This window comes from Streptomyces griseus subsp. griseus, assembly GCF_000720255.1.
Lineage (GTDB): Bacteria > Actinomycetota > Actinomycetes > Streptomycetales > Streptomycetaceae > Streptomyces > Streptomyces griseus_I.
The window spans coordinates 1-57,671 of sequence record NZ_JOJE01000044.1; the positions used below are offsets into that span (position 1 = coordinate 1).

Here is a 57,671-nt window from a genome sequence, read left to right on the forward strand (position 1 = left end):
AGCCGGGGGCGGGGGTGGCGACGCCGGGGTGGGGGACAGCGGCAGGGTCGGGGGCGGCGACGGGGTCGGGCACCGCGGTCGGGTCGCTCGGCGGTCGCGTGACTGTCGTCCAGGAATCGTCCATCGGCACGAAAGGAAGTGGCTGCTCCCGCCATGTCCAGGACGATCGATAGGGCCACTGTTCGCCGTCACGGCCCGGCCCGATGTTGCACCAGACCCGCGAGGTCGGCGACAGCGCGATCACCACGTCCACCCGCGGGTCGTGCACCGCGGTGAGCAGCGCCGCTTCGGCTCCTTTGGAGGCGCCGAGGATGCCGATGCGGCGCGCTCCGCCGGAGCGGAGGAGATCGACGGCGTCGAGGAAGGTTTCCAAGGGGATTTCGCAGATTCCCCGGGGTTGTCCCGGCCCGCCAAACCAGCGGATCGCCAAGGCCGCGATGCCCTGGGCGGCGAGCAGGCGTGCTCTCTCATGTTCGACGCGTCCGCTGGAGCCGGCCAGGACCAGGACGCCGACGTCAGTGCCGGCGGCGGGAGCAAGGAGAACGCCCTCCCACGGCTCGGTCAGGTGACGCTCCGTCAGTTTCATGTGCTCTCCGTGCGATGTGGGCGGCTCGCCGAACGAGGCCGATCAGGGCAATGACCTGAAAATGTCGTCAGCGCCGGCGCGAAGTGGCCGTTGCCGGACGGGACACCCCGCCGGCGACGAACCGGGCCGCTCCTCCCAGGGGCGGGCGGCTCCGGCTCCCGGTCGGTCAGCCGGCTGCCGGGCCCTGCGGGACCTCCGCTCGCAGGAACCCGTGGCTCCGCTCCACTTTCGCCACATGCAGCGTGTAGTTCTCGTACCACTCGGCCTGCCCGCGCTTCTGCGCCGCGCGGTGCTCGGCGTTGCTCCGCCACTCCGTGAGGGCGTCGGCGTCGCGGAAGTACCCGACGGTGATGGACAGCCCGCCGGGAGTGTGCGCTTGGTCCATCCCCAGGAACCCCGGGACGTCCTTCACCAGGTCTTCCATGCGTGCGGCGGTCTCACTGTAGCCGCTCTGCTCCTGGGTTCGCACCGAAGTGAAGACCACTGCGTAGTAGGGGGGTTCGTAGGCCTCGACGGGCGTGACAGGCGCTTCGGAGTGATTGCTCATGGCGCCACTGTAAGGCGGGCTGCGCCCAACGACCCGGCGTCTTTACTGAACGGGATATGCAGCGAGTTCAGCCCAGTCCGCAGCGCTCGAATGTGGTACGAACCTGGCGGAGCCCCTCCGCTCTCCAGTGGTCCCGGTCGGGCAGTTGGTCGTCTCGACGCCAGCGCCAGGCCGTGAACACCGCCCAGCCCAGAACGCGGCACCGACGAATCATGCCGTGGTCAGCCCCTGCGTAGTGCTCTCCCACTTCTTCGGGCGCATGGGCGAGGTCGAACTCGATCGGCCCACGGCAGCACGTGGCGAGGTCTACGAAAAGCGGCCCTCTCCTTGTGTTGAGGAGGTTGCCCGGGTGCGGCTCACCGTGCAATAGCTGATCGTCGGCCCCCTCGGCGCTGATCGTGGCGCTCAGCGCCCTGAGGGTGGCGATGAGGAATTCCCGGTCGGAATCGGGCAGTTCGGGAGACTGCCTCCGGTGGTTCACGACTCTGAGTGCTCCGGCGACTCGATCTGTGAAATGCGGTACGCCAAGATCTACCCGGCGCAGGGCCGCATGGTGCCGCATGAGCACGTCTGCGTAGTCGGCCGACGCGATCTTTGATTCCAGAGGTTCGTAGTAGGTCCAGAGCGAGATGGCGAAGGCATCACGCACATGGACCCGGGGGTCGACCCGAGGTTCGAGCTCAGCGACCGGAGCGTGGATGTCGGCGAGCCGACGGGCAACCTCTACCTCGAACTCGGAAGCGGCCAGGTGCCCCGAAGGTGCGACCCGAGCCAGAACGTCGCACGGGAGCAGGCGCAGCACCACGCGGTCCGAGTCGTTGATGACGACCACATCGTCGACCTGGAACCCCAGCTCCGATGCGGTCGCCCGTCCTGCCTCGACTGCGCGACGGAGTTCCAATGGCTCCATGGCGTACTCCCCTCCTCATCTCGATCAGACATTCCCTAAGACGCACCCCACCATCAGAGGGAAGTGTTGTCCGGCCGGGGGAATCGGGCGATCGGGATAAATTCGTTGCGCGGGCACGGTTCCGGGACTTGACTGAACGCCATGTCTGCCCCTTCACCGATCTTCGTAGCGGGTACGGGTCGTTGCGGAACATCGCAGCTCGCGAACATTCTCGGCGAACATCCGCAGATCCACAGGATTCCGATCGAGACCCGGTTCATTGTCGATCCGGGTGGCTTGCGAGACCTGGCGGATGCACTCACGATTCGATACGACCCTATCGTCGGTGACGACGCCCTCCGCAGGCTAAGCGACATCCTGACGGTGCGACTGGTCGGCAGGCCCGACTGGGATCGTGGTCATACCGTTCCCATGGCCATCGGCGAGCGGCACTACGGGGACGCTGTGGGAAGGCTGTGGTCGGAGCTCATCGCGAGCACGTTCGACGAGTCCGTGCCTGCGGCCGGGTTCGGGTACGGCGACTGGCCTGCCGGGCCGTTCGAGCCGCAGAGCTTCCGGCGGGCGGTCCCGAGGTACTTCAGCGATCGGCGCGAGCTGCTCGAGATCCTTCGTCGCGCGGTCGACACGATGTTCGGCGGAGCAGCGGCCGAGGCCGGAGAGCCGACCTGGTGCGAGAAGACACCGTTCAACCTTTTGTGCATGGACTTCCTCTGGGAGCTCGTCCCCGATGCGACCATCGTCCACATCAAGCGCCACCCGGTCGCAGTGGTCGCGTCTCATGTCGACCAGCCATGGGCGCCGCACACCGTCGACGGCTCGCTCGCCTGGCTCAAACCGGTCTATGACCGATGGCTTGCATGGAAGGGCACGGTCGATCTGACGGGCAAGCGATACGTGGAGGTGAGGGCCGAGGACCTCGCAGCCAACTGGCCCGAGCAGCGCCGCGCCCTGTTCGAACTGCTCGGTGTCGACGACTTCGCGACCAGATCGACGTTCGAGTCGCACAGGCTGGAAAATCGCAATGACCAATTCGACGACCGAACCCGTGAGTTCGTCGAACGAACACTTGACGGTGTTGTCCCAGCCATGGGGTATGCGTAGGCCCAGCTCTCAGGGCGGGCGGGAGGCGCGTATCGTCGCGTCGACCGCCCGCCCTGTCCGCGTTCGTGCCCGCATCCCGGCACGGCCATGACAGCAGCTCTCATGGCTCGGTCCGTCACGGGAACGCTGCCGGTCGAGTTGGCGACCGCTGGTGATCTGTTCCGTGAGCCCGAGCGTTCTTGATTCCCGTGTCCTGCGCGCAACGTGTCCGATCGTTCGATTCAGCCACCCGGGTCTGGGCAGGCACGGCCCTGTGTGGTCGACCGCGCCGTACTCAGCGACACCGCTCCTCCATGAGACCGGGTGGTGTCGTCGCTCAGGGGTGTGCTCGTGGGCGTGCCGACCGTTCTCCAACAGCACCGCCTCGTCGCCCACGCGCCCGCGGCAAGCCCCGTACTGCTCGGGCTCAACTCCTCGGCGATCTGCCTCGGCGATCTGCCTCGGCGATCTGCGTCGGCGTCGCCCTGGGCGGTGCCCTTGGCGGCCTCTTCCAACAGTGGATGTCCCCGCAGTGGCTCGGTGTTGCGGCAGCCTGCGTCACCTTGCCTGCGCTCCTGTTGACGCTCGTGAGCGCGCAGAACGGCAAGCGGGCGGCCGCGGAGGAACACAGCCTCGCCACGCACTGAACGGTGCCGCCGACCAGTCGGGCCTGACCGCTGCGGTCCTCGTCCGCGGCAGGGTCGTCGAGTGGGTCGAGGGTGACGTCGCACGGGAGATCATCGACCCGATCTCGACGAAGTACATCGGCGGGCCCCTACACGCACGACAAGGAGCGGGTCGTCGCGCTCATCGAACCCGACCGGCAGAGGGTGGGCTGAGGCACCTCGACGCGGTGGCCGGACGACGGTGGCCCCAGCCAGATGGAAGGAAACGTTTACCATGCGGTCATGGCAGCGCTTGCCGCTCATCGGCCGCAGGAAGCTTCGGATGCAGTAACGTCGGCGGCGTGACGGACAACGGGAAGAGTGCTCGCAAGGCACCAGCACGTACCAAGGCCAGAAGGAAACCAGCAGGTGCGGAGGGCCCCAGCACTATCCGCGATGTCGCCGCGAAGGCGGGCGTTTCCGTGGCAACCGTTTCCCGTACGCTGGCCGGCAACTACCCGGTGTCGACGGAAACCAGGGCCCGTGTGATGGCGGCCGTGGAGTCCCTGCACTATGTCGTGAACGTCCACGCGAAGGCGCTCTCCGGGGGTGTCGCCGGTCCCGTGGCCCTTGTCATCCAGGACATCACGGGCCCTTCCCTGGCCCATGTCGCGGCGGGCGTCGAGCAGGAGGCCACCAGCCGCGGCCGGCTGAGCCTGGTCTGCTCCACGCGGGGCGACGCCGCCCGGGAGGACGACCTGATCCAGCTCATGCGGGAGCAGCACGCCGCCGCGGTCGTCCTGGTCGGGGGCGTGGTGCCCGACGACGCCTATCACCGCCGTATGGCCGAGTACGCCAAGGCCCTCGACGCGGCCGGGTCCCGGCTGGTGCTGGTCGGACGACCTCCGCTGCCCGCCGGGACCCCCGCGACCGTGGTCGAGTACGACGACCGGGGCGGTGCCTTCCAGGCCACCTCGCATCTGCTCGCCGCCGGTCACGGACGGATCCTCTTCCTCGGGGGTGAGCCCGGGCTGAGCAGTGCCGAACAGCGTCGGGAGGGTCATCTGGCCGCTCTGCGGGCCCACTCGGTGCCCTATGAGGAGGAGTTGGACGTGCCGGGTTCGTACACCCGCACCTCGGGCTACCGCCGGGTGCGGGACGTCCTGGATGCCGGCCTGGACTTCACGGCCGTCCTGGCGGGCACCGACGCGATCGCCGTCGGCGCGCTTGCCGCTCTGCGCGAGGCGGACCTGCGGGTTCCGCGTGACGTCTCACTGGTCGGCTTCGACGACGTCCCCTACGCGACGGACCTGACGCCGTCCCTCACCACGGTCCGCGTCCCCTACGAGGAACTGGGGCGCACCGCCGTACGCCTGGCGCTCGACCGGGAGGAACGCATCGGCGGCGACAACCACGTGGTTCTGAGCACCCAGTTGGTGATCCGGGAGTCCGTACGGCCGCCCAGGTGACACCGCCCCGGCCGGCGGTGTGATGTGGTGGCCCAGCCGACTCTTCAGGCGTCACGATGATGATCGCCCGGCCGCCGACGAGCGAGCCGGACCGGGACGAAACAGGGTGGGTTCGAGCGCGCGGACGAGCCGGTCGAGCCAGTCCCGCGCGGAGCCTCGTACCGACGGGTGCTCCGCGCGGAATCCGTCCCAGTCGAACTGCCACCGGGTCATGGCGTCCGCGCCGAGGTCACCGGCAGCGCTGACCGGTGCACGGCACAGGACCTTCCGCAGCAGCCGCTGCGACAGGGCTGTTCCCTCTGCTTCGGCGAGCAGTACCGCGTCGTACAGGTCCTTGCCCTGTGCGCGTCCTTCCGTGGCGCAGTCGACGTGCATCCAGAGCAGCTTCCAGGCCAGCGAGAGCTCCCGGCTCGCGGTCCGGACGGCGACGGGGTCGCCGTCGGCCCGCGGGATCAGCGTCCAGACCGGGGCCTCGGGCAGCAGTTCGTCGCGGGCGAAGTCCAGCCGCACCTCCCCCGGCGGCAGTCCTTCCGCGTGCCAGGGGATGACGAGGCGTACGCCCGGTGTGTCGTACTCCGCGTACGTCCAGGTGCCGTCCTCGTCCGCGTCGTCCGGGACGAGCAGGACGCCGCGGGCCGCCTGGGGGTTCATGCGGACGCGGTCCAGCAGATCCATGTACGGGGGGCTCAGATCCGCGGTCTGCGGGTCGGCGCGTACCCAGTGCAGGCCCTCCGGTGCCAGGTGGGGGCGCCGTCCGTCGGTGCCGAACTCCTCGTACTGCCACATCTCGTAGCGGGCGGCACCGTCCGCCGCTTCCGGCCACTGCTGGACGACGTCGACCGTGTCCACGTAGGGGTACGGGTGGAGGGCGTCCACCCGTACCTCGTCCTCCAGGACCACCCAGTCGAGGTCGGCCGGTTCCCGTGCCGCGGCCCCCGCCCAGGCGGGCAGGCTCATGCTTCCGCGCAGTGCCAGGGACGTGCTCCAGGGGGCGTCCGCGATGAGGGCGAGCACATGGTCGAGGGCCGCGCGGTGGGCCACCCGCCTTTCGAGGACATGTCCGTTCACGGCACGCGACGCTACCAACGGGCACTGACAACGCCCTTCGATGCCGGGAGAGGACCGGGGCGGGCCGCGGGCACGCAGCCCACCCCGGGGCCCTCAGCTCACGTCGAGTGCCGTGTCGTCGATGACGAACGACGTCTGGAGCTTCGAGCCCTCCGTGCCGGTGAACTTGAGGGTGACCGTCTGGCCGGCGTAGGCGCCGAGGTCGAAGGTGCGGGCGGTGTAGCCGGTGGCGGCGTCGAGGTTGGAGTAGGTGGCCAGGGTGCCGAGGACCGTGCCGGAGCTGTTGAGGACCTGGACCTTGAGGGTGTCGTAAGCGGTGCTGGTCGTGGTTTCCGCGGTGTCGACGTGCAGGTGGAAGCTCAGGGTCGCCGTGCAGCCGGACGTGATCGTGACCGGCTGGGAGAGGGTGTCGGTGGTGGCGGTGCCGTTGCCGGCGAGCCAGGCGTAGTACGAGCCCGAACGGGCCGCCTCGCTCGTGGAGTTGGTGATGACGCCGCTGGTGGCGCTCCAGCCCGACGGGCCGGACTCGAAACCGCTGTTCGCCAGGAGCTGGGTGGCCGTGCAGGTGGAACCGCCGCCGTCATCACCACCGCTGCCGCTGCCGCTGTCGCCGGACAGCCTTGCGGTGGCGTTCAGGGCGAGGGCGGCGTTCGTGGCGCTCGTGTCGTTCCAGCCGTCGTAGAGCGTGTTGCCGGACTGGCCGGTGCCGTCGTCGATGGGTGAGCTGTCGCCCCAGAAGGCCACGCGGCCGCTGCCGAACGTGCTGGTCGCGAAGAAGGCGCCGGTGTTGCCGGAGTAGCCGGTGCGGTAGAGCAGGCCCTTGACGGAGGAGTTGTCCCCGGGTTCGAGGGTGGCGGTCGTGCCGCTCGCGATCAGGCTCTTGGTAACCGTGCCGAAGGAGCCGTGCAGGACCGGGTTCGTGCTGTCGCCGATGGCCGACGGGTGGTCGGAGCTGATGCTCAGCGAGTCGATGGAGAAGCCGAACGGGTCGGTGGAGTCGACGCTGTTGTTCGTCATCAGGTCGTTGAGGATCTCGACCGCGTCCTCGCCGTCGTTGTTGCGGTCGGCTCCGGTGTGGTCGGAGATCATGAACAGGCCGCCGCCGTTCTTGACGAAGTTCATGATCGCGGCCTTTTCGGCGGTGGTGAAGAGGGTGTTGGGTTCCGGCAGGACCAGTGTGTCGAACTTCGACAGGTCCGTGGTCGCCGAGCCGCCGTAGGTGAGGCCGGCGCCCGACGGCAGGGTCTTGATGCTGTAGTCGCCGGTCTTCTGCAGGGCGACACCCCAGGACGACAGCGCGCCGGTCCAGTCCGTCTCGGCGGACGGGGTGGCGTCCTGGCCGAGGGGATCGGGCTGGCTGGTGGAGACGATCCAGTCGGCGTTGCCGGCTGTTTCGGCGTGGGCGTTGTCGAACAGGACGCGGTGGGGTGTGGCCGCTTGGGCGGTCGTTGCGCTGGGGCCGAGCTGAAGGGCGGCTCCGGCGGCGAGCAGCCCCAGGCCGGCGAGGGCGGTAAGGACCGTGGGGCGGGATCTTGTGAACTCGAGCATCGGCGAACCTCCGTGGGGGAGCGGGGAGAGAGGCATTGCGGGCGCCGAAAATCTGCGCGCGTAGATCCGGAGTTCGATTGCGATCGTTCTACACGCGTGGAGCGCTTGAAAGGTACATGGCATGAGCGGCCGATGAACAGAAAGGGCGGGCAATGACCGGGACGGACTGGTGGCGCCCTCCAGCGGGCATCCGCCTTGTAACGGGGATACCGGAAAAAAGGGGTGCGAATGGAGATCTCCAGCCTCATCAGTGCCATTTTCATCGGAATCATCATCGGTGTCCTGGGACGGCTCGCGGTCCCGGGGCGCCAGCGGATCGGCATCCTGTGGACGATCATCGTCGGCATCGCGGCCGCGCTGCTCGGCACCGTCATCGCGGAGGTGCTCGGCGTGGCCGACACCAAGGGAGTGGACTGGATCGAGTGGCTCATCCAGATCGGCCTGGCCGCGGCCGGAGTCGCGGCCCTGGACCGGAGCAAGGGAAGGGGGCGCCTTCGCCGTTGACCACGGGGAGGGGTGGGGTGCCGGGCGGCACACGCGTGTGCCGGTAATTGCGTTGCGCCCGCCACCCGGCTCGGGTTGGCTTCCGCGGGTTGCCACCACCCGACTCGCTTCCGCGGGTCGTCACCGCCGAAATCGCCCCCGACGGAGCCTTCTTGTCCATGCGTCTCACCCCTTTGACCGACCTCGAAGCCGGCAGCACGAGCCATCGCCTGGCCTGGCTTGCCGCCGGAGCGGACGGTGCTCCGGTCGGCTCCGCCTATCTGCGGCTGTTCACCCGCGAAGGGCAGCGCCATCTCGCCGAGCTGCAGATCGCGGTGCACGGTGCCGAGCTGCGGCGGGGAGTCGGCTCCCGGCTGCTGGAGGCCGCCGTGGCCGCGGCGCGGGCGGAGGGCCGGCGCTCGGTCATCGCCCAGGCCGAGGCGGGCTCCCCCGCCGACCTGTTCCTCGCGGCACGCGGCTTCCGCCGGGTGCTGACCCTGACGTACGCGCGGCTGCCGCTGGCCGAGGCCGACCTCATGGCCGTCGAGAAGCGGGCCCGACGCCCCTGCCCGGGCTACCGGTTGACCGAGTGGGACGGCACCGTGCCCGCCGAGTTGGCCCAGTCGTACGCGGGCTCCCGGCGCGCCATGGACGACATGCCGATGGAGGACACGGACTTCGGCACGGTCGTGTGGGACGTGGAGCGTGTCGTCGGGGCGGCCGAGGCGGTCGCGCGGCGCGGGGAGCTGCTGCACACCGTCGCCGCGATGGACGTGTCCGACGGCTCGGTGGTCGGGTTCTCCGAGCTCGTGGTGCCGGGTGACGGGAGGGGCGACGCCCAGCACTACGGCACGGCCGTGCTTCCCGAGCACCGGGGCCGCGGTCTCGCCCGCTGGATGAAGGCCGCCTCGATCCTCCGGGCGCGCGAACGGCACCCCCTGCTGGCCGGGCTGCTCACCGACACGGCACAGAGCAACGCGCCGATGCTCGCGGTCAACGACGCGCTCGGGTATGTGCCGACGCATCAGGCGGTGGAGTACCAGCTCGACCTGTAGACGTGCCTACTGCTGTACGTACACGTACGGCGTCGTCGTGGTCAGCGGTGCGAACCCGAGGCGTTCGAGGATGGGGCGGCTCTGGTCGGAGGCGTCGACCTGGAGGTAGTGGTAACCGCGGGAGACGGCGACGCGGGCGCGGTGGGCGACCAGGGCGCGGTAGATGCCGCGGCCGCGCCAGCCCTCGACCGTGCCGCCGCCCCACAGACCGGCGAACCCGGTTCCCGGGACGAGTTCCATACGGGCCGAGCTGACCGGCACGTCCCCGGCCAGGGCGAGGACAGCGACGACCGTGTCGGGGTCGGCGGCGAGCCGGGCGATCATCTGGAGTCGCAGCCGTGCGCTGTCCGTGGCGAACGCCTTCTCGTGCACCTCGGCGACCAGGTCGACTCCGGCCGCGTCGGTGACGGGCACGATACGCACGCCCTCGGGAGGTTCGGCGTCCAGGACGGGCCCGCCGGCCTCGCCGATCATCAGGGTCTCCTCGGGCTCGGGCGTGAAGCCGGCCGCCCTGAGCCGCCGCCCGAGGTCGGCGGGGCGGTCGTGGCCGTAGAGCTTCCACTCGAAGTCGCGGCCCAGCCCGGTGAAGTACGCGATCTGTTCGGCGATCGCCGCATCGGCGTCCGACTCGTCCAGATCGGACCAGAGGACACCGTTCCAGCCCTGTGGGGACGCGACCTGGCGGACCACGTTGCCGGTCCGCTCGATCCAGGCGTCGGGGCCGTCGGGGCGAGCGCCCGCGCGCAGGTCCCGGTCGTGGAGGGCCAGTACGGCGACGTGATCCATGCGCTCATCGGATCATCGAACTCTCCATGGGGCAACGGGATTTCCCGCCTCCCGCCCCTGGGGAAATCGAGCGGCGGGCCGGGGCGCCGGGCACCTGGGCTCGGCGACGTGACCGACGAGAGGAGACGATGGTGCGGGCCCTGCCCGATCTGAAGAACATCACGGGCGCGTGGGAGGTGGCCGACCGTCGGCACGCTCTTCGTCCGCCCGACGCCCGCTCTGGCGACCGTCTCCCCGGACAGCCGCGAGCTGGCCGTGCCGGCGGCGACGGACACCGACTGAGCCGTGTGTGAGCCCGTGTCCGGTGGGACCGAGGGAGGGAAGTCGTAGGACCATGGTGAAGGACGACGAACTGCCGTACCTGCGGCGCTGCGTGGAGCTCGCCGCCGAGGCGCTGGCCGTGGGGGACCAGCCGTTCGGCTCGGTGCTGGTGGGCGGGGACGGCGCCGTGCTGGCGGAGGACCACAACCGGATCGCGTCCGGCGACCGGACACGGCACCCGGAGTTCGAGCTGGCCCGCTGGGCGGCGGCTCACCTGCCCGTCGCGGAGCGGGCCGGAGCGACCGTCTACACCTCCGGCGAGCACTGCCCCATGTGCGCGGCCGCGCACGCCTGGGTGGGCCTCGGCCGCATCGTGTACGCGGTCTCCTCGGCGCAGCTCGCCTCCTGGCTCACCGAGTGGGGCGCCCCGCTGCCTCCGGTACGGATGCTGCCGGTGACGGAGGTCGCTCCGCAGGTCGAGGTGGAAGGGCCCGTGCCGGAACTTGCGGAGGAGGTACGTGCGCTGCACCGCCGCTTCGTGGAGAGGGAACGTGGCTGAGGCGGGTGCGCGGCTGGGGCCCGCCGGTTGCGGACCGACGGAGCCCCAGGGCCTGCGGTGTGGCAGGCCGCGTCAGCGAGTGGACTGAGGGCGGCAGCGGCGGTACAGGGCCGCTCCGCCGAGCAGGAACGCCACGCTGCCCACCGCCGCGGGCAGGGTGCCGTCCGCGCCCGTGTCGGCGAGGGAGGAGACGGACGACGCCGGTGCGGGGCCTTCCGGTGTTGCCTCGTGGGCCTTGGGGGGCGTGTGCGGCGCGGGCGGCGTCCGGGGGGTGGCCGGCTGCTCGGGCTGGGGCTCGGCGGGGTGCACGGGCCGGTCGCCGGAGGTGTTCACGGACTGGTTGCCGGAAACGGCGTTGCCGATGCCGACCACGTTCGCGGTGTTGCCGCTGGCGTTGGCCGGCAGGTCCACGGGCAACTGCACACCGTTGCCGGAGATGACGCCGGGCGAGTCCTTCTGCAGACCTTCGGCCGTCGCCCCACCGGAACCGGAACCGTAGGTGGAACCAGCACCAGCACCAGCACCAGCACCAGAACCAGAACCGGAACCGGAGCTGGAACCCGAGCCGGAACCGTGCCTCTCGCCACCACCCTCGTTGGCGCACTTGTTGCCCACGGCGGAGTTGAGCACCCCCACCACGCTGACGGTGTTGCCGCACACGTTCACCGGGACGTGCACCGGGAGCTGGACGGTGTTGCCCGAGATCACCCCGGGCGAGCCGACCGCCGCGCCGTCGGCCGCCGAGTCGGCGAACGCCGACCCAGCCACAGCCATCGCGCCGGACGCGGCGGCGACCGCGATCACACCGTTTCGGGTAGCCCTTCGCATGGGTTCCCTGCCTTCCAGACATGTTCGCGGGCACTCACCCGCATCGAATAGAACGCGGACGAACCGTCGGAGTTATGGCCAATTCCTCATTCACCCCATTGAGGGCGCACCGACTTCCATCGAACTGGTCCGCGATCCACTCCGGAGGCAGGCCCCGGGAGTGCCGCATATCGTGAGCGAGGGCGCCGCTGGCGTCCCTGGAGGCACTGATGGTGGCCAAGCTGTCGAGGCGGCCCGTGGCCCGGCGTCGCATCCTCGCCGGAGCCCTGGGCGCGTTGGGGCTGGCCCTGCTGGGCGCGGGGCTGCCCGTGGCGGTAGCCGATGGCGACGGGCCCGACCTGTCCCGGTTCTACGACCAGAAGATCAAGTGGTCGAGGTGCCAGGGCGAGGACATGCCCAAGGACCTCCAGTGCGGGAAGGTCACCGTCCCGCTCGACTACGCCAGGCCCCGCGCCGGAACCCTCGACCTGGCCGTCGCCCGCTATCGGGCGACGGGCGACAAACGCGGCTCGGTACTGCTGAACTTCGGCGGCCCGGGTGGCCCGGGCGTGCCGGAGCTCGCGTACGGCGGCAAGGACTTCATGGAGCTCACCAACCGCTACGACGTGGTCACCTTCGACCCACGGGGCGTCGGCAGGTCCTCCCCGGTCAGTTGCGGCGACGGCGACGAGGACGCGTTCGCCGCCATCGACGGCACCGAGGACGACCTCAGTCATCCCGGGGACGTGCTGGACCAGCTGAAGAAGGCGGCCGCCCAGTGCGCCGAGCACTCCGGGCCCGTACTGAAGCACATCGGCACAGTGAACGCCTCCCGGGACATGGACGTGCTGCGCTCGGCCCTCGGCGACAAGAAGCTCAACTACCTCGGCTTCTCCTACGGCACCCGCCTGGGCGCGGTGTACGCGGCACAGTTCCCGGACAAGGTGGGCCGGCTGGCGCTGGACGGCGTGGACACGCTGACCGAGCCGTTGACCGAGCAGGGCGCGGTCGGCGCCCGGGGCCAGCAGGTCGCGCTGGATGCCTTCGTCGACTGGTGTGTGGAGGACATAGCGTGCCCGTTCGGTCAGGACGCGCGTTCGGCCCGGGAGCATGTGGGGAGTCTGGTGCGGTCGCTGGACGAGGATCCGGTGCCCACCGACTTCGGTGAGCCGTTCTCCGGCCAGGATCTGGTGAGCGCCTTCGGCCAGGCGCTCTACAGCAAGGAGTGGTGGCCCTCGCTGGAGCGGGCGCTGGCGGAGCTGGTGGAGAACGGCGACGCGAGCGGCATCATGACGTTCGCGACGCGCGGCACATCGCTGCCCCTTCCGTGGCGGGGGAAGCCCGTCGGCGGCCTCGTCGACGAGGAGGACGTACCGCTCGACAACCTTCCGGCGGCGCTCATGGCGATCAACTGCGCGGACGATCCCGACCGTCCCAGTGCGGCCAGGCTCACCGAGGAGCTGGGCCGGCTGCGCGCCGAGTACGAGCAGGCGTCGCCGATCTTCGGCCGGTACCGGCTCACCCAGGTCCTGATGTGCTACGGCCGCCCCAAGGGCACCGACTACATCCGCGACGACGTCAAGGACGTCGACACGCCGAAGATGCTCCTGGTGGGGACGCGCGGCGACCCGGCGACGCCGTACCGCTGGACCGTGGAGACGGCCGAGCGGCTGGGCGGGTCGGCGGTGGTGCTGGACAACAAGGGCGAGGGCCACACCGGCTACGGCTCCTCCAAGTGCGTGCACCGCAAGGTCGTCACGTTCCTGCTGTACGGCAGCCTGCCTCCGAGCGGCAGTTCCTGCGGGCCGGAGGAGGGGCGTCGCTGAGGCCTCAGGGGCGGGCGGTCAGGAACCCGTCGAGGGCGGCGGTCAGCTCGGCGGGCTTCTCCACGGGCAGTTCGTGACCGGCGTCGATGATGCGGATCACCGCGTCCGGGTAGCCGGTCGCCATCCGCAGCATCTGCTTCACCGGCAGCTGGATGTCGTGGTACCCGTGCACGAGCAGGGTGGGTACGCCGATCTCGCCGACCCGGTCGAGGACGTCGAAGGCCCGCATGGCGCCGTAGAGGGTCATGACGACCTCCCTCGGGGTGTCGGCGGAGGACCGGATGTAGGAGCGGATCTCCTCGCGCGGGTACCCGGGGGTGAAGGCGCGCTGGATGTTGGTGGCGACGAACAGCTTGAACGGAACGAGTGTCGAGGCCGCCATCAGCAGTCCGCGGCCCCGGCTGTACCTCATCCGGCTGATGGAGTTCACCAGGACCAGGCGCTCGACCCGCTCGGGGTGGGTGAGGGCGAGGGTCTGCGCGATCATCCCGCCCATCGAGTGGCCGATCGGTACGAACCGGTCGACCTCGAGGTGGTCCAGCAGGGCGAGGACGTCCGCCGACAGCTCCTCGATCGTGCGCACCCCCGCCCCGCTGCTCTCGCCGTGCCCGCGCAGGTCGAGGCGGATCACCCGCCGCCGGTCGGCGAAGTGCGCCACCTGATGGTCCCAGCGGTGCCGGTTGGCCGTCCAGCCGTGGACGAACACCAGGGGCACCTCCGCCGCGTCGCGGGGACCCTCGTCGTCGTACGTCAGCGCTGCGCCGTCGACTTCGAGCTGCGGCATGGGTGCCTCCTGGGTGCGCTCCGGTTACTGCCGCGTACGGTAACCGGCCCGGCGCGCGTCCGTCACCGGCGTCCGCCCAGAAAGGGAGCACCCGTCCGAACACATCGAGGGCGGCGCCCGGCGGCACCGCATGCTCCATCGGCAATTCGGTCATATCGTGCTCGTATGGAGCACGCACTCAGCCCCGCGACACTCAGCGAGCTACGCCGTCGACGCCTCTATCCCGCGGTTTCGGTGCTGACGCCGACGCATCGCCGAGGGCAGGACACCGCCCAGGACCCGGTTCGACTGCGCAACGTGGTGACCGAGGCCAAGAAGCAGCTGGAGGCCGACCCCGCGGTCACCCGGGAGCGGCGGGCCTCCGTCGCCCAGGAGCTGGACCGGGCGCTCGCCGAGGTCGATCTCGCGCACACCGAGGACGGTCTGGTGATCTTCGCCGCCCCTGGCGAGCACCAGGTGTGGTCCCTCGCCCGTTCCGTGCCCGAACGGGTGGTGCTCTCGGACACCTTCCTGACCCGCAACCTGGTCTCCGCGCAGGCAGCGGAGCGGCCCTTCTGGGTGCTGTCGGTCTCCGCCGACCACGTCACGCTGTGGAGCGGCGGGGTCGACCGTGTCATCGAGGACCACTCGGGCGGATTCCCCCTCAGCCGGAGCCGCGAGAACTTCGACGCCGAGCGCCAGGAGCGGATCGGTGACATGCCGAGCACCTTCCGCGACGAGGGCACCCGCCACTTCCTGCGCGACGCGGACACGGCGATGGCCGGCGTCCTGCGTGACGAGCCGCGGCCGCTGTACATCACCGGTGAGCACGCGGCCCTGTCCCTCCTCGACGAGATCGGCACCGTGACCAAGGACGCCGTCCATGTCCAGCACGGCGGACTCGCGCACGGCTCCGCCGAGGCCGTGTGGCGGGCGGTGCGGCCGCGGCACGACGCGGAGGCGCGCAGGGACACCGCCTCCGTGGCCCGGGTGCTGGAGTCGGCCCGGGGGCACCGGGCGTTCGCGGCCGGGGTCGACGAGGTCTGGCGCAGCGCCCGGGAGGGACGGGTGCGCCTGCTCGCCGTCGAGGAGAACTACCGCGTCACGGTGCGCGACGACGGCGACCACCTCGTCCCGGCGGACAGCGGCGATTTCGACGCCCGCGAGGACATCGTGGACGAGATCGTGGAGCAGTGCCTGGACAAGGGCGCACAGGTGCGCTTCGTCCCGGACGGCGCGCTGGGCGAGGCCCACGGGATCGCGGGGGTGCTGCGCTTCTGAACGGCCCGCTCCCCGACATCACTTGACGGCGGGCGTCCCTCGCCTGTCGCCGATCCGGCTGCCGCGGCCGGTCGGGGGGTATGCATGGTCTGGCCGACCGGTGACGGAAGGGAGCGGACGGACCGTGTCCGAACTACTGGGGGTGGCGGTGCTGGGCGCCGGCCACATGGGGGCCGACCACGTACGACGTCTCGACCGGGTGGTGAGCGGGGCGCGGGTGGCCGCCGTGGCGGACCCCGACGCCGCACGGGCGAAGGAGGCGGTGGCCGGGCTGGACGGCGTCCTGGTGCACACCGAGGTCGAGGCTGCTCTCGAAGCGCCCGGGGTGGACGCCGTCCTGATCGCCTCACCGGGCCCCGCGCACGAGGAGGCACTGCTCGCGGCCTTCGCGCGCGGGCTGCCGGTCCTGTGCGAGAAGCCCATGGTCCCCGACCCGGCGGGCGCGTTGCGCGTGGTTGAGGCGGAGGCGCGGCTCGGTCGGCGGCTGACGCAGATCGGTTTCATGCGGCGCTACGACGCCGAGTACCAGCGGCTCAAGTCTCTGCTGGACGGGGGAAGGCTGGGGCGAGCCCTGATGCTGCACTGCACGCACCGCAACGTGTCCTCGCCACCCGACTTCACCAGCGCCATGCTGATCGACAGCTCGGTGTCGCACGAGATCGACGCCGCCCGCTGGCTGCTGGGCCAGGAGCTGACCGCGGTGACGGTGCTGACTCCGCGTTCCTCCGCCGGTGCCCCCGAGGGTTTGCTCGATCCGCAGTTCGTGCTCTTCGAGACGGACGGGGGCGCCCTCGTCGACGTGGAGGTGTTCGTCAACTGCGGCTTCGGCTACCAGGTGCGCTGCGAGGCCGTGTGCGAGGCGGGCAGCGCACTGATCGGCGACGAGCGGGCGATGCTCGTGACCGAGCGGGTCGGCGCCCGCCGGGACGTGCCGCAGGACTATCTCGTACGGTTCGCCGACGCCTACGACCGAGAGGTGCAGGCCTGGGTCGACGCCACTCTGCGGGGCCGGATCACCGGGCCCGGCGCCTGGGACGGCTACGCCGCCTCCGTGGTGGCCGAGGCGGGCGTCCGGGCGCAGCGGAGCGGCAACCGGGTCACCGTCGAGCAGGCCCCGCGCCCCGCGCTGTACGCGGAGCCGCGCTGAGGCTCACACATCGGGGCCCGTCGGGGCTCAGACGCCGCCGAACAGGCTGCTCAGGCCGCGCTCGACGGCCTCGCCGACGTCCTCGTGCCCGACCTCGACGACGGCGTGGCTGCGCAGCAGGAAGCGGTGCAGGTCGGGCGTGTCGAACTCGACCAGGGCCAGCCCGTACGGCGAGTGGAACTCCATGACCGTACGAGTCCGTCCGCACGGCCGGACCCGTACGTCTCCGCTGCCGGCCGGGACGCTCAGGCCCTCCTCCAGCAGTGCTCGGGCGAAGGTCCAGGTCACGGCGGTGCCGTCGAGGGAGGCCGTGGGCGGGAAGTCGACGTGTACGGCCAGCGGGTCGGCGGAGCTGTAGCGGAAGGCGGCGGGCACAGGGAGCTCCTGCTCCTCCGCCGTGATCAGGCGGCCGCGTACGGACTGCGCGAGAGTGGTCTCCATCGTCATGTTGTTACGACTTCGCGGGGGCGCTTCTCGTACACGCGCGAGGTAAAGATTCACCCCGGAATTTCACCCCCGAACACACACCCGTCGAACACCCGGATGAGTGTCGACCGAAGCCTCCCGACAACACGTCAAGTGGCGTAGCCTGCCTACGACTTGCCCACCTGAGTGACGTACTGCGAACGCACCTCGCAAGCACTCCGTGAAGACTGTGGCATATGCCGGAAGCACCACCGTATCGTGTGTTGCCAAATCCCTTACACGGCGTCGCGGGCTGTGCAACAGTCGTAACGGTCCTTCCGTCACAGTCCTGGCCGTACCGTCCCCGCATCGGAGTGCGTCATGCCGTCCCATCTGTCTGCGGACCGCCCAGCCGCCCAGCCGCCAGGACGCGGCTCGGTCGACGCGCTGATAACGCAGACGCGACGGCTCAAGGGCGACGTGGACGCCGTACGACGGGACGCGCAGGGCGACGGATCGGACGGCGCGGACCCGCAGGGACGCTGGCAGCGGGCGCTGTACGACCTGGCACTGCACCAACTCAGCGATCTCGACGAGCACTTGGCGCAGCTGAAGGAGGGGCCGGCCCCGGTCGTCCTCGGGCCGGCGGCCGCCACATCTGCCGAGCCCGACAGGCCCGCCCAGGAGTCGCTGCTCAGCCGCGTCGGCAGCGCCGAATGGAACCTGCTGACGGACGGGGCCAGTTGGTCCGGTGAGCTGTACCGGATCCTCGGGCGCGCCCCGGACACTCCCCCGCTCACCCTCGACGAACTGCCCTCGGTCGTCCTCGACGAGGACCGGCCCAAGCTGACCGCGATGGTGACCGACTGTCTCGTCGACGCCAAGCCGATCGACGGGGAGTTCCGGATCGTGCGCCCGGGCGGCGAGATCCGTACCGTGCACATGATGGGCGAACCGGTGCTCGACACCGACGGCAGCACCGCCGCGATGTGGGCCGTGCTGCGGGACGTGAGCGAACTGCGCCGCAGCCAGCGGACGGTGAGTGAGACCCGTGACTCGCTCCAGCGCCACCGGCACCGAGCGCAGACGGAGCGCCGGATCGCGGTCGAGTTGCAGGAAGCCGTGCTGCCGCCGTGGCGCGGCTCCCTGCGGCTCCCGCACCAGGGCCCCGAGACGCTGGACCTGGCGGGCCGTTATCTGCCCGCCTCGGCGAGCGCCCTGATCGGCGGCGACTGGTACGACGCGCTCGAAGTGGCCGACGGTGAAACGCTGTTCACTGTGGGCGGTCTCACGGGGCACGGCCCCGCCGTCACCTCGAACATGGCGATGCTGCTCGGCGCGCTGCGCGGCATGGCGATGGCAGGCACCCGGCCGGGACGACTGATGACCCTGCTCAACCAGTTATTGGACGCCACCGTCCAGCCGGCCCTCGGCAGCGCCGTGTGCTGCCGCTACCGGCCGGAGACCCGCACGCTGGTGTGGGCGCAGGCCGGACGCCCCGCCCCGCTGCTCTACCGCAACGGAACGGGGCGCAGGCTGAACGCACCCCACGGCGTCCTGCTCGGCGCCACCTCGGGAGCCGCCTACGGGCAGGCCGAGGAGACCCTGGAAGCAGGCGACCTGCTCCTGCTGCACACCGAAGGGCTGGCGCCCGGCGGCACGGCGGCCGTCGACCGCCTCCTCGACCTGGCCCCGGGCTTCACGGGGGCACGCACCGCACAGGACTGCCTGCGGCTGGTCGTGGAGGAGTTCGGCGAGACCGAGCGCGAGGACGACGCCTGTGTGCTCGTCGCCAGGGTGACGTCGTAGGACACAGCGGCTTGAGGGCCGCCGTCGGCACAGGCCCCCCCTACGCCGGTACGTTCCCCCCCTTGCCGTTCCTCGGGTGGGGCAGTGCCAGCCTGATCTCCTCCCGCAGTGCCTGGATCTTCGGATAGCCGGCGTACTCCGCGGTGAGCCGGTACATCTGGCGCAGCCGGTCCCAGGTGCGTCGGGAGGAGTTCTGTCCCATGGCCATCAAAGCGAGGCGTGCGAAGCGATCCGCCTGCTCGGGATCGTCGGCGATGAAGCAGGCGGAGGCCATGGAGAGGAAGTCGAAGATCTTCGACCGCTCCTGTGCGTCGGCCCGCAGGGCCAGCGCCTTGTCCGCGTAGTGCTGGGCGTGCACGGCGGCGCCCGGCTCGAACTCCGCGAGCGTCCGATAGGCGAGAGCCTGCATGCCGTACAGATCCGCCTCGTTGAACAACTGCATCCAGCTCGGCGGCGGCACGTCGCTCTTGTCGGAGACGAAGAGGTCCTCGGCCTGCCCCAGGGTGCGACGCATCGCCTGGCCCTTGCCCATCGACGCCTGCGCCCAGGCCTCGATGGTGTGGAACATCGCCCTGGTGCGCGGCAGGACCTGCTCACCGGAGCCGGACTGGGCGAGCCTCATCAGGTCCAGCGCGTCGTCGGGCCGGTCGAGGTGCACCATCTGACGGGCCGCCCGGGACAGGGCCTCCCCGGCGCGGGGCCGGTCGCCGCCCTCTCTCGCGGCATGGGCGGCGATGACGAAGTACTTCTGGGCCGTGGGCTCCAGACCGACGTCGTGCGACATCCAGCCCGCGAGAACGGCGAGGTTGGCTGCGACGCCCCAGAGGCGCCGCTGGAGGTGGGGTGGGTGGTGGTAGGCGAGCATGCCGCCCACCTCGTTGAGCTGTCCCACGACCGCCTTGCGCTGCAGCCCGCCGCCGCGGGCCGCGTCCCAGGCCCGGAAGACCTCCACCGAGCGTTCGAGCTCGTCGACCTCCTCGGCCCCGATGGGAGCGGCCTCGTAGCGGTCGAACCCGGCTGGTTCGGCGTTCAGTTGTCGGTCGGCGACAGGAGTGTCGGCGGAGAGAGTCGGATCGGTGTGCAGCCAGTCGTACATGGCGCTGCTGAGTGCGGATCCCGCGGCGAGCGCGGCACCCGCGCCCACCAAGCCGCGTCGGTTGAGCATGAGGTCCATTCCCGTGAATTCGGTGAGGACCGCGGCAGTCCGTTCGGGCGCCCACGGCACATCGTCGGGACGTTCCTCATTCCCGCCGCCCTGCCGTTTCCCCGCACGCCCGTGCCGGACCAGACCGAGGTCCTCAATGGTCACGACACGGCCGAGACGCTCCGTGAACAGAGCCGCCAGCACCCGCGGCACCGGATCGCGCGGGATCTCTCCCGTGTCGATCCACCGCCGCACCCGGGAGGTGTCGGTCGACAGCTGGGGGTGGCCCATGGCCGCCGCCTGCCGGTTGACCAGCCTCGCGAGTTCGCCCTTGGACCAGCCGACCAGGCCGAACAGGTCCGCGAGCCGGGTGTTGGGTTGTCCGCTCACGTAAGCCCCCAGGTTCTCGGCTGAGTTGACAGTAGCCCGGTGCGACATGCCGGGCGACTATTCGCCAGGGTTCGCCAGGGTGCGCCAGATGGTGTGCCACTGGGCATCGGGTGTCAGGTAGGAATGCGCCACCCCGACCTGGTCGCCTGCCGGCTACCACCGGTGCATTCCCCCAGGGTGCACCCGGGCGTCCGGGCCGGGCGGCGCTTTGACCCGAAGGCACACGAAGGGATCTGTCCCCCATGTACGCAGCATCGTCCTCCGTGTCCGCCCCGCCCCGGTCGTTGCGTCCCCGCCCGGCGGGCAGCGGCCCCTACCTCGATCCCGCCCGTCCGACGGCCCCGGTGCTCGGCGCGGGCCGGGCCAGGCGGCCCGCGGGCATCGGCGCGCAACCGCTCAGCGGGAGACTCGACCTGTCCGGCCCGCAGGGCGCGCAGCTGCGAACGGCGATCGCGTCGGTGCACCGGATCTGCCCGGAGTTCGCACCGGTCCAGGTACTGCGCCGCAACGGACGCGCGGTGCTCCTGGTCGGCACGACCGGGCGCACCACGGCCGTCGCGAAGTGTTTACTGGACCACTCACCCGTGTGGTCCGAGCGGATCCGTCATGAAATAGCGGCATACCGCACGTTCGTCCGGCACCGCCCCCCCGTGCGGGCGCCGAGACTGATCGCGGCGGACCCGGACAACTGCACCCTGGTGATCGAGCGGATGCCGGGCCGCGTGGCCGCGCTCCACCGGCACCCGGCGGAGGCTCCGCCGCGGGCCGACATCCGGGCGGCGCTCGGCGCGATCTGCCGGCTGAACGCCTGGCGGCCGCCCGCCGGCACCTTCGACGCCCCGCTGGACTACGCGGCCCGCATCTCCCGCTTCCACGAGCTGGGGCTGCTGACCGACCGGGACATGGGCGACCTCCAGAAGCTGCTGCACGGCATCGCGACCACCGCGGGCCGGCAGGGCATGGGTCAGTTCTGCCACGGCGACGCGCTGTTGTCGAACATCCTTCTGTCACCGGCCGGTCCAGTGCTGGTGGACTGGGAGCACGCGGGCTGGTACCTGCCGGGCTACGACCTCGCCACGCTGTGGTCGGTGCTCGGTGACGCCCCCGTGGCACGGCGGCAGATCAGCCAGATCGCCCAGTCGGCGGGACCCGCGTCCCGGGACGCCTTCCTGGTCAACCTGATGCTGGTGCTGACCCGGGAGATCCGTACGTACGAGACGGCCGTGCAGCGTTCGATGCACGACACGACCCCGACGGCACCGGGAGTGGCCCACCCGGGTGCCGCGCCGTCCGGCGAGGAACAGCGGCTGTTGCTGAGGCGGCTGCACGACGACTGCCAGCTGGCCCGCCGGGCCGTGCGTGCGGCGGTCGGCACTCGCTGACGGGGACGACGGCCCGCGGTGCGTCTGGGCGACGCACCGCGGGCTTTCGTGTGTTCCCGACTCGTGTGTCTCCAGGGGAAAGCCCCTGCCTCTGGGCATCATTGACGGATCGTCGGCCGACCGGTACCACTGACGCACCGCTCGGTCCCGCACTCCCCCCACGCTCGATCGGCCCCGGAGGCTGAAATGCGAGGATCCGTCACCCCCTTCAGATGTCGGCGAAGTGCCACCGGAGCCGTGGCGGCCGCGGCCCTGCTGCTGCCCCTGCTGGGCGCGGCCCCGGCCGGCGGATCGCCGGAGCCCACCGCCAACCGGCTGCAACGGGCGTTCGCCGCGGCGGCCGCCGAGTACCACGTCCCGCAGAGCGTGCTCCTGGCCGTCTCCTACCTCCAGTCCCGCTGGGAGGGGCACGGCGGCGCGCCGAGCGTGACCGGTGGCTACGGCCCGATGCACCTCACCGACGCCCGCACCGCGCTGGCCAGGACGCCGCACCACAGCGAGGGCGCCGAGGACGCCCGCGGCGACCAGGCCCGTCCTGTGCTGCTCCCGGACGTGAAGGTGCCGGAGTACGCCGAGCTGCCCGCCCGCCTCAGGACCCTGGCGAAAGCGGCCGCACTGACGGGTCTGCCCGCGGCCGAGCTGCGCACCGACGAGGCCGCCAACGTCGCCGGCGGGGCCGCCCTGCTCGCCGCCGCGCAGAAGGAGCTGGGCGAGCCGCTGAGCGCTGACCCCTCGGACTGGTACGGAGCGGTGGCCCGTTTCTCCGGCGCGGACGACCGCGCGACGGCCGCCGCGTACGCCGACGAGGTGTACGACGTGCTGCGCACCGGCGAGGCGCGCACCACGGACACCGGGCAGCGTGTCGAGCTGGCTGCCCGCGCAGGTCTGCAGCCCGACACTGCCCAGTTGGCCCGGGCGGGTCTGCGTGCCGCGTCCGCCAACGGCACCGAGTGCCCGGCGACCGTCTCCTGCGAGTGGATCCCGGCTCCGTACGAGGAGTTCGGCGACCACGACTACGGCAACCACGACCTGGGCGAGCGGCCGTCGTCGCAGCGCATCACGTACATCGTCGTCCATGACACCGAGGGCGGCTGGGAGGGTGTCCTGGACCTGGTCCGGGACCCGGCCTATGTGTCGTGGCAGTACACGCTGCGCTCCACCGACGGCCACATCGCCCAGCACGTGAAGGCCAAGGACGTGGCGTGGCACGCCGGCAACTGGTATGTGAACGCCAAGTCGATCGGTCTGGAGCACGAGGGCTTCCTGGCGAACCCGGACGCCTGGTACACGGAGGCGATGTACCGGGCTTCGGCGCGCCTGGTGAGGTACCTCGCCGCGAAGTACGGCATCCCGCTGGACCGGCAGCACATCCTGGGCCACGACACCGTGCCCGGGCCGACCACCGCGACGGTGCCCGGCATGCACACCGACCCCGGCCCGTACTGGGACTGGCGGCACTACTTCGAACTGCTGGGCGACCCCCTGGAGGGGGCCGCCGTCAAGGGCGGCGGGCTGGTGACGATCCTGCCGGACTACGCCGCCAACCGGCCGGTGTACACGGGCTGCGTCGCCAAGGGCGAGCCGTGCGCACCGCACGGCTCCAGCGAGGTGCGGCTGTACGCGGACCACGACGAGGACTCCGCGCTGATCAAGGACGTCGGTCTGGGCACGGCCCCGACGACGGGCGTCAACGACCTCTCGTCGCGGGTCTCCACGGGTCAGCGGTACGCGGTCGCCGACCGGTGGGGCGACTGGACCGCGATCTGGTACCTGGGGCAGAAGGCCTGGTTCAGGAACCCGAAACAGCGGCCGGCCGCCGTGGCGTCGGCCGGCCTGGTGGTCACACCGAAGGCCGGCCTGGACAGCGTTCCGGTGTACGGGCGCGCCTATCCCGAGGCGGCGGCCTATCCGGCGGGAGTGCCCGCCCAGCCCGTGTCACCGCTGCCGTACACACTGCCGAAGGGGCAGAAGTACGTGGTCGGCGACAAGGTGCCCGGCGAGTACTACTACGCGGTCAGCTTCGCCACGGACTCGCACCGGGTGGTCGTCGGCAAGGACCTGTACTACGAGATCCAGTACGGCCACCGGGTGGCGTTCGTGCGGGCAGCGGACGTTCGGCTGTCGATCTCCTGAGCCGTCCGGGCGAGCGCGGTCAGCCCTGCTGGAACAGCTCCGCGGGCAGCGGCTTCAGCAGGGCGTACAGGTCGTCGGTGATGGGACGGTCCCAGGCGGCGATGGTGACCAGCACGTTGTCGCTGCGGTCGAACTGGACGCAGGAGATGCGGCTCTCGGAGAGCTTGAGGCGGCGGACGATCAGGAGGTTGTCGCCCTGCATCACCGGTACGTCCTCGCCGCCGACGACGGTGACCTCCTCGTCGTTCTCCAGCGCCAGCAGCAGCTGTGCGACCTCGAAGGGGACCTCGCCCTCCTCGACCTCACGTGCCGGAGACCCCTCGGGAAGGTTGCCGATGATCATCGCCGGACCACGGCCGCCGAACAGGTCGTAGCGCAGGAACACGCCCTGGCAGCTGCCGTCGGGCGCGGGCAGCAGACCGGCACCGAGATTGCCGGGCCAGTCGCCCGGGTCCATGGCCAGTACGTCGAAGTCAGGCCCGGCGGGCGTTGCGCTACGGCGGCGGAGGAACGACATGCCGCCATGGTACGTGCCCGGAGGTCGTCGGCGACGTGCGGGCGCCCACCCCGCGGGGCCGGGCAGGTTCTAGGCGGCCTTCTTGTGCCGCTGGTGGTGGCGGGCGACCCGGGCGCGGTTGCCGCAGGAGGGCCCGCACCACTCCTGACGGGCGTGTTCCTTGAGGAAGTAGCGCACACAGCGCGGTGCGTGGCAGGCGCGCAGCCGCTGCCGGTCGGGGCCGGCGAGGAAGGCGATCGCCGCCTGCGCGAGCACTGCGGTGAGCTCGGCGGCGCCCTGTGCGGCCCGCCGTTGTGCCTGGGGTTCGGTGCCGTCGGTCCAGTGCAGGACGGGGACGGTGGGGGTGCGGGCGGCCGCCGCGTTGAGCAGCTCGACGGCCTGGTGCACGGGCAGCAGCCGGGCGGCGTCGATGGAGCTCGGCTCATGGGGGCGCACCGCGTGGGCGAAGAGGGCGCGAACGGCGTCGCGCACGTCCCGGACGGCGGCGAGTGCCGCGTCGTCGGCGACGAAGCCGGCCTGGTCCGGCACGGCGCCGGGGTGGGCGTGGACCCACGCGGCGAGGCCCGCCGGTCCGGCCAGGTCGTCGGCCGTACCGCCGTGGCCGTCGTGCCGGACGGTGAGAGCGAGGTCGAGGGCGAGCCGGGTGTCGTGGCTGAGCGAGTCCTCCATGCGGCTAATGATAAGCAGGCGGCCGCCCATTAGTCGCCGGGTCGCCCTGCTCCCCCTGCTCCCCCTGCGCTCCTCAACGTCCTCCCTCTGCTCCCCGCATCCTCCACTTGTCACTCCTCCTCGCCGGCCGACGGTGGCACCACCGCCACCGGGCCGGCGGCGTGGAGGAGGACCGCGTTGGTGACGGAGCCCAGCATGCGGGCGGGGGCGAGGAGGCGTCGGCGGTGACGGCCCACGACCACCAGTTCGGCGTCCTTGGAGGCGGCGACGAGGTGACCGGCCGCGTCGCCGGGGACGACGAGGGGTTCGGCCCGCACGTCGGCGTACCTCTCCCGGTAGGGGGCGAGGAAGCCCTCGGTGAGGGTCCGTGTCTCGCTCTCCACGGCGTCCTGGTCGATCTCCGGTGGGACGAGGTCGCCGGGCGTCGACCAGGTCTGCATGGGCCAGGGGTAGACGGCGACGACCTGGAGGCGGGCGGCGCGCCGGGCGGCCTCGGCGAAGGCGAAGTCGAGGGTGGCGTCGTCGGGGCCGTCCACCTTGAGGCCCACGACGACGCGCGGCCCGGGCTCCGTCTCCGGCGCCGCCTCGACCTTCCGGTCGGGCCGGGGCACCACCACGACCGGGCACTCGGCGTCCCGCGCGGCCGCGAGGCCGTTGGAGCCGAGCAGCAGGCTGGCGAAGCCGCCGCGGCCGCGGGAGCCGAGCACGAGGAGCTGCGCGGTCCGGCTCTGCTCGGCCAGCACCGTGCCGACGGCGCCGTCGAGGCCGGCGTACTCCGTCGCGGGCAGGCCGGGCACCCCCTGCACATGGGCGCGCGCCGCGGCGAGCACCCAGTCGGTGTCGGGGTCCGGAGGGGTGACGACAGGGGCGCCGGGCTGCGTCCAGGCGTGGTAGTGCCGTACGTGGACCACCCGCAGCGGTGCCGCGCGCCCGCGGGCGGTGTCGACGGCCCAGTCCAGGGCACGCAGGCTGTCGCGTGAACCGTCGACCGCCACGACGACCGGCAGGGTGCTCATGGTTCCTCACCTCCGGAAGACGACCTTCCTCCTGTGGACGCCAGCCTCGCTCAGGTGGCGGTCCCGGAGGGCGCACCAGGGCGCGTGTCCGGAAAACGGGCGGGAAACCGGTGGCCCGGGCCGGCCTCGGGGTCCCAGTCGGACCTGGGGCCCGGCTCGGCCCCGCCCCTCAGGTCAGGTCGAACTCCCCCTCCCGCGCACCCGACACGAAGGCGCCCCACTCGGCGGGGGTGAAGATCAGGGTGGGGCTCTGCGGACGGCCGCTGTTGCGCATCGCGATGAACCCCTCGACAAAGGCGATCTGGACATCCCCCAGGCCTCGGCTGCTGGACTGCCACTCGGCGTTGCTGAGATCCAGCTCCGGCTTGTCCCAGCCCGTGAGCGGCTGCTGGATGGTGGTGCTCTCGGCCACGTCCGTGCTCCTCCCGTTTCGTCGTCCGCGGCCAGCCTAGCGATCGACCCCTGCCCTCAACAGGCCACGCGAGGGGGACCTTTACGAGGCGGGGGGTTCGCTGCCCACGAGCCACATGGAGAAGAACTGCGATCCGCCGCCGTAGGCGTGCCCGAGGACGCGCCTGGCGCCGTCCACCTGGTGGTCTCCGGCCTGCCCGCGCACCTGGAGCGCGGCCTCCGCGAACCGGATCATGCCGGAGGCCCCGATGGGGTTCGTGGACAGCACGCCTCCCGACATGTTGACGGGCAGGTCCCCGTCCAGCTCGGTCACCCCGGACTCGGTGAGCTTCCAGCCCTCGCCCTCGTCGGCGAAGCCGAGATTCTCCAGCCACATGGGCTCGTACCAGGAGAACGGCACGTACATCTCGACGGCGTCGATGTCCCGGCGCGGGTCGGCGATGCCCGCCTGCCGGTACACGTCGGCGGCGCAGTCCTTGCCGGCCCGGGGCGAGACGAAGTCCTTGCCGGCGAAGAGGGTCGGCTCGCTGCGCATGGCGCCGCCGAGCATCCAGGCGGGCGGCCTGGGCGCGCGGGCGGCTCCGGCGCGGTCGGTGAGGACCATCGCGCAGGCTCCGTCGGAGGAGGGGCAGGTCTCGGAGTAGCGGATGGGGTCCCAGAGCATGGGTGAGGCCTGGACCTTCGCCAGGGTGAGGTCGTGTTCGTGGAGGTGGGCGTAGGCGTTCTTCAGGGCGTTGCGCCGGTCCTTGTAGGCGACCAGCGAGCCGACGGTGTCGGGGGCGCCGCTGCGCCGCATGTAGGCGCGGACGTGCGGGGCGAAGAAACCGCCCGCCCCGGCGAGCAGGGGCTGCTGGAAGGGGATCGGCAGGGACAGGCCCCACATGGCGTTGGACTCGGACTGTTTTTCGAAGGCCAATGTGAGAACCGTGCCGTGGACGCGGGCGGCGACCAGGTTCGCGGCGACCAGCGCCGTCGACCCGCCGACCGAGCCTGCGGTGTGCACCCGCAGCATCGGCTTGCCCACCGCGCCGAGCGCGTCGGCGAGGTAGAGCTCGGGCATCATGACGCCCTCGAAGAAGTCGGGCGCCTTGCCGATGACGACCGCGTCGATGTCGGCCCAGGTCAACTCGGCGTCGTCGAGGGCTCTTTGTGCGGCCTCCCGGACCAGTCCGGCGATGGAGACGTCCCGGCGGGCCGCCACGTGCTTGGTCTGGCCGATGCCGACGACGGCCACGGGTTCCTTGCTCATCGCGGATCCCCTTCGAGTACGGCGACCAGGTTCTGTTGCAGACACGGGCCCGAGGTGGCATGGGCGAGGGCGCGGTCGGACTCGCCGCGGTGGATGCGGGCGGCGGCCTCCCCGATGCGGGCGAGACCGGCGGCCATCATCGGGTTGGCGGCGAGGGCGCCGCCGGAGGGGTTGATCCGTACGCTGTCGTCCAGCCTCAGCGCCTTGCGCAGGACGACCTCCTGCGCGGTGAACGGCGCGTGCAACTCGGCGGTGTCGAGGGGACGTTCGAAGGCACCGGCCCGCTCGGCGGCCAGCCGGGCGGACGGCGAGTCGGTGAGGTCGCGGACGCCGAGCGAGTGGGCCTCGATGCGGTGGTCGATGCCCCGGATCCAGGCCGGCCGCGAGCACAGTTCACGAGCCCGGTCCCCGGCGGCGAGGATCACGGCGGCGGCCCCGTCGCCGATCGGCGGGCAGTCGCCGGTCCGCAGGGGCCGTACGACGTAGTCGCCGTGCGGGACGGAACCTCTCAGCTGGGCACGCGGGTTGGCGATCTCGCGGCTGCGTGCGGCGATCCCGGCGAGCGCCGGCTCGTCGGTCTCGCCGGCGTCGATCAGCGCCTGCGCCTGGAGGGCGGCGAGGGCGACGGAGTCCGGCCACAGCGGGGCGACGTAGTACGGGTCGAGCTGGCGGGTGAGGACGTCGCGCAGCGACCCGGGCGAGGACTTGCCGTAGGAGTACACGAGCGCGGTGTCGGCGTCGCCGGTCAGCAGTTTGGTCCACGCCTCGTACAGGGCCCAGGCGCCGTCCGTCTCGACGTGCGACTCGGACAGGGGCGGCCAGGCGCCGACACCGTCGAGGGCGAGGGTGAAGGAGAAGGCGCGGCCGGCGAGGTAGTCGCAGGAGCCGGAGCAGGTGAAGCCGATGTCGGCGGTCCTGAGGCCGGTCTGTCCCAGGACGTCGTGCAGGACCGGCATCAGCATCTCCACCTCGGACTGTTCCTCGGTGGTGCGCAGCGTGTCGGACTGCGCGAAGGCCACGACGGCGACGTCGCGGAGTCCGGATACGTCCTCGCTGGTCACAGCAGCTCCCTGTAGGTGTCGTAGTCCGCGTCGGGTTCGCCGGTCGGCCGGTAGTGGTCCGGGTAGCGGCCGCCTTCCGTCCACACCGGTTCGACGCGCAGGCCCATGCGCACCTGGCCGTAGGGGATGCCGCCGATGCGGCCGTGCAGGGTGAGGTCGGCGCCGTCGAGCGCGATGTGGGCGTAGACGTAGGGGACTTCGATGTCGAGGTTCTTCGCCTTGATGTTGACGATGCAGTAGGTGGTGACCGTGCCGCGCGGGCCGACCTCGACCTGTTCGGCGGTGGCCACTCCGCAGGTGGGGCAGGCACCGCGCGGCGGGACGTACACCTTGCGGCAGGACGGACAGCGCTCACCGACGGTGCGCCGGTCGGAGAGGGCGTGGATGTAGGCGGACTGGGCGCGGCCGGGCGAGTAGGTGTAGTCGAGGCGGGCGGGGGCGACGATGCCGATGACCGGGTCCTGGAACTCGCCCGCGTGAACGGTGACTTCGGCGTCGTCGCCGTCGTACGGCTCGAAGCAGGCGATGTCGGTGATGGCACCGGAACGCTTCTCGGCCCAGCGGATCCGGACCCGCATGCCCGTGTGCACGGCGTCGGGGCCGGGGGCGTCGAGGGCGTGCAGCAGGGCGGTGTCGGCGCCGTCGAGCCGGACCAGGGCCCAGGCGAACGGGGCGGTGAGGGGCTGTCCGCGGCGGGGTTCGGGGTTCCAGGCCCAGGTCGTGACGGTGCCGGTGGAGCCCACGTGGACGAGGTCGCGGATCTCCTCGGCGGTCACGGGGTCGTACTCGACGGGTGGGACGAGCGTGCGCCCGTCACCGGTTTTCACGCCGAGGACGACCCGCTCGCGCAGCCCGGTCAGGAACGCGCTCTGGACGGGGCCGAGGGAGCGCGTGAAGGGGAACTCGACGACGAGGGGGGCTTTGAGGACTTCGGGCATGGCAGCTGCCTCCTTGGAGCCTCGATGCGGCGCGCCCCGAGGGGCGCTGGGCTGTGACATCTGCGGCTCCGCCGCGTGAGCGCGACCAGCCACGGGCGGCCCGCAGCGGCGGAACGGGGCCGCACCCTGCGGAGCATTACTCCCGCTTGTAAACGGGCGCCCGCTTCTCCGCGAAGGCACGCGCACCCTCCTTCGCGTCGCGCGTGTCAAAAATCGGCCATCCCCGCTTGAGTTCGGCCGCGAGGCCCTCCGCCTCGGTCATCTCGGCGGTCTCGTACACGGACGCCTTGACCGCCTCCACGGCGAGCGGCCCGCACGCGTTGATCCGCTCGGCGATCTTCAATGCCTCGGCGAGCGCGGTGCCGTCCGGGACGACATGTCCGACGAGCCCGACGTCTGCCGCCTCCCGGGCGCTGTAGGGGCGTCCGGTGAGGAGCATCTCCAGGGCGTGCGTACGCGGGATCTGCCGTTGGAGGCGGACGGTGGAGCCACCGATCGGGAACAGGCCGCGCTTCACCTCGAAGAGACCGAAGGTCGCGGACTCGCCGGCGATCCGGATGTCGGTGCCCTGGAGGATCTCGGTGCCGCCCGCGACGCAGTACCCCTCGACGGCGGCGATGACCGGCTTGCGGGGGCGGTGGTGGCGCAGCATCGCCTTCCAGTGCAGGTCGGGGTCGGCGTCCAGCCGGTCGCGGTACCGCTGCCCTTCCATGCCCTTGCCGGCCAGGGCCTTGAGGTCCATGCCGGCGCAGAAGGCCCCCCCGGAGCCGGTGAGGACGATCGAGCGGACGCTGTCGTCCTCGTCGGCCTCGAGCCAGCCGTCGTAGAGGCCTACGAGCATCGGCAACGAGAGCGCGTTCTTGGCCTCGGGCCTGTTGAGTGTGAGCACCAGTGTGGCGCCTTCGCGCCGCACGGTGAGGTGTTCGGTCCCGCCCATGACCCATCTCCCCTCTGACAGAACGAGAACAGGTTGCAGTAGGCGGGAAGGCACTTCAAGGGTTTTCTGACACTCAGTCAGATTTCTTGGTGCGGGCTCTTCACAGTTACGGCGCCCTTTGCTCTGATGACCGGCGAACCGTCGAGGAGCCAGGCCGTCCGAGGTCAGGAGGAGCGGTGGAGTACAACCTTGCCGACCTGTTCGAGTCGGTCGTGGACGTGGCCCCGGGCCGCGAGGCGCTGGTGTACGTCGACCATCCCGGCACCGGTGAGGAACGCCGGTTGACCTATGCGGAGTTGGACGCGGCCGCGAACCGGGTGGGCCACCACCTTCTCCATGCCGGGATACGCCCGGGCGAGCATCTCGGGCTCCATCTCTACAACGGGATCGAGTACCTCCAGACGGTGCTCGGCTGTCTGAAAGCACGGATCGTCCCGGTCAACGTCAACTACCGCTACGTGGAGGAGGAGTTGGTCTACCTCTACCGGGACGCGGATCTGGCGGCGCTGGTCTTCGACGCGGAGTTCGCCGACCGGGTGGCGGCGGCGCGGCCGCGGGCGCCGAAGCTGCGGCATCTGCTGCGGGTGGGGACGACCGGGCCGCTGGGCGTGTCGTTCACGGAGGCCGAGGCCGCGGGGTCGCCGGACCGGGGGTTCCCGGCCCGTTCGGGCGACGACCAGTTCATCATCTACACCGGCGGGACGACCGGCATGCCCAAGGGCGTGATGTGGCGTCAGGAGGACCTGTTCTTCGCGGGGCTGGGCGGCGGTGCGCCGACCGGCGAGCCGGTGAAGAAGCCGGAGGAGCTGGCCGAGCGCGTGGCGGCGGGCGGATCGGGGATCACCTTCTTCCCCACTCCCCCGCTGATGCACGGGACGTCCACCCTGACGGCGTTCATCGGGTTCAACTTCGGCCAACGGGTCGTGCTGCACCGAAAGTTCGTGCCTGAGGAAGTCCTGCGAACCATCGAGAAGGAGAAGGTCACCGCCATGTCGCTGGTGGGCGACGCGATGCTGCGGCCGCTCATCGACGCGCTGGCCGGCCCGATGAAGGGCACGGACTGCTCGTCCATGTTCAGCGTCTCGTCGTCGGGCGCGATCATGTCGGACACGGTGCGGAGACAGTTCCTGGCGCTCCTCCCGAACGTCATGCTGCTCAACAACTTCGGCTCCTCCGAGTCAGGCTTCAACGGCACGGCGACCGAGGACGCCGGGCCCGAGCGCGGCTTCCGCATCCGGGTCAACTCACGTACGCAGGTGGTCGATCCGGCGACGTTCGAGCCGGTCGCCGTGGGTGAGGTGGGCCGGGTCGCGCAGTGCGGGCACGTGCCGCTCGGCTACTACAACGACCCGGTGAAAACCGCCGAGACCTTCTACGAGAAGGACGGCGAGCGGTGGGTGCTGCTGGGCGACATGGCGACCGTCGACGAGGCCGGCGTGGTCACCGTCCTCGGCCGGGGTTCGCAGTGCATCAACACCGGGGGCGAGAAGGTGTACCCCGAGGAGGTCGAGCAGGCGCTCAAGTCCCATCCGGACGTGTACGACGCCCTGGTGGCCGGAGTGCCGGACCCGACGTGGGGCAACCATGTGGCCGCCGTGGTGGAGCTGCGCGGAGGCGCACCGCACCCGTCCCTCGACGACATCCAGGACCACTGCCGCACCCGGCTCGCCGGGTACAAGATCCCCCGACAACTGGTGATCACCGACTCCATCCGCCGTTCTCCCAGCGGCAAGGCGGACTACCGCTGGGCACGGGAGGTGGCGGTGGCGGCGGAGGGATGACGCATTCGGATCGCCGTCCCCCGTCCAAGGCGCGTGACCTGGGCGGGAGTCACCGAGGGCCGACCGGGTGGGCGTCCAGGAACGCGGCCACCCGCCCGGCGAACCACTCCGGATCGTCCAGCCACGGATAGTGCCCCGCACCGGGCTGCACCGCGAACTCGGCATGCGCAAAGGCGTCGGCGATCCGGCGGGCGAGGTCGGGCCGGGGGCCTCCGTCGAGTTCGCCGGCGAGGACGAGGACGGGGGCCGTGACGCGGGTGAGGCCGGCGCGGGTCGCGGGCGGGTCGTAGGCCCCGGCGGAGCCGTACACGTCGTGGGCGGCGTCGTTGAACTGCTCGTCGGCGCGCGCGTCGTGCTCGCGGGCCACATCGTCCCAGCGGCCGTAGAAGAACGGCGCGAAGGCCGGGTCGAAGTCGCCGTCCTCCCGCAGCCAGGCCTCGAACGCCGGAAACGCGTCCTCGAACCAGGGCTCCCCCTTGCGCAGGCGGGCCGCCTGCAGCCGGTCCTCGGTCGTCACCGACAGCCCCAGCGCCCGGGGGATGACGGTGACCAGCACCAGCCGCGCCACCCGCTGCGGATACCGCGCCGCGTACAGCATCGCCAGGTTGCCGCCCGCGGAGTGCGCGAGCACGTCCATCCGCTCCAGTTCCAGATGGACGCGCAGCGCCTCCACGTCGTCGACGAGCCGGTCGCAGCGGTACGTCGCCGGATCCGCCGGCAGCGCCGAGTCCCCGGTCCCCCGCAGATCGAGGCGGATCAGCGTGCGACGGTCCGAGAGCCCGCCCAGGTCACCGAGGTAGGCGGAGGCCTGCATGGGCCCGCCGGGCAGTACGACGAGGGGCGCGCCCTCACCCTGGACGTGGTAGGCGAGGATGGTCCCGTCGGATGCGCTGAACGTCGGCATGGCACCGATCATCGACGAACCATCGGCCACCCCGCAATCGAGTGAGCGCGACGCACCGGAGAAAGTCCGCCGGTCCTCTTGCCTCGGCCCCGTCGGCCTGGATTACTGATCTTCAGCACCTCGACCGAATGATCGGTCGCCCGGATCGCGTGTGGGTGAAGGAGACGGCCTCATGGCGGACGCGACGGATCTGGACCCCGGGGAGCGGCTCGGCCCCGCGGAACTGCGCGCGCTGCAACTGGAGCGGCTGCGCGCCTCGCTGCGGCACGCGTACGTCAACGTGCCGTTCTACCGGGCGTCCTTCGACAAGGCCGGTGTCCACCCCGATGACTGCCGCGGTCTCGGCGACCTGGCCCGCTTCCCCTTCACCACCAAGGCGGATCTGCGGGAGAACTACCCGTACGGCATGTTCGCGGTGCCGCGGGAGCGGATCCGCCGGATCCACGCGTCGAGCGGGACGACGGGGCGGCCGACGGTCGTCGGGTACACGGAGGCGGACCTGTCGATGTGGGCCGACATGGTGGCCCGTTCGATCCGTGCGGCGGGCGGGCGGCCCGGGAACACGGTCCATGTGGCGTACGGCTACGGCCTGTTCACCGGCGGCCTGGGCGCCCACTACGGCGCCGAACGCCTCGGCTGTACGGTCGTCCCCGCGTCCGGCGGGATGACGGCGCGCCAGGTGCAGCTGATCCAGGACCTGCGGCCCGGCATCATCATGGTGACCCCCTCCTACATGCTCACGCTGCTCGACGAGTTCGAGCGGCAGGGCGTCGACCCGCGCGGCACCTCACTGCGCGTGGGCGTCTTCGGCGCCGAGCCGTGGACCGAGCGGATGCGCGAGGAGATCGAGGAGCGGTTCGCGATCGACGCCGTCGACATATACGGCCTGTCGGAGGTGATCGGCCCGGGTGTCGCCCAGGAGTGCGTGGAGACGAAGGACGGCCTGCACATCTGGGAGGACCACTTCTACCCGGAGATCGTCGACCCGGTCAGCGGGGAGGTGCTGCCGGAGGGCGAGGAGGGTGAACTGGTCTTCACCTCGCTCACCAAGGAGGCCATGCCGGTGATCCGCTACCGGACCCGTGACCTGACGCGGCTGCTGCCGGGAACGGCGCGGGTCTTCCGGCGGATGCGGAAGGTCACCGGACGCAGCGACGACATGGTGATCCTGCGCGGGGTGAACCTCTTCCCGACCCAGATCGAGGAGATCGTGCTGCGCACCCCGGGCGTGGCCCCGCACTTCCAGCTCCGCCTCACCCGCGAGGGCCGTCTCGACGCCCTCACGGTCCGTGCGGAGGCCCGCCCCGGCGCCACGGCCGAGGACCGGGACGCGGCCGCACGCACCATCACGGCGGCCGTGAAGGACGGCATCGGTGTCTCGGTCGGCGTCGAGATCGTCGAACCGGAGTCGCTGGAGCGGTCGGTGGGCAAGATCAGGCGGATCGTGGACGAGCGCCCCCGGGAGTCATGACCCGAACCGGTCCCGCAGCTCCCGCTTGAGGATCTTGCCGCTCGCGTTGCGCGGGAGTTCGTCGACGAACAGCACCCGCTTCGGCGCCTTGAAGGGGGCGAGCTTCTCGCGGGCGTGGCCGATGAGTTCGTCCTCGGTGACCTCGCCGCGCGGGACGACGACCGCGGTGACCGACTCGATCCACTTCTCGTCGGGGAGACCGATGACGGCGACCTCGGCGACGGACTCGTGGGTGTAGAGGGCGTCCTCGACCTGGCGTGAGGCGACGAGGACGCCGCCGGAGTTGATGACGTCCTTGACCCGGTCGACGATGGTGAAGTACCCGTGCGCGTCACGGACCGCCAGATCGCCGGAGTGGAACCAGCCGTCGCGGAAGGCCTCGGCGGTCTCCTCGGGCTTGTCCCAGTAGCCCTCGCACAGCTGCGGGGAGCGGTAGACGATCTCGCCGGGGGTGCCGTCCGGGACGTCCTCGCCGTTCTCGTCGACGACCCGTGCGTCCACGAACAGGACGGTGCGGCCACAGGAGTCCATCCTGCCCTTGTGCTCGTCGGGGGCGAGGACCGTCGCCAGCGGGCCGATCTCGCTCTGTCCGAAGCAGTTGTAGAAGGCCAGCTTGGGCAGCCGTTCACGGAGCCGTTCGAGGACGGGGACCGGCATGATCGACGCCCCGTAGTACGCCTTGCGCAGGCCGCTCAGGTCCCTGGTGGTGAAGTCGGGGCGGTTGGACAGGCCGATCCAGACGGTCGGCGGGGCGAAGAGGCTGTCCACGCGGTCCGCCTCGATGAGGTCGAAGAGCCGGTCGCCGTCGGGCGCGTCGAGGATGATGTTCGTGGCGCCGACCGCGAGGTAGGGCAGCAGGAACACGTGCATCTGCGCGGAGTGGTACAGCGGCAGCGCGTGCGCCGGCCGGTCGCCCGCGCTCAGGTCGAGCGCCGTGATCGCGCTCAGATACTCGTGGACCAGCGAGCGGTGCGTCATCATCGCGCCCTTGGGCAGGGCTGTCGTACCCGAGGTGTACAGCAGCTGCGCCAGGTCCTCGCCGCGCGGCTCGGGACCGTCGTACGGCGGTGACGCGGCCAGCCGTTCCAGCAGGGAGTCGTCGGCGTCGCGCAGCGGCATCGTACGGACGCCGTCGGGGAGCCGTCCCGTCAGGTCGGGGTCGGTCAGGACCAGGGTGCTGCCGGACTGGCCGACGATGTAGGCCAGGTCGTCGCCGGTGAGGTTCTGGTTGACCGGTACGTGGACCAGTCCGGCGCGGGCGCAGGCGAGGAAGCCGATGAGGTAGGCGTCGGAGTTGTGGCCGTAGGAGCCGACCCGGTCTCCGGGAGCGAGTCCCTGGTCGAGCAGGAGGCTCGCCGCGCGGGAGACGGCGTCGTCGAGTTCCTCGTACGTCCAGCTGCGGTCGCGGTGCTCCACCGCGACGCGCGCCGGGGTGCGGCGGGCGCTTCGGCGCAGCACCCCTTCAACCGTACTGCCGTGTCCAGGCGTCATGACACATGATCTTCGGCCGGTCGAAGAGCCGGGTCAAGCAACCGGGCCGAGGGCACATACCCGTTGGTACGCTCAACCACCCCTTCCCTCAACGATGTTGGGAGGCACGATGCGCACCCGCTTCAGACGCCTCGTCGTCGCGGCCGTCGCCCTGCTGACCGCCACGGCCTCACTGCCCGCGGCCGCGACGGCGGCCGAACGGCAGGACCGGCGACAGGAACGTCCCGAGCACGGCGGCCTGTCGGCCGTCATCCGCTACACCGAGTACGGCATTCCCCATATCGTCGCGCGGGACTACGCCGGCCTCGGCTTCGGCACCGGCTGGGCCCAGGCCGCCGACCAGGTGTGCACCCTCGCCGACGGTTTCGTGACCGTGCGCGGCGAGCGGTCGCACTTCTTCGGGTCCGACGCGGCGCCCGACCTCTCGCTCTCCTCCGCGACGAGGAACCTCTCCAGCGACCTGTACTTCAGAGGAGTGCGGGAGGCGGGCACGGTGGAGCGGCTGCTCGCCGAGCCGGCGCCGGCCGGGCCGAGCCGGGCGTCGAAGGACCTCATGCGGGGCTTCGCCGCCGGCTACAACGCCTGGCTGCGGCAGCACCGGATCACCGACCCGGCCTGCGCGGACGCCGCCTGGGTACGCCCCGTCACCGTCGCCGACGTGGCGGCGCGCGGCTACGCGCTGGCGGTGCTCGGCGGTCAGGGCCGGGGCGTGGACGGCATCACGGCCGCACAGCCGCCCACGGCGACCGCGCGCGACGCCGATGCCACATCCTCGGCGACGTCGGGCGAACGGCCCGACGCCGAGGAGACCGCTCGGGCCGCCCTTGGGCTGCTGGCGGCGGACGGCTCGGACAGGGGGTCCAACGCGGTCGCCTTCTCCGGCTCCACCACGGCGAACGGCCGCGGGCTGCTGCTCGGCAACCCGCACTACCCGTGGCAGGGCGGCCGCCGCTTCTGACAGATGCAGCAGACCATCCCCGGCGAGCTCAATGTGTCGGGCGGCGCGCTGCTCGGTACGGGCACGGTGTCGATCGGGCACAACGACCGCGTGGCCTGGAGCCATACCGTCGCCACGGGTGTCCCCCTCGACCTCCACCAGCTGACGCTGGATCCGGCCGACCCGACGGTCTACCTGGTCGACGGCGTGCCGGAGCCGATGACCCGGCGGACCGTCACCGTCCCCGTGAAGGACGGCGCGCCGGTGACGCGCACGCAGTGGTGGACACGCTACGGCCCGGTGGTCACCTCGCTCGGCGCCACCGTGCCCCTCCCCTGGACCCGTACGACGGCGTACGCGCTCAACGACCCCAACGCCACCAACCTCCGCGCCTCCGACACCTCCCTCGGTTTCGCCACGGCCCGGGGCACGGACGGCGTCCTGGACTCGCTGCGCCGCACGCAGGGCCTGCCGTGGGTCAACACGGTGGCCGCGGACTCGCGCGGGCACACGTTGTTCACCCAGTCGCAGGTGCTCCCCCGTATCACCGACGAGCTGGCCCAGCGCTGTTCCACCCCGCTGGGCAGGGCCACCTACCCCTCGTCGGGGCTGGCGGTCCTCGACGGCTCACGCGGGGACTGCGCGCCCGGCAGCGACCCCGACGCCGTACAGCCGGGGATCTTCGGGCCCGCGAAGATGCCGGTCCTCCGGGACGCGCCGTATGCGGAGAACTCCAAGTGACTAAGGTGCGTCGCTGACCTGCCGGGAGACCCAGCTCCACCAGTTCAGTGCGAGTTCCTTCGACACGCCCCCGGGCGAGGCGCCCTCCGCGGGTTGACACCGAGCGCGCTGAAGGGACTCCGCGACCTCGCCCAGCTCCTGACTGATCTTGGAGCGCACCGGCTCCGCCGCACGCCGCCCATCCCCTCAAGGCCCCTCCACCAGACCGGTTCACGGACGTTCCTCGCCCGCCGTTCGGCCCATGAGATCTGCACCGCCCCGCGCTACCGCGCACGACGCCGTGGGCCGAGCCACACCTGATGGTGGCCCGAGGACCGGCACACCGGGATATGACTGGACGACGAGGACATCGTTCTGCGCTGAGGCCTGGCGGACCCTGCACGACTCGCGGTGTTACAGGGTCGCTCACAACGCCATCAATGCTGCAGGGCGATCTTCGAAGTTGATCGCACAGTTCGCGGCGAGTCAGATGCAGTGCCGAACACGCAGCACCCATGCCGCCACCTGGCAGTCGCGGGAAGACCTCGTAGTCTGGGGGTAAGGCAGCACCCGATGGTGCTACCCACCCAGGCAGATGCCAGACCGCTGAAGACTCGGAAGGGTGGCGGGACGAGGGACGGACTCGATCGGAGCTCGCCGCGCAGAGCGCGGACACACGAGATAACTCATCGATCAATGAGAGGTCTTTGATGCCGACCCCATCGACACTCGAACGCCTGTGTGACATTCGCGAGTTGCAGGACGCGGACGATGGTCACTCGATCGCGATCCGTAAGGGGATTGCCGATAGCGAGATGTCTGCTGTCCGGGTCGGCGGCAAGCGGAGCGAAATATCCAACTGTGACGGAACCCGGCACCGTGGTGGTACGGCTGAAGGCGTCGTAGACGTAGCCCGTTGCGACGAGGCGGTCGGCCGAGTCGTACGTTGTGGTGACAGCTGTTCCGCCCGAGGTCGGGCAGTCCTCGCCCGGTCCGCCCGCCACCGTGTTCAGTGTCTTGCGGTTGGTGCGGGCGTCAAAGCCGCCGGCGCGGGGCGCTTGGTCGGCGCGCTGCTGCGTCCATGACCTCCTCACCGATACTCATCCCGGCGGCGTCATGATGGACCCGGGCGGTGGTGCAGCTCGCACTGACCACGGACAAGTCCGTCTGCCTCTGAAGGTCGGCCTCGGCGATCACGCCTTCCAGCAGTGCGGTGCAGACGCCGACGTCCCTCCAGGCCCGGAAGCGGCCGTAGACCAGAGGCCGAACTCGCCCGGCATCTCCCGCCACTGACTACTGCTACGGAACCGCCAGATCACCCCCACGAACTGCTCCCACAACCGTCCGGGGTACGGGCCGTACTCGCCGATCGGCAGCGAACGGCTCGATCAACCTCCACTGCCTGCCGGTGAGTTGCCTGCCTCACGCGAACCCTTGACGCTGAACCGTTTCATTGCTTCTCTCGAGAGGCTGCCTCTGGGAGCGCTCCCACCCCACGCGAAAGGGATCCCCGTGCAGACCACCCCCCACGTCACCTCCTTACGCCGCCTCGCCCGTACCCTCCCTGCGCTCGTCACGGCCGTTCTCGTCGCCTGTCTGCTGTCCTGGACGGGGAGCTCCCCCGCCCAGGCCGCGCCGGGTGACGGCTCGGTCTCCGACCCCAACATCGTCTACGTCGGGCGCTGGGACACCAGCGCCGGCACGGCGGCGGTGCCCTCCTGGACCGGCGCCTACCTGCAGACGGCCTTCACCGGTACCACGGTGAAGGTCAAGGCGAGAGACGCGGTCAACCTGTACGCCAGCATCGACGGCGGCCCCGACGTCTTCCACCCCGGCGTGCGCGGCACGGTGAACCTCACTCCCCAGCCGTTGTCCGCCGGCACCCACACCCTGCGCATTTCGTACCGCTCCGGCGACACCGTCTTCCAGGGCCTGGTGCTGGACCCCGGTGCGCGCACGGTCCCGCCTGACGCCCCGTCCCGGCTCGTCGAGTTCGTCGGCGACTCCATCACCGCCGGTGCTCTCACGGACCGGCTCGCACTGGACTCGTACGCCTGGAAGACCGGCGAGCAACTGGGGGCGCGCCACACCCAGATCGCCCGATCCGGCTACTGCCTCGTCACCCAGTCCGGATGCACGGGCCTGAGCACGCAGTTCTTCAGGACGGCGAGCACCGGCAGCCAGAACTGGGACTTCTCCCGCTACCGGGCGGACGCCGTCGTCATCAACCTGGGCACCAACGACATCGGCCACGGAGTGACCGGCGCCGCCTTCCGGTCGGCGTACACCAAGTTCCTCGCCGACCTGCGCGCCACCTACCCGAACGCGCAGCTCTTCGCCGTGCAGACGCTCAAGAAGCGCTACGTCGCCGAGACCAGGGCGGCCGTCACGGCCCGCACCAACGCCGGTGACAGCAGGGTGCACTACGTCGACACGACGGGCTGGCTGAACGACGGCGCCGACTACGAGGACGGCAACGGGCATCCCAACGAGGCCGGCCACACCAAGTTCGCGAACCGCCTCGCCCCCGTCATCGCCGCCCGACTCGGCAGCCCCGCATCCACCCTGGCGGCCGCTCCCGGCCAACCCGGCGACGCGAACATCAAGTTCGTGGGCCGCTGGGACACCAGGACATCCACCGCCTACACCCCGTACTGGGCGGGCGCCTACTACCGGGTCGGCTTCACCGGCCGGACCGTCCAGCTCAAGCAGCGCGGGACGATCGACTTCTGGGCGAGGATCGACAACGGCCCGGTGAAGTTCTACGACGACGTCAGGGGGACGGTGAACCTGACGCCCTCCCCCCTGTCCGCCGGCAACCACACCCTGCAGGTCAACTACCAGGTGGTCGCCGGTTCGTACCGGGGTGACGCCGTCTTTCAGGGGCTGGTCCTCGACAGCGGCGCCACGACATTCGCACCGTCGGCGCCCGGCAAGCTGATCGAGTTCGTCGGCGACTCGATCACGGTGGGGACGACGTCGTCGCAGAACGCCCGCACCGCGTACGGCTGGCTGATCGGGGAACGGCTCGGCACCGAGCACACCCAGATCGCCCAGGGCGGCGCCTGCCTGGTCGCCGCGGCGGACGGATGCGTCGGCCTGGAACGGCAGTTCACCAAGCTCAACCCGAACGCGGCCACCCCCGACTGGGACTTCTCCCGCTACCAGGCGAACGCGGTCGTCATCAACCTCGGCACCAACGACGTGGGGCACGGGGTCAGTTCCGCGCAGTTCCAGACGGCGTACACCGGCCTGCTGCGCAAGGTCCGCGCCGCGTACCCACAGGCGTGGATCTTCGCGTTGGAGACCTTCCGCGGCCGGTACGTCCCGCAGACCCAGGCGGCGGTCAAGGCAGCCGTCGACGGCGGCGACTCCCGGGTCTCCTTCGTCGACACCACCGGCTGGCTGGGTTCGGGCGACCTGACGGACTCGGTCCATCCCAACGACCAGGGGCACCGCGTCATCGCGGACCGGCTTGCGCCGGTGATCGCGGCGCGGATCGGTATGTGACGGAGGGCCGGGCCGCCGGACCGCGACGCGCGGCGGGCGCCTCCGCTGCCTGAGGGGGCGTCCGGCCCGGGCCCCGGCTCGACGGCGAGATCGCCGCACTCCCTTCCTCTTGACCGCGTCGAGCACAAGGCTCGATTCGTCGTCCAACCACATCGCGGGTAGATGCCGATCGTCCTGCTCGACGGGTCACCGCGCTTGCCGGGAATGCTCGGGATCGCCTCGAACGTGAGGCACCAGCCAGCCTCCTGCCAGGTGTGCTCGGGCACTGGCACCATGCGCTCGTACTCTGTGCCGACACGGTCGGGGGCAGGCTCGCGAGCCGCTGTGGATCTCCTACTCGTGCTGGTAGTGAGCGGTTGTCCGACCCCAAGATCATCCGCCGACGGCCACCTCGGTGTTCCGTGAGTACGAGCGGCGCTATCAGCAGCCCAGTCGCTCACCGCGGCGACAGCCGCAGCCCTTTGAAGATTCGAGCCTTCAGGCGGGAACCCCCGCCCGGCGGGAAATGCTCAGGCAACCGTGACCTTGATCGTGTGCCGGCCGGTCGCCCCGTCGGGCAACGGCTCGTGCACCTGTCCTGTCTGCACCTGGCCCGTGTTGTCGGTGGCGCGTACTTGCAGCCGATGCTCGCCGGGCGTCGCCGGCCACGGCCAGCTCCACTGCCGCCATGTGTCCACCGACGGCACCGCCGCGAGCTGTGCCCGCTGCCATGGCCCGTCATCCACGCGGACCTCCACCGCGGACACCCCACGATGTTGCGCCCACGCCACCCCGGCCACCATCACCAGACCTTGCTCCAGACGCCTGCCCGCGGCCGGTGTGTCGATCCGCGACTGTGTCTTCACCGGAGCCAGCGCCGCGTAATCCCGCCGTACCCAGTAGGCGCTGAAGTCCGAGAAACGACTCAGCTCCAGCTCCGTCAGCCACTTCGTCGCCGATACGTATCCGTACAGCCCGGGCACCACCATCCGGACCGGAAATCCGTGCTCGACCGGCAGTGGCTCCCCGTTCATCCCGACCGCCAGCAACGCGTCCCGCCCGTCACGCAACGCCGCCGTCGGTGTACCGGCCGTGTAGCCGTCCACGGAACGGCTCACCACCTGATCCGCGCTGTCATCCGGCTCGACTTCATCCAGCAGATCCTTGATCGGTACCCCCAACCACCGCGCGTTGCCGACCAACTCGCCGCCGACCTCGTTGGACACGCACGCCAGCGTGATGTAGCGCTCCACCATCGGCCGTGCCAGCAATTGCTCGTACGTCAGCGTCAGCGGCCGTTTCACCCGGCCATGAATCGTCAGCCGCCAGTCCCTCGGTTCCATCTGCGGCACCGTCAAAGCGGTGTCGATCCGGTAGAAGTCCGCGGCACTGGTCACGAACGGCTCCACCCCGGGCACGCCGACGGAGACCTTGGCGGGCAAGGGTGCTGCCGGGCTCGACGGCGACGGGAGAACCACCGCGGCCCGGGCCGCGGCCACACGCTGTGCCCAGAGCCGACGTCCGCCCGGTACGGCCACCGCGGCCGCGCCGATCGCCCCGACCGCCAGCGCGAGAAACCGTCGTCGGCCCGGTGGCTGTCCCGCGCCGTCCAGCACCGAGTTGCCGGTGTCCGACGACGGTGAGCCGGCTCCCCGCACGGGAGTGTGGGTTCCCTGTGCCGCCACGTCCGTATCCGGGCCGGTGTCGTCCCCCGGGCCGGTGTCGTCCCCCAGGTCCTGCGCCGATACCGCGGCACGGCGCGGCAGGGTCCGGCGCAGCAGCACCAGAAGGCCGGCAGCGGCCACGGCACCGGCCACTGTCGGCAGCGGGTACGCCCACGTGGCGCTGGGCCGGGTGGCTGACGCGAGTACGCCGATCATCCCGAACACAGCGACGCCGGCCAGCCCGTACCAGAGCCGGCGCATGGCCAGTACACCGATGAACGCGGCGAACACCGCCAACACCAGCACGATTCCCGCCTGCAGTGCCAGCTTGTCGTACGTGTAGAACACCGCGACGGCGAACTCCTTGACCGGGGTCGGCGCGGCATCCACGGCGACGCCCCCCACCGCCACGAGGGGCGCCGAGGGCCCACCCGTCGCGGCTGCCATCAACTCACCGAGGCCCAGGGCGAGTGCGGTGGCCGCGACGCCGGCAAGCTCGCCGTACCACTGCTTGGGCGGTCTTCCCGGTGCCGGCCGATCTGTCTTCCGCGTCTCCATGTCTATACCGGACATCTGATCGGCGCTTATCGGCTCACCCGGCGCAGCCGGGCGAAGCCGACACCCAGCACGACCAGACCGACGATCGCCACGACCGGCCCGACGACCGCCCACAGCGTCACGCCGCTCATCGCCGAGCCCTTCATGACGTCGAGTCCCTGCAAGGTCCAGCCCACGCCGACAAAGGCAAGCAGTGCGCCGAGGCCGAGGACGAACCAGTTCTTCTTCATGGGGTATCTCCAGGTGTGGAGCCGAAGTGCTCGACATCGAGCGTGACGGTTCTGCGGCCGCAGCGGCGACAACGTGTGGTTGGACCCCGTTGTCCACCGATCGACGTACGCAAGGCTCCGCTGGTGCGTGGACGCTCCTCGACACCGAGTCGGGCACTGTGGATCTGGGCGCCCGTAAACTGGCGGCCAGATCTCGGTGGGCGAAAGTGGGCAGGTCGTGGCAGTGCGCAGCACCGTCGACTTCGGACACCGCTACCGCGTCGGATGGCATGTCCTCGTCGGCGCCGTCGCGATACCGCTCGCCGTCGCCATAGCGGCCGACGTCTCCGTGGCGCTCGGACAACGCCTGCTGGCCCTCGGTACGCTCGCTGTCATCGTCGCCTGCTACGCCCTGGTCGCTCCGCGGGCCATGGAAAACCGCGACGAGCGTTGGGGTGCGGCCTATTTCGCCGTCCTGGCGGTCGCGTTCCCGCTCCTGCTCGCCATCGCCCCGATCGCCGGCGCACTGCTGTTCGCGCTCTGCCCACAGCTGTTCGTGATGGTCGCGAGGTGGCGGGTACGCCTACCGCTGTTGTTGGTCCTCTACGCCGAGCTCGCCTGGGCCATGGTGGCGCGGGCCGGAGTCAGCCGCTACACGCTGGCGATGGTCGGCGTGACCGTTCTGGTACCCATGACCGTGACGATCCTCGTGGGCGCCTATCTGACCGGCATCCGCGAGCAGAACCGCAAGCGGGCCGCGCTGATCGAGGAACTGACCCGGACGCGGGCCGCACTGGAACGCGCGGGGCACGAAGCAGGCGTCCATGCCGAACGTGAACGCCTGGCTGCCGAGATCCACGACACCCTGGCACAGGGCTTCACCAGCATCCTCATGCTCGCCCAGGTCGCACGGACGACCCTGCTCCGTGATCCGACGGCCACCGACGGCCAGCTCGACATCCTGGAGAAGACCGCCCGCGAGAACCTCGCGGAGGCACGCTCGCTGATCGCCGCATCGGCCCCGGTCGACCTGACCGGCCGCGGGCTCGCGGATGCGCTGGACCGGCTCGCCGCCCGGCATGCTCGCGACACGGGTACGCGCGTCGAGGTCTCGATCGTCGGTGAGCGGTCCGGCACATCCACCGGCACCGACATCGCCCTCCTGCGCACCGCGCAGGAGGCCCTGGCCAACGTCGCCAAGCACGCCGCCGCGACGGCGGTGCGGATCGAGCTGCGCCAGGATCCCGACCTCATGGCGCTGGCGGTGACCGATGACGGCCAGGGCTTCGACCCGGCCACCGTCCGGGGCGGATACGGCCTGCTCGGCATGCGCACCCGCGCCTCCAGCCTCGGCGGAACCTGCACGGTGCGATCGGTTCCCGGCCAGGGCACCACGGTGCGGGTCGAGCTGCCGCCGGCACCGGCCGAGCAGGCGGCGCGTAGCCTGCAGCCTGTCCTTGATCTCAGCTCCACACCCGACCACTGAGCGGGCGGAACCGTCTCGATGACTGTCCAGATCCTGATTGTCGACGACCATCCCGTCGTACGCTTCGGCCTCCGCGGCATGCTCGAGGCCTACGACGACCTGCGGGTCGTCGGCGAGGCCGGCTCCGGCGACGAGGCGATCGTGCTCGCCGCCGCGATGCGCCCGGACGTCGTCCTGATGGACCTGCGGATGCCGGGTACCGACGGCGCCACCGCGACGGCACGCATCCGTCAGGAGCATCCCGGCATTCGCGTGCTCGTGCTCACCACCTACGAAGGTGACGCCGACATCCTGCCGGCGATCGAGGCCGGCGCCACCGGTTACCTGCTCAAGGACACACCGATCGGTACTCTGACCGACGCGATCCGGGCGGCGGCCCGCGGTGAAACCGTCCTCGCCCCGCCGGTGGCCGCCCGGCTGGTGACTCACCTTCAGGCTCCGGCCGGGGAGCAGCTGACCCCACGCGAGGTTCAGGTACTCGGCCTCGTCGCGCGGGGTCTGTCCAACGGCGAGATCGGTCGGCAGCTGTACATCGGCGAGGCGACGGTGAAGACGCACCTACTGCGAACCTTCGTCAAACTGGGTGTCAACGACCGCACCGCAGCCGTCACCGTCGCCCTGTCACGCGGCGTCCTCACCTCCCCTCAAGGGTGATCTCCGCATGCCGGCCATCGCGTACGTCGGGCGACTCGCGCCCCTTGGATTCAACCTCTCCGAGTTGCGGTCCCGGGGTGTGGACGGCCGCGCGGTCGCCGACACCCTCGGGAGACCGAGTACGAACAGGATGGGAAGCCAACAGGGTTCCTGCGTTGATGAGTTGAGACTTCTCGGACTCCAGGTGAGCGACGGCCGGTCATCTGTTGCGTTCCCGACGGCAGGCCCATGCCGTGGTCACTGAGGGTTTTCAGTGGAGTGCACGGTCGGGCTACGAAGAAGGGCGGCGACTGGCCGACATGCCCGGTGTCACCGCCGTCTTCGCCGCCAACGACCAGATGGCCCTCGGCGTGCTGCGCGCCCTGCGCGAGGCGGGTCACGACGTGCCGGGCGACGTCAGCCAGGTCGGCTACGACGACATCCCCGAGGCCGAATACGTGTGGCCCCCGTTGACCACGGTACGGCAGGACTTCGGCGAGGCCGGGCGTCGCGCACTGGAACTCCTCGTCGCACAGATCGAGGGCCGACCGAGAACCGGAACCCTGGTCGCGCTGCTACCCGAACTGGTCGTGCGGGGCAGCTGCGGCCCTCCTCCCTGACCACGGAGCGGAACCTGCGGTACAGGAACGAACCGGCGAACTGGCCAGAGCCGCAGCAGCTGTTCACACCGGATCCACGCGGCGGCCGCCCGTCCGGCGTCGGCTGCGGCCCGGGAATGTCATCCGCCTCTGCAGGGCATGACCCCACCCTCATTCCAGCGGACGGGACATCGCAGGCCGACCGGCCTCCATCATCTCGGCGACCCGGACCGTCGTCTCCCGCAGCCACATGTGCGCCGCGTCGTGCATGTGGACCGGATGCCACCACAAGGCCTGCTGGATCGGCACGGCGTCATAGGGCGGTTCCATGATGCGGACGTGGGCGAGTCCGTCCAGCTCGTCGGCGAGACGCCTTTGAAGGAGGGCTACCCGGCGGGTGCCGGCGACCAGGAGTGGCATCAGCTGGAAACTGTCGACGGAGACCGCCACGCGCGGCTCGATGCCGAGCGTGGCGATCTGGCGGGCGGCGGGGGCATCGTAGGCTCGTTGGTACGTCACCCACGGCAGTCGGGCCAGGTCGTCGAGGGTCAGCTGCTCGCCTACCTCCGGGTTGTCGTCCGCGACGACGAAGACCCAGCTGTCCTGGTAGAGCTCGACCATGGGGAAGCCGCGAATGATGCCGTGGGGCAGCAGTAGCCCGTCCACAGTGCTGAGCAGCGACCCGGTGTCGTCGATGAATTCGTTCGGTACCTGTTTGAACCTGAGCCTGATGCCCGGTGCCTCGGCTTGGATGGTGCGGGCGAGCTCGGTGCCGAAGACGGCGACCGCGTAGTCCGAAGCGATCAGCGTGAACTCGTGTTCCTCGCGGGAGGGGTCGAATTCGGCCTGACTGGCGAAGACGCGCTCCAGCAGGTCGCATGCGGTGGTGGCCCGGTCGAGGAGGGCCCGCCCGAGGGCGGTCAGTTCGTACCCTCCGCCCACCCGCGCGAGCAGGTCGTCGTCGAAGTGGCGGCGCAGCCGGGCCAGGGCCGCGCTCATCGCGGGTTGACTGAGCCCGATGCGCTGGCCGGCCCTGGTGACGTTGCGCTCCTGTAGGAGAGCCCGCAGGGCGACGACGAGGTTGAGGTCCAGGCTGGCCAAGTTCACGAGGCATCCCAATTCCGGAGCCGGCCCCATCGGTATTCACCGGCTGGATTCTCATATACGGGAAATCGATTTCCCTGATTGCAATCTACTGCGCCAGATTAGTCGCACCGCAATCGGGAGGAAATCTCCGTGACATCCGCAGCCACGTCGGCACCCTTCACCTCCTTCTCCGGACCGTTCGCCATCGGCACCCTTTCGGCACCGGGCGAGACCAGGTTCCCGGGCCTCGTGTCGCCGGAGGGCCGAGCGCTCGACCTGCGCAGGGCACTGGACGCACCCGGGTTGACCACGCTCGCGCTCCTGGAGCGCTGGGACGAGGAGCTGCCGCGGCTGCACACCCTCGCCGGGGACCCGACGCGCGACTGGCGGCCGCTGGCGGAGATGGCGGTGCACGCGCCCGTCGAGCCCCGGCAGATCTTCCAGTCCGGCGCCAACTACCGGCAGCACGTGATCGACCTGGCGGTCGCACACCGCGCCCCGGACGCCCCGGGCACCGTCGAGGAGGCCCGCGCCGAGGTCGCGGCGGTCATGGACAGGCGGGCCGCCGAGGACCTCCCGTACGTCTTCATCGGCCTGCCGACCACGATCAGCGGCCCCTACGACGACGTCGTGCTGCCCGCCTGGGCCGAGAAGCCCGACTGGGAGCTGGAGGTGGCCGCGGTGATCTCCCGCTGCGCCTACCGGGTCACCGTGGACGAGGCTCTGGAGTACGTCGCGGGCTACACCATCGCCAACGACCTGACCGACCGCGCGAGCGTCTTCCGCCGGGACATGCCCCCGATCGGCACTGACTGGCTGCGCAGCAAGAACGCCCCCGGCTTCACCCCGCTCGGCCCGTGGATCGTCCCGGCCGACTCCATCGCCGACCCGTCCGACCTGCAGGTCACACTGAAACTCAACGGCGAGACCATGCAGGACGAGTCCACAAAGGACATGATCTTCGGTGTCGCACGGTTGGTCTCGTACATCTCCCAGACCGCCCGGCTGCTCCCCGGCGACCTGGTTCTGACCGGCAGCCCGGCCGGCAACGGCATCCACTGGGGCCGGCTGCTGCGCGACGGCGACGTGATGGACGGGTCGGTCACCGGGCTCGGCGCCCAGCGCACCCGCTGTGTTGCGGAGGAGGCCCGATGAGCGCCGACCGTATCGACCGTACGGATCCCGAGGCGGCGATCGCCGAGGCCGCGAAGGCGTACTCGAACTGGGGCCGCTGGGGCGAGGACGACGTGCTCGGCACGCTCAACTTCCTCGACGAGGCCAAGCGCCGCGAGGGCGCGGCCCTGATCCGCGACGGCGTCAGTTTCTCCCTGTCGCAGGCCTTCGACATGGACGGCCCGCAGAAGGGCTGGCGGCGGCGCACGAATCCGGTGCACACGATGCTCGCCACCGGCACCGACGCCGTTCTGGGCGGCCAGGGCTTTCCGCACGGTTTCGGTGGCGCCGACGACGTGATCGCCATGCCCCTGCAGTGCTCCACCCAATGGGACGGGCTCGGGCACATCTTCGATCACGGCAAGGCGTGGAACGGCCGCCGGGCGGAGAAGGTCGTCACCTGCGAAGGCGACCTGGTCACCGGCATCGAGCACATGGCACCGCACGTCGCCGGGCGAGGCGTCCTCCTCGACGTGGGCCTGGTCATCGGCCAGGACGGCGAACTGCCCGACGGCTTCGCCATCACCGAGGAGCACCTGACCGCAACAGCCGAGGCGCACGGCGTGACCGTCGGGCGTGGTGACCTGGTCCTCGTGCGCACCGGACGGCTGGCCCGCGCCCGTCACGAAGGCTGGGGCGACTACGCGGGCGGACCGGCGCCGGGACTGAGCTTCAGTACGGCCGGCTGGCTGCACCGCAGCGAGATCGCCGGGATCGCCACCGACACCTGGGGCTTCGAGGTGCGGCCCAACGAGTTCGACCACGCCTTCCAGCCGCTGCACCAGGTCGCCATCCCCCACATCGGTCTGCTCATCGGTGAGATGTGGGACCTCGACGCCCTCGCCGCCCATTGCGCCGCCGACGGCCGGTACGCGTTCTGGCTCACCGCCGCGCCCCTGCCCATCACCGGGTCCGTCGGCTCACCGGTGAATCCCATCGCCGTCAAGTAACGCCCTGGGCTGCCGGGCGCACCGTGCCCGGACGGCTACGCCCCCCTCGCCCACCCGGCCGGCAACACCCCCCTTGCCGTTCGAAGTCGCGCGGCACCACCTCAGGGAGAACCCATGAACGACCCCCGTGCCCGAACCGTCCTCGTCATAGGCGGCGGCGCGTCCGGCAACGCCGTGACCGTGCTGCTGCGGCGGGCGGGCATCGCCGTGGAACTGATCGAGGCCAAACCCGACTGGAACGTGCTCGGCTCCGGCATCACCCTCCAGGGCAATGCGCTGCGCGTACTGCGCGAAGTCGGCGTATGGGACGAGGTCCGGGAGAGCGGTTACGCCGTCGACGCCGTCGGCATGGCCGCGCCCGACGGGACCGTGTTCCACGTCCAGCAGGACTTCCGCACCGGTGGGGACGACCTGCCCTCGATCTTCGGCATGCAGCGGCCCCGGCTCCAGGAGATTCTGTGTGAGGCCGTTCGCGAGAGCGGCGCGGCGGTACGCCTCGGCACCACCGCCGAGGAACTGGTCCAGGACGCGTCCGGCGTCACCGCCCGGTTCAGCGACGGCACCGAGAGCCGCTACGACCTTGTCATCGCCGCCGACGGCGTCGGCTCCCGCACGCGCGCCATGATCGGCATCAGCGACAAGCCCGAACCGACCGGCATGGCCATCTGGCGCGTCCCCGCGCCCCGCCCCGAGAGCGTGAAGCGCAAGGACCTGTCCTACGGCGGACCGTGCTACATCGCCGGCTACTGCCCCACCAGCAAGAACACCATCTACGCCTACCTCGTCGAGGCCAACCGCGACCGCGCCTCCATCGACCCGGCCTCGTACGCGGACGAGATGCGGCGGCTGGCCGCGCCCTACGGGGGTGCGTGGCCGGAGATCGCCGCGAGCATCACCGACCCCGCCAAGGTCAACTACACCTGGTTCGAGCGGCTGCTCGTCGAGGGCTCCTGGCACCGCGGGCGGGTCGTCCTGATCGGTGACGCGGCCCATGTCTGTCCTCCCACGCTCGCCCAGGGCGCGGCCATGTCGCTGGAGGACGCCTCCGTACTGGCCGAGATGCTGACCGCGGAGCAGGACTGGAGTTCCCTGGACGCCCTCCTGACCGGCTTCTACGAACGCCGGATCGGCCGTGTCCGCATGGTGGTCGAGGCATCCGTGCAACTCGGTCAGTGGCAGATGGACGGCGCCCGTGACGCCGACGCACCCGGCCTGATGGGCCGCACGATGGCAGTCCTGCAGGAGACGCCGTGAACCCCGTGAGTCCTCAGAACAGCGCACCCACGATCGACGTCCACGCACACGTCCTGCTCCCTCAGGTCGAGGACGCCGTCGCCGGACACCCCGGGCTGGCCGCGGCCCGCGATCTCGACGCCCGCCGCAACGGCCCCGAGGCCATCGCCGTCAGCGGCCCGATGTTCCGGGACCGCTTCCCGAGGCTGACCGACGTCAAGGCCCGGCTCGCCGCGATGGACGCCTCCGGGGTCGACGTCCAGCTGGTCTCGCCGTCTCCCTCGCACTACCACTACTGGGCCGACGAGGGCCTGGCCCGTACTGTGTGGGAACTGGCCAACGAGGGCACCGCCGCGCACGTCGCCCAGGCTCCGCAGCGGCTGCACGGCCTCGGCCTCGTCCCGCTCCAGCACCCGGACCTCGCCGTCGAAGCCCTCGATCACGCCCTCGGTCTGGGCCTGCGCGGTGTCGAGATCTCCAGCCACGCACCGGGACGCGAACTGTCGGACCCCGCGTACGAGCCGTTCTGGGCACGGGTCGAGGAAACCGGCGCGATCCTCTTCCTGCATCCCTTCGGCTGCACGCTCGACGAGCGCCTCAACCGCTGGTACCTGTCCAACACCGTCGGCCAACCGACCGAGAACGCGGTTGCCTTGTCTCATCTGATCTTCTCCGGAGTCCTGGACCGGCACCCGGGGCTGCGCATCGTCGCCGCCCACGGCGGCGGCTATCTGCCCACCCACATCGGCCGCTCCGACCACGCCTGGCTCGCCCGCACCGACACCCGCGGCTGCGCGCACCCGCCCAGCAGCTACCTCAAGCAGCTGTACTTCGACTCCCTCGTCCACGACCCGGACGTGCTGCGCGAACTGATCCGGGTGGCCGGCCCCGACCGGGTGCTGCTCGGCTCCGACTTCCCCTTCGACATGGGCACCGACGACCCGCTCGGCGCTCTGCGCGACGTCACGGACCTGCCCGCCCCCCACTTCCACGCCGTACGCGGCGGCAACGCGGCAGCGCTGCTCCACCTTGTCGGAACCGTCTGAACCTCACAGAGGAGAACCCCCACCATGAGCACACGTCTGCTCACTCACCTGCGGCACGTCGACCTGGCCGTGCCGGACTACGACAAGCAGCTCGACTTCTACGCCGGCGTCTGGGGCCTGACCAAGGTCGCCGAGGACTCCGGAATCTCCTTCCTGGCCGCCGAGGGCTCCCCCGAGCAGTACATCGTCCGGCTCCGCAAGGCCGAGGAGAAGCGCCTCGACCTCATCTCCTACGGCGCGGCGAACCCCGCCGACGTGGACACACTCGCCGAGCAACTCCTCGCAGGTGGAGTGCAGTTGATCTCCCAGCCGGGCAAGGTCGACACCCCCGGAGGCGGCTACGGCTTCCGCTTCTTCGACATCGACGGCCGCACCATCGAGATCTCGGCCGACGTCGAGGCGCGCCGGCACCGTCGTGTCGAGGAGAAGGAGTCCATCCCGGTCCGTCTCTCGCACGTCGTCCTGAACTCCCCCGACATCAACGCCACCCGCGCCTGGTACGAGCAGCACCTCGACTTCCGGCTGTCCGACACGATGACCTTGCCGCAGATGGGCGACGTCATGCACTTCATGCGAATCAGCAACCAGCACCACTCCATGGCCATCGCCAGCGGTCCGTACGCCTCCCTGCAGCACCTCTCCTTCGAGATGCGCGGCATCGACGAGTACATGCGCGGCTCCGGCCGCGTGATGCGTTCCGGCGCCCGCAAGATCTGGGGCCCCGGGCGGCACATGGCGGGCGACAACACCTTCACGTACTTCCTCGACCCGCACGGCAACACCGTGGAGTACACCACCGAGCTCGAAAAGCTGGACGAGGACACCTGGCACCCGCACATCTACGACCTGACGAAGCCCGAGAACGCCGACCAGTGGGGCACGTCCAACCCGATGAACGAGATGGTCGCCAAGGAAATGCTCAACGACGTCGACCGCGGCGTCTTCGTCGCTCCGCCGGTCTGACCCCTCGACCCCGGGGGCTCGGCGTACTCCCCCGCCTGCCATGCCGCCGGGCCCCCGGGCCTGTGTCAGCCCTCCCAGCTCCCTAGGAATGCCATGCGTTTCGCCACGTACGAACAGCACGGCCGCAGCCGTCTCGCCACCGTCGAGGACGACGGCACCCTCTACCCCTGCCCCGGCACGGGGACGCTCCTCGACCTGATCCAGGCCGGTCCCGAGGCACTGCGCGAGGCGGGCAACGCAAGTCTGGACGTGCCGCGCGGCCCGCACGTCTCCCAGGTGCGACTGCTGCCGCCGCTCCAACCGCCGTCCGTACGCGACTTCGTCACGTTCGAGGAGCACGTCGAAGGTGTACGGCGAAGCATCGACGGAGTCTCGGGCGCCCCGGACGCCTGGTACGACGCGCCCACCTTCTACTTCACCAACCCCTACGCGGTCATCGGCGCTCACGACGACATCCCCGTGCCGCCAGGAAGCCGGGCGCTGGACTTCGAACTCGAAGTCGCCGCGGTCATCGGACGCGAGGGCCGCGACCTCACCCCGGAGCAGGCCCGCGACCACATCATCGGCTACACCATCTACAACGACTGGTCCGCCCGCGACCTCCAGTCCCGCGAGATGCAGGTCAGCCTCGGCCCCTGCAAGGGCAAGGACACCGCCACCACCCTCGGCCCCCACCTCGTCACCGCGGACGAGCTGGAGCCCTACCGCGACAGCGACGGATTCCTGCGCCTGGCACTGACCGCCGAGATCAACGGCGAGGTCGTCGGCAAGGACCTGCTGTCCAACATGAGCTGGACCTTCGAGGAGATGACCGCATACGCCTCCAGGGGCACTTACGTACGCCCCGGCGACGTACTCGGCTCCGGCACCTGCGGCAACGGCGGCTGCCTCGCCGAACTCTGGGGGGTGCGCGGCCGCCAGGACCCGCCGCCGCTGAAGCCCGGCGACACCGTCACCCTCACGGTCGAGGGCATCGGCACCGTCTCCAACACCGTGGTACCCGGTGCCGAACCGGTGGCCGTCCCTCGCGCCCGTACGCGCCCGCGAACGCGCCCGTGAACCGCGCGGCGGAGAGCATGCCGGTCGACAAGGTCGTCGTCAGCGGGGCCGCGCGGGCAGGGAACGGTCGAGGCACCGGCCCGGGCGGGTGCGACTGTGACCGCCACCGATGCGACACAGGCACCCGGCCAACTGGGTCATCCCCGGGAAGATGATCAAGGGCATGGGCGGTGCATGGACCTCGTCCACGGCGCCCGCCGCGTCATCGTCCTCATGCATCACACCGCCAAGGACGGCAGCCCCAAGATCCTCGACGAGCGCACCCTGCCCCTCACGGGCCGGGCCTGCGTCCACCGCGTCGTCACCGACCTGGGCGTCATCGACGTCACCGACAACGGCCTGGTCCTTGTCAAAACCGCCCCCGGCGTCGCCCACCACGACGTCACCGCCGCCACCGCCGCGAAACTGCACACCGCCGCTTGAGGCAGGTCACGACGACCAAGGCTGAGGAATCCACCATCCATGAAGCTTCCCGCCCAGCGCGGCCGCGTCGCCGTCATCGGCGCCGGGCCCGGTGGCATGGCCGCCGCACTCTCCGTCCATCAGGCCGGCCACGACGTCGTACTGTTCGAGCGCTACCCGCACGCCAGACCCGCCGGCAACATCCTCAACCTGTGGCCGCCTCCCATCAAGGCACTCCGGCTGCTCGGAGTGAACACCGAGGACCTGGGTGCGCCCTGTACGGCCGAGTTCCGCAACGCCCGCGGCCGCCGCAGGGTCCGCGCAGCCCTCCCGGATCAGGTTGTCCGCGACTACGGCGGCGGCTTCGTCGGTCTGCTGCGCCCCGAGCTGTACGAGCGGCTGCTCGACGCGCTGCCCAAGGGAGTCCTGCAGGTCAACCACACGGTGGAGCGCGTCGAGCAGGACGAGAGCGGCGTTCGACTGCACCTCGCGAACGGACGAATCCACGAGGCGGACCTCGTGATCGGCGCGGACGGCATCGATGCCCTGGTCCGCCGCACTCTGCGGGGCGACAGCCCCAAGCGCGAGCACAACCTGCACATCTTCGGCGGCTACACCTTCGACGACAGCGTCGAGACCGAGCCCGGGATGTGCGTCCTCTCCCACACCCGCACCGTGCAGGGCAGTTGGACCGCCATCCGCGACAAGGGACTTGACGGCCACGCATCGCCGGGATCCGCTCGGAGGCGGCCGAGCGCGGACTGGGGTTCGCCACCGACAACTCAGCCACCAGCCGGGTCACGGGTACGCCGAGCACCACGGCGATCGAGAACAGCGTGTCCACCATGGGATTGCCCGCGCCCTGCTCCAGATGCGAGAGCGCCTGCTGCGCCGGCCGCGCCTGCCCGGCCAACTCCGCCAGGGACAAACCCCGTTGCCTACCCCCCTGGCTCCAGGAGGCAGGGGACCTCGGTGAAACTATTCCGTCAACGTGCCCATCGCACGGTCGAGCAGTACGGCCAAGGGAACGGCGCCCCCACAGGCCACCCAGCCCGTCGCGGCCGCATCCAGACAGGCGAGCGCGGCCCCGGAAAGCGCGTTCGGCCCGACCTCCTCCGGCTGGTCGGCGCTGACGCCCAGCCGCCGGGCGATCTCCGGCTCCAGCATCGCCTGCCAGCTCAGCTGCTTCTCGAAGTGCCGGGCGCGCAATGACGGAGTCTCCTGGAGCATGCGCAGATAGCTGAGTGTCTGCTCGGGCGCCTGCTCGTTCGCCTGCGTGAGGACGTCGAACGCCCTGCGCAGCGCCTCCCAGGGACCCTCGGTGTCAGGGCGGGCGGTGAGCGCCTCCGCGATCTGACCGCCGGTCTCCTCCAAGCCCTGCAGGACCATGTCTTCTTTGGTGCCGAAGTACCGGAACAGGCTGGCACGCGACAGCCCGACCTCACCGGCGATCTGGTCGACGGTCGTCCCGTCGAATCCCTGCTCGATGAAGAGCCGAAGCGCGACCTCGACAACTTCCTTCCGGACCGTCACGCGCATACGCTCCCGCAGGCCGGGCGGTTTGGTTGCGGACCGGGCGGGGGTGCGGGCGGAGTCGGTCATGAGTAAAGCATACAACAGCGGCTCAATCTGATACCGAGCATCAGAAACATGGGATCCCGGCGGCCACACTGTCCACGTCGGCCGTTCAGGTCACTCCTACGGAGGGCGTCAGCGGATGCGAGGCGAGGGTCCACTTGACCCGGAGGACCTACCCGGCCGCACCCAGTCCGTCCTCGGGGACGGCAGCGCATACGGCGAAACGCTGGGCCGCGCGCAGGGAACGTGATGGTGACCGCAGGCCCGCTGGGCGCTCCCGGCCGGGCGGACCGGCCGCGCCGAGGTCGGCTGCGACTCCGGCACCTGCCCGGAAAAGGGACCCTCCTCGTACGCACGCACCCCCGTCATGCTTTCTGCGGTCCCACAAGGGCGCCGCTGCCCTCCGGGCCCGGCATGACTCTCTGTCCCCTGTCGAACGGATGACTCTGGACGCGGATGGGGTCGGGCCCGACTGGGGTTCCGGTCGGTGGTCAGGCGACTGGACGGCCACTAGGATGACCGCCCCGCACCCGCCCGGCCCTTCCCGTCACCTCGCCGGGAAGGGCCTACAGTGCGCCGCGGGCCGCCCGGGACACTTCGGGAGCCTCGAGTGGCTGCTGACCACCGAGCCCGCCTTCATGTCTGCGGGCTGCCACCCGAACCGTCCACCTCGTCACGGATCGGCCCGCGGCGTCTCGTTGCCGCGCGCGGCTTCAGGCCGCGGCGCCCTCGGCCTCGGCGGAGACCGCCGCCCACTCCTCCCAGGTCTTGAGGCGTTCGGCGTAGATGTGGGGGACGAGGTGGAGGGGGGCGGTGCCGAAGAAGACTCGCAGGGGCGGGTTGTCGGCGTCGACGATCTTCAGCAGGGCGGGGCCGGTTGCGGCGGGGTCGCCGGACTTGACGTCGCTCCAGGCGGCGGCGACGGTGGTGCGCAGGTCGTCGTAGGCGGGCAGCTGTGTGGCGAAGGTGGCGGAGGAGCCGGCCCAGTCGGTTTCGAAGCCGCCGGGTTCGACGAGGGTGATTTTGATGCCGAAGCCGGCGACCTCCTGGGCGAGGGCCTCGGTCAGGCCTTCCAGGGCCCACTTGGAGGCGTTGTAGCCGCCCAGGTTGGGGAAGGAGGCGACGCCGCCGACCGTGGAGATCTGCACGATGTGGCCGCTGCCCTGGGCCCGCAGGAGGGGCAGGGTGGCCTGGGTGACCCACAGAGCGCCGTAGAAGTTGGTCTCCATCTGACCGCGGACCTGCTGTTCCGTCAGCTCCTCGACCGCGCCGAACAGGCCGTGTCCGGCGTTGTTGACCACGACATCGAGGCGGCCGAAGTGCTCGTGCGCCCGCTGGACGGCCTCGAACGCGGCGGCCTTGTCGGTGACGTCCAGCTTCAGCGGCAGGACCGCCCC

Annotated in this window: 49 protein-coding genes and 5 pseudogenes (1 of these 54 running past the window's edge); 26 read left to right on the top strand and 28 right to left on the bottom strand. The window is 70.7% G+C overall.

Annotation, left to right across the window (positions count from 1 at the left end):
- The 3 genes from IG99_RS36595 to IG99_RS36605 all read right to left on the bottom strand — a co-directional run.
- On the bottom strand, positions 1–586 hold a 586-nt coding region (locus tag IG99_RS36595; RefSeq protein ID WP_463607364.1), incomplete at its 3' end, for an alpha/beta hydrolase family protein.
- Between the two features lie 166 nt (positions 587–752).
- The gene (locus IG99_RS36600; protein ID WP_037682056.1) at positions 753–1,133 is read right to left on the bottom strand and encodes an antibiotic biosynthesis monooxygenase family protein; all 381 of its coding nucleotides are present in this window, start codon (positions 1,131–1,133) and stop codon (positions 753–755) included.
- A 67-nt stretch (positions 1,134–1,200) separates the two neighbouring features.
- Positions 1,201–2,043, bottom strand: coding sequence for a phosphotransferase (locus IG99_RS36605; RefSeq protein ID WP_037682057.1), 843 nt, complete (start codon positions 2,041–2,043; stop codon positions 1,201–1,203).
- 141 nt (positions 2,044–2,184) lie between these two features.
- Between IG99_RS36605 and IG99_RS36610 the strand changes: the two genes are divergently transcribed.
- On the top strand, positions 2,185–3,144 hold the full coding sequence (locus IG99_RS36610; protein WP_199815686.1) for a sulfotransferase family protein: 960 nt from the start codon (positions 2,185–2,187) through the stop codon (positions 3,142–3,144).
- A 946-nt stretch (positions 3,145–4,090) separates the two neighbouring features.
- The gene (locus IG99_RS36615; RefSeq protein ID WP_078948128.1) at positions 4,091–5,197 is read left to right on the top strand and encodes a LacI family DNA-binding transcriptional regulator; all 1,107 of its coding nucleotides are present in this window, start codon (positions 4,091–4,093) and stop codon (positions 5,195–5,197) included.
- Positions 5,198–5,248: 51 nt separating this feature from the next.
- On the opposite strand, the gene IG99_RS36620 is transcribed toward IG99_RS36615, so the two are convergent.
- Together IG99_RS36620 and IG99_RS36625 are read right to left on the bottom strand one after the other, a co-directional pair.
- Positions 5,249–6,265, bottom strand: a complete 1,017-nt coding sequence (locus tag IG99_RS36620; protein ID WP_051866357.1) for a nucleotidyl transferase AbiEii/AbiGii toxin family protein — start codon at positions 6,263–6,265, stop codon at positions 5,249–5,251.
- Between the two features lie 93 nt (positions 6,266–6,358).
- Entirely contained in the window at positions 6,359–7,813 is a 1,455-nt protein-coding gene (locus IG99_RS36625) for a hydrolase (protein ID WP_037682058.1), read from the bottom strand.
- 228 nt (positions 7,814–8,041) lie between these two features.
- Here IG99_RS36625 and IG99_RS36630 point away from each other — a divergent pair, with 228 nt between their 5' ends.
- Both IG99_RS36630 and IG99_RS36635 read left to right on the top strand, forming a co-directional pair.
- Positions 8,042–8,317 carry a GlsB/YeaQ/YmgE family stress response membrane protein gene (locus IG99_RS36630; protein ID WP_037682059.1) on the top strand — a complete coding sequence of 92 codons (276 nt, stop codon included), beginning with the start codon at positions 8,042–8,044 and terminating at the stop codon, positions 8,315–8,317.
- Between the two features lie 152 nt (positions 8,318–8,469).
- Complete coding sequence (locus IG99_RS36635; protein WP_107056113.1) at positions 8,470–9,351, top strand: GNAT family N-acetyltransferase; 882 nt, start codon at positions 8,470–8,472, stop codon at positions 9,349–9,351.
- Between the two features lie 6 nt (positions 9,352–9,357).
- Here the strand turns inward: IG99_RS36635 and IG99_RS36640 are convergent, their stop codons facing one another.
- Positions 9,358–10,137 (bottom strand): GNAT family N-acetyltransferase, encoded by a 780-nt coding sequence (locus IG99_RS36640; RefSeq protein WP_037682061.1) that lies wholly within the window; start codon positions 10,135–10,137, stop codon positions 9,358–9,360.
- 334 nt (positions 10,138–10,471) lie between these two features.
- Between IG99_RS36640 and IG99_RS36645 the strand changes: the two genes are divergently transcribed.
- Positions 10,472–10,957 (top strand): nucleoside deaminase, encoded by a 486-nt coding sequence (locus tag IG99_RS36645; protein WP_037682062.1) that lies wholly within the window; start codon positions 10,472–10,474, stop codon positions 10,955–10,957.
- Between the two features lie 72 nt (positions 10,958–11,029).
- Here IG99_RS36645 and IG99_RS36650 read toward each other — a convergent pair whose 3' ends face one another.
- Positions 11,030–11,785: a chaplin gene (locus tag IG99_RS36650; protein ID WP_078948129.1), complete on the bottom strand. Its 756-nt coding sequence runs from the start codon at positions 11,783–11,785 to the stop codon at positions 11,030–11,032.
- 209 nt (positions 11,786–11,994) lie between these two features.
- On the opposite strand from IG99_RS36650, the gene IG99_RS36655 reads away from it, so the two are divergent.
- A complete protein-coding gene (locus IG99_RS36655; RefSeq protein WP_037682065.1) occupies positions 11,995–13,590 on the top strand; it encodes an alpha/beta hydrolase in 1,596 nt (531 codons plus the stop codon).
- A 4-nt stretch (positions 13,591–13,594) separates the two neighbouring features.
- Here the strand turns inward: IG99_RS36655 and IG99_RS36660 are convergent, their stop codons facing one another.
- A complete protein-coding gene (locus IG99_RS36660) occupies positions 13,595–14,374 on the bottom strand; it encodes an alpha/beta fold hydrolase (protein ID WP_037682068.1) in 780 nt (259 codons plus the stop codon).
- 165 nt (positions 14,375–14,539) lie between these two features.
- Between IG99_RS36660 and IG99_RS36665 the strand changes: the two genes are divergently transcribed.
- Both IG99_RS36665 and IG99_RS36670 read left to right on the top strand, forming a co-directional pair.
- On the top strand, positions 14,540–15,634 hold the full coding sequence (locus IG99_RS36665) for a baeRF3 domain-containing protein (protein ID WP_037682070.1): 1,095 nt from the start codon (positions 14,540–14,542) through the stop codon (positions 15,632–15,634).
- Between the two features lie 124 nt (positions 15,635–15,758).
- The gene (locus IG99_RS36670) at positions 15,759–16,781 is read left to right on the top strand and encodes a Gfo/Idh/MocA family protein (RefSeq protein ID WP_037682071.1); all 1,023 of its coding nucleotides are present in this window, start codon (positions 15,759–15,761) and stop codon (positions 16,779–16,781) included.
- Between the two features lie 27 nt (positions 16,782–16,808).
- Here IG99_RS36670 and IG99_RS36675 read toward each other — a convergent pair whose 3' ends face one another.
- Positions 16,809–17,222: an SsgA family sporulation/cell division regulator gene (locus tag IG99_RS36675; RefSeq protein ID WP_037682145.1), complete on the bottom strand. Its 414-nt coding sequence runs from the start codon at positions 17,220–17,222 to the stop codon at positions 16,809–16,811.
- A gap of 345 nt (positions 17,223–17,567) precedes the next feature.
- On the opposite strand from IG99_RS36675, the gene IG99_RS36680 reads away from it, so the two are divergent.
- Entirely contained in the window at positions 17,568–18,995 is a 1,428-nt protein-coding gene (locus tag IG99_RS36680) for a PP2C family protein-serine/threonine phosphatase (protein ID WP_037682073.1), read from the top strand.
- 40 nt (positions 18,996–19,035) lie between these two features.
- Here IG99_RS36680 and IG99_RS36685 read toward each other — a convergent pair whose 3' ends face one another.
- Positions 19,036–20,529, bottom strand: a complete 1,494-nt coding sequence (locus IG99_RS36685; protein WP_037682075.1) for a DNA-binding protein NsdB — start codon at positions 20,527–20,529, stop codon at positions 19,036–19,038.
- Between the two features lie 242 nt (positions 20,530–20,771).
- Here IG99_RS36685 and IG99_RS36690 point away from each other — a divergent pair, with 242 nt between their 5' ends.
- On the top strand, positions 20,772–21,911 hold the full coding sequence (locus IG99_RS36690; protein ID WP_037682078.1) for an aminoglycoside phosphotransferase family protein: 1,140 nt from the start codon (positions 20,772–20,774) through the stop codon (positions 21,909–21,911).
- Between the two features lie 186 nt (positions 21,912–22,097).
- Positions 22,098–24,044 (top strand): N-acetylmuramoyl-L-alanine amidase, encoded by a 1,947-nt coding sequence (locus IG99_RS36695; protein ID WP_037682080.1) that lies wholly within the window; start codon positions 22,098–22,100, stop codon positions 24,042–24,044.
- Positions 24,045–24,063: 19 nt separating this feature from the next.
- Here IG99_RS36695 and IG99_RS36700 read toward each other — a convergent pair whose 3' ends face one another.
- The 8 genes from IG99_RS36700 to IG99_RS36735 form a co-directional block, all read right to left on the bottom strand.
- A complete protein-coding gene (locus tag IG99_RS36700; protein WP_037682081.1) occupies positions 24,064–24,561 on the bottom strand; it encodes a hypothetical protein in 498 nt (165 codons plus the stop codon).
- Positions 24,562–24,630: 69 nt separating this feature from the next.
- On the bottom strand, positions 24,631–25,230 hold the full coding sequence (locus IG99_RS36705) for a CGNR zinc finger domain-containing protein (protein WP_107056114.1): 600 nt from the start codon (positions 25,228–25,230) through the stop codon (positions 24,631–24,633).
- A gap of 110 nt (positions 25,231–25,340) precedes the next feature.
- Positions 25,341–26,246, bottom strand: a complete 906-nt coding sequence (locus IG99_RS36710; protein WP_037682083.1) for a universal stress protein — start codon at positions 26,244–26,246, stop codon at positions 25,341–25,343.
- A gap of 169 nt (positions 26,247–26,415) precedes the next feature.
- Positions 26,416–26,658, bottom strand: coding sequence for a DUF397 domain-containing protein (locus IG99_RS36715; RefSeq protein WP_037682085.1), 243 nt, complete (start codon positions 26,656–26,658; stop codon positions 26,416–26,418).
- Between the two features lie 81 nt (positions 26,659–26,739).
- On the bottom strand, positions 26,740–27,906 hold the full coding sequence (locus IG99_RS36720) for a thiolase domain-containing protein (RefSeq protein ID WP_037682088.1): 1,167 nt from the start codon (positions 27,904–27,906) through the stop codon (positions 26,740–26,742).
- Positions 27,903–28,967, bottom strand: a complete 1,065-nt coding sequence (locus IG99_RS36725; RefSeq protein WP_037682090.1) for a thiolase domain-containing protein — start codon at positions 28,965–28,967, stop codon at positions 27,903–27,905. The genes IG99_RS36720 and IG99_RS36725 overlap by 4 nt, the downstream gene beginning before the upstream one ends.
- Positions 28,964–29,905: a Zn-ribbon domain-containing OB-fold protein gene (locus IG99_RS36730; protein ID WP_037682092.1), complete on the bottom strand. Its 942-nt coding sequence runs from the start codon at positions 29,903–29,905 to the stop codon at positions 28,964–28,966. The genes IG99_RS36725 and IG99_RS36730 overlap by 4 nt, the downstream gene beginning before the upstream one ends.
- A gap of 136 nt (positions 29,906–30,041) precedes the next feature.
- Complete coding sequence (locus IG99_RS36735) at positions 30,042–30,842, bottom strand: crotonase/enoyl-CoA hydratase family protein (RefSeq protein WP_037682094.1); 801 nt, start codon at positions 30,840–30,842, stop codon at positions 30,042–30,044.
- 176 nt (positions 30,843–31,018) lie between these two features.
- On the opposite strand from IG99_RS36735, the gene IG99_RS36740 reads away from it, so the two are divergent.
- The gene (locus IG99_RS36740; RefSeq protein ID WP_037682097.1) at positions 31,019–32,623 is read left to right on the top strand and encodes an acyl-CoA synthetase; all 1,605 of its coding nucleotides are present in this window, start codon (positions 31,019–31,021) and stop codon (positions 32,621–32,623) included.
- 49 nt (positions 32,624–32,672) lie between these two features.
- Here IG99_RS36740 and IG99_RS36745 read toward each other — a convergent pair whose 3' ends face one another.
- Entirely contained in the window at positions 32,673–33,527 is an 855-nt protein-coding gene (locus tag IG99_RS36745; RefSeq protein ID WP_037682147.1) for an alpha/beta fold hydrolase, read from the bottom strand.
- A gap of 172 nt (positions 33,528–33,699) precedes the next feature.
- On the opposite strand from IG99_RS36745, the gene paaK reads away from it, so the two are divergent.
- On the top strand, positions 33,700–34,998 hold the full coding sequence (gene paaK / locus IG99_RS36750; protein ID WP_037682100.1) for a phenylacetate--CoA ligase PaaK: 1,299 nt from the start codon (positions 33,700–33,702) through the stop codon (positions 34,996–34,998).
- Here paaK and IG99_RS36755 read toward each other — a convergent pair.
- The gene (locus IG99_RS36755) at positions 34,993–36,489 is read right to left on the bottom strand and encodes an acyl-CoA synthetase (RefSeq protein ID WP_037682102.1); all 1,497 of its coding nucleotides are present in this window, start codon (positions 36,487–36,489) and stop codon (positions 34,993–34,995) included. The genes paaK and IG99_RS36755 overlap by 6 nt on opposite strands.
- 109 nt (positions 36,490–36,598) lie before the next feature.
- Between IG99_RS36755 and IG99_RS36760 the strand changes: the two are divergent.
- Positions 36,599–38,161 (top strand): annotated as a pseudogene (locus IG99_RS36760) (penicillin acylase family protein); the annotation flags it as partial.
- Between the two features lie 830 nt (positions 38,162–38,991).
- On the opposite strand, the pseudogene IG99_RS52155 reads toward IG99_RS36760, so the two are convergent.
- Positions 38,992–39,198: pseudogene (locus IG99_RS52155) on the bottom strand (hypothetical protein); the annotation flags it as partial.
- A pseudogene (locus IG99_RS50855) lies at positions 39,188–39,538 on the bottom strand (transposase); the annotation flags it as partial. The pseudogenes IG99_RS50855 and IG99_RS52155, both read right to left, overlap by 11 nt.
- A 120-nt stretch (positions 39,539–39,658) precedes the next feature.
- Here IG99_RS50855 and IG99_RS36770 point away from each other — a divergent pair.
- Positions 39,659–41,656 (top strand): GDSL-type esterase/lipase family protein, encoded by a 1,998-nt coding sequence (locus IG99_RS36770; RefSeq protein WP_037682104.1) that lies wholly within the window; start codon positions 39,659–39,661, stop codon positions 41,654–41,656.
- A 509-nt stretch (positions 41,657–42,165) separates the two neighbouring features.
- Here the strand turns inward: IG99_RS36770 and IG99_RS36775 are convergent.
- Positions 42,166–43,857 carry a molybdopterin-dependent oxidoreductase gene (locus IG99_RS36775; protein WP_078948132.1) on the bottom strand — a complete coding sequence of 564 codons (1,692 nt, stop codon included), beginning with the start codon at positions 43,855–43,857 and terminating at the stop codon, positions 42,166–42,168.
- A gap of 26 nt (positions 43,858–43,883) precedes the next feature.
- A complete protein-coding gene (locus tag IG99_RS36780; RefSeq protein WP_037682106.1) occupies positions 43,884–44,087 on the bottom strand; it encodes a hypothetical protein in 204 nt (67 codons plus the stop codon).
- Positions 44,088–44,304: 217 nt separating this feature from the next.
- Here IG99_RS36780 and IG99_RS36785 point away from each other — a divergent pair, with 217 nt between their 5' ends.
- The 3 genes from IG99_RS36785 (at position 44,305) to IG99_RS36795 (ending at position 46,805) form a co-directional block, all read left to right on the top strand.
- A complete protein-coding gene (locus IG99_RS36785; protein ID WP_158973313.1) occupies positions 44,305–45,552 on the top strand; it encodes a sensor histidine kinase in 1,248 nt (415 codons plus the stop codon).
- Positions 45,553–45,570: 18 nt separating this feature from the next.
- Entirely contained in the window at positions 45,571–46,206 is a 636-nt protein-coding gene (locus IG99_RS36790; protein ID WP_037682108.1) for a response regulator, read from the top strand.
- A 233-nt stretch (positions 46,207–46,439) separates the two neighbouring features.
- Positions 46,440–46,805, top strand: coding sequence for a substrate-binding domain-containing protein (locus tag IG99_RS36795; protein WP_394298064.1), 366 nt, complete (start codon positions 46,440–46,442; stop codon positions 46,803–46,805).
- 150 nt (positions 46,806–46,955) lie between these two features.
- On the opposite strand, the gene IG99_RS36800 is transcribed toward IG99_RS36795, so the two are convergent.
- A complete protein-coding gene (locus IG99_RS36800; RefSeq protein ID WP_037682110.1) occupies positions 46,956–47,891 on the bottom strand; it encodes a LysR family transcriptional regulator in 936 nt (311 codons plus the stop codon).
- A gap of 129 nt (positions 47,892–48,020) precedes the next feature.
- Between IG99_RS36800 and IG99_RS36805 the strand changes: the two genes are divergently transcribed.
- From IG99_RS36805 to IG99_RS50860, 8 genes and pseudogenes are all read left to right on the top strand, one after another.
- Positions 48,021–49,025 (top strand): fumarylacetoacetate hydrolase family protein, encoded by a 1,005-nt coding sequence (locus IG99_RS36805; RefSeq protein WP_107056116.1) that lies wholly within the window; start codon positions 48,021–48,023, stop codon positions 49,023–49,025.
- On the top strand, positions 49,022–49,993 hold the full coding sequence (locus IG99_RS36810) for a cyclase family protein (RefSeq protein WP_037682114.1): 972 nt from the start codon (positions 49,022–49,024) through the stop codon (positions 49,991–49,993). The genes IG99_RS36805 and IG99_RS36810 overlap by 4 nt, the downstream gene beginning before the upstream one ends.
- 114 nt (positions 49,994–50,107) lie before the next feature.
- Positions 50,108–51,247 carry an FAD-dependent oxidoreductase gene (locus tag IG99_RS36815; protein ID WP_037682116.1) on the top strand — a complete coding sequence of 380 codons (1,140 nt, stop codon included), beginning with the start codon at positions 50,108–50,110 and terminating at the stop codon, positions 51,245–51,247.
- A gap of 5 nt (positions 51,248–51,252) precedes the next feature.
- A complete protein-coding gene (locus IG99_RS36820) occupies positions 51,253–52,272 on the top strand; it encodes an amidohydrolase family protein (protein WP_199815687.1) in 1,020 nt (339 codons plus the stop codon).
- A 24-nt stretch (positions 52,273–52,296) separates the two neighbouring features.
- A complete protein-coding gene (locus tag IG99_RS36825; RefSeq protein ID WP_037682119.1) occupies positions 52,297–53,235 on the top strand; it encodes a VOC family protein in 939 nt (312 codons plus the stop codon).
- A 93-nt stretch (positions 53,236–53,328) separates the two neighbouring features.
- Entirely contained in the window at positions 53,329–54,294 is a 966-nt protein-coding gene (locus tag IG99_RS36830; RefSeq protein ID WP_037682121.1) for a fumarylacetoacetate hydrolase family protein, read from the top strand.
- 127 nt (positions 54,295–54,421) lie between these two features.
- Positions 54,422–54,717 (top strand): annotated as a pseudogene (locus IG99_RS36835) (CoA-transferase); the annotation flags it as partial.
- 96 nt (positions 54,718–54,813) lie between these two features.
- Positions 54,814–55,215, top strand: a pseudogene (locus tag IG99_RS50860) (FAD-dependent oxidoreductase); the annotation flags it as partial.
- On the opposite strand, the gene IG99_RS50865 reads toward IG99_RS50860, so the two are convergent.
- The 3 genes from IG99_RS50865 to IG99_RS36850 form a co-directional block, all read right to left on the bottom strand.
- A complete protein-coding gene (locus tag IG99_RS50865) occupies positions 55,130–55,624 on the bottom strand; it encodes a helix-turn-helix domain-containing protein (RefSeq protein ID WP_267882598.1) in 495 nt (164 codons plus the stop codon). The pseudogene IG99_RS50860 and the gene IG99_RS50865 overlap by 86 nt on opposite strands.
- A gap of 50 nt (positions 55,625–55,674) precedes the next feature.
- The gene (locus IG99_RS36845) at positions 55,675–56,298 is read right to left on the bottom strand and encodes a TetR/AcrR family transcriptional regulator (protein WP_051866362.1); all 624 of its coding nucleotides are present in this window, start codon (positions 56,296–56,298) and stop codon (positions 55,675–55,677) included.
- A gap of 689 nt (positions 56,299–56,987) precedes the next feature.
- Positions 56,988–57,671, bottom strand: the 3' portion of a protein-coding gene (locus IG99_RS36850; RefSeq protein ID WP_037682126.1) for an SDR family oxidoreductase. 141 nt of this gene lie beyond the right edge of the window; the window shows 684 of its 825 coding nt (coding positions 142–825); its start codon lies beyond the right edge, outside the window; the stop codon is at positions 56,988–56,990.

Excerpts from the sequence above, each read along its gene's own strand:
- IG99_RS36600 (WP_037682056.1), bottom strand. The coding sequence starts at position 1,133 with ATGAGCAATCACTCCGAAGCGCCTGTCACGCCCGTCGAGGCCTACGAA.
- IG99_RS36605 (WP_037682057.1), bottom strand. The coding sequence starts at position 2,043 with ATGGAGCCATTGGAACTCCGTCGCGCAGTCGAGGCAGGACGGGCGACC.
- IG99_RS36610 (WP_199815686.1), top strand. The coding sequence starts at position 2,185 with ATGTCTGCCCCTTCACCGATCTTCGTAGCGGGTACGGGTCGTTGCGGA.
- IG99_RS36625 (WP_037682058.1), bottom strand. The coding sequence starts at position 7,813 with ATGCTCGAGTTCACAAGATCCCGCCCCACGGTCCTTACCGCCCTCGCC.
- IG99_RS36630 (WP_037682059.1), top strand. The coding sequence starts at position 8,042 with ATGGAGATCTCCAGCCTCATCAGTGCCATTTTCATCGGAATCATCATC.
- IG99_RS36640 (WP_037682061.1), bottom strand. The coding sequence starts at position 10,137 with ATGGATCACGTCGCCGTACTGGCCCTCCACGACCGGGACCTGCGCGCG.
- IG99_RS36645 (WP_037682062.1), top strand. The coding sequence starts at position 10,472 with ATGGTGAAGGACGACGAACTGCCGTACCTGCGGCGCTGCGTGGAGCTC.
- IG99_RS36650 (WP_078948129.1), bottom strand. The coding sequence starts at position 11,785 with ATGCGAAGGGCTACCCGAAACGGTGTGATCGCGGTCGCCGCCGCGTCC.
- IG99_RS36655 (WP_037682065.1), top strand. The coding sequence starts at position 11,995 with ATGGTGGCCAAGCTGTCGAGGCGGCCCGTGGCCCGGCGTCGCATCCTC.
- IG99_RS36660 (WP_037682068.1), bottom strand. The coding sequence starts at position 14,374 with ATGCCGCAGCTCGAAGTCGACGGCGCAGCGCTGACGTACGACGACGAG.
- IG99_RS36665 (WP_037682070.1), top strand. The coding sequence starts at position 14,540 with ATGGAGCACGCACTCAGCCCCGCGACACTCAGCGAGCTACGCCGTCGA.
- IG99_RS36675 (WP_037682145.1), bottom strand. The coding sequence starts at position 17,222 with ATGGAGACCACTCTCGCGCAGTCCGTACGCGGCCGCCTGATCACGGCG.
- IG99_RS36680 (WP_037682073.1), top strand. The coding sequence starts at position 17,568 with ATGCCGTCCCATCTGTCTGCGGACCGCCCAGCCGCCCAGCCGCCAGGA.
- IG99_RS36690 (WP_037682078.1), top strand. The coding sequence starts at position 20,772 with ATGTACGCAGCATCGTCCTCCGTGTCCGCCCCGCCCCGGTCGTTGCGT.
- IG99_RS36695 (WP_037682080.1), top strand. The coding sequence starts at position 22,098 with ATGCGAGGATCCGTCACCCCCTTCAGATGTCGGCGAAGTGCCACCGGA.
- IG99_RS36700 (WP_037682081.1), bottom strand. The coding sequence starts at position 24,561 with ATGTCGTTCCTCCGCCGCCGTAGCGCAACGCCCGCCGGGCCTGACTTC.
- IG99_RS36705 (WP_107056114.1), bottom strand. The coding sequence starts at position 25,230 with ATGGAGGACTCGCTCAGCCACGACACCCGGCTCGCCCTCGACCTCGCT.
- IG99_RS36710 (WP_037682083.1), bottom strand. The coding sequence starts at position 26,246 with ATGAGCACCCTGCCGGTCGTCGTGGCGGTCGACGGTTCACGCGACAGC.
- IG99_RS36720 (WP_037682088.1), bottom strand. The coding sequence starts at position 27,906 with ATGAGCAAGGAACCCGTGGCCGTCGTCGGCATCGGCCAGACCAAGCAC.
- IG99_RS36730 (WP_037682092.1), bottom strand. The coding sequence starts at position 29,905 with ATGCCCGAAGTCCTCAAAGCCCCCCTCGTCGTCGAGTTCCCCTTCACG.
- IG99_RS36735 (WP_037682094.1), bottom strand. The coding sequence starts at position 30,842 with ATGGGCGGGACCGAACACCTCACCGTGCGGCGCGAAGGCGCCACACTG.
- IG99_RS36745 (WP_037682147.1), bottom strand. The coding sequence starts at position 33,527 with ATGCCGACGTTCAGCGCATCCGACGGGACCATCCTCGCCTACCACGTC.
- paaK (WP_037682100.1), top strand. The coding sequence starts at position 33,700 with ATGGCGGACGCGACGGATCTGGACCCCGGGGAGCGGCTCGGCCCCGCG.
- IG99_RS36755 (WP_037682102.1), bottom strand. The coding sequence starts at position 36,489 with ATGACGCCTGGACACGGCAGTACGGTTGAAGGGGTGCTGCGCCGAAGC.
- IG99_RS36775 (WP_078948132.1), bottom strand. The coding sequence starts at position 43,857 with ATGGAGACGCGGAAGACAGATCGGCCGGCACCGGGAAGACCGCCCAAG.
- IG99_RS36780 (WP_037682106.1), bottom strand. The coding sequence starts at position 44,087 with ATGAAGAAGAACTGGTTCGTCCTCGGCCTCGGCGCACTGCTTGCCTTT.
- IG99_RS36790 (WP_037682108.1), top strand. The coding sequence starts at position 45,571 with ATGACTGTCCAGATCCTGATTGTCGACGACCATCCCGTCGTACGCTTC.
- IG99_RS36810 (WP_037682114.1), top strand. The coding sequence starts at position 49,022 with ATGAGCGCCGACCGTATCGACCGTACGGATCCCGAGGCGGCGATCGCC.
- IG99_RS36815 (WP_037682116.1), top strand. The coding sequence starts at position 50,108 with ATGAACGACCCCCGTGCCCGAACCGTCCTCGTCATAGGCGGCGGCGCG.
- IG99_RS36825 (WP_037682119.1), top strand. The coding sequence starts at position 52,297 with ATGAGCACACGTCTGCTCACTCACCTGCGGCACGTCGACCTGGCCGTG.
- IG99_RS36830 (WP_037682121.1), top strand. The coding sequence starts at position 53,329 with ATGCGTTTCGCCACGTACGAACAGCACGGCCGCAGCCGTCTCGCCACC.
- IG99_RS36845 (WP_051866362.1), bottom strand. The coding sequence starts at position 56,298 with ATGACCGACTCCGCCCGCACCCCCGCCCGGTCCGCAACCAAACCGCCC.